The sequence below is a fragment of the Segatella copri genome (assembly GCF_009494835.1).
Taxonomy (GTDB): domain Bacteria; phylum Bacteroidota; class Bacteroidia; order Bacteroidales; family Bacteroidaceae; genus Prevotella; species Prevotella copri_F.
Map to the genome: position 1 here is coordinate 1 of NZ_VZBE01000040.1, position 56,906 is coordinate 56,906.

Below are 56,906 nucleotides of genomic sequence, written 5' to 3' on the forward strand. Positions count from 1 at the left end.
TCATTGGGTATTAGTCTTACTTTCGCAAGGTTATCCCCAAGTGGTGGGCAGGTTGGATACGCGTTACTCACCCGTGCGCCGGTCGACGCCCATCAAAAGCAAGCTTTCGATGTCGTTTCCCCTCGACTTGCATGTGTTAAGCCTGTAGCTAGCGTTCATCCTGAGCCAGGATCAAACTCTCCATTGTAAAGTATCCTCTACATTTTTGTCACGACTCGGAAACAAAAGCAAGCTTTCATTTCTCTCGCTGCTCCAAAAATTGTAAAATATCATTTTTACTTCTTGCCTCATTGCTGAAGCAATCGGTGTTTGTTGTCTGTACTTAGGACGAATATCCTTTTCGTTTATTGAAGCTTAGTAAACCTGACTTGTCAATTGCTTGACGGTTCGTTTCTTTTACCCAGTCAACTTTCTTATTTCTAAGAAGTTAACCGCTTCTTGTACTACTTGTCTGTTTATGTAAAATCTTTCAAAGAACTCTTTCTTTCGTTGCTAAGAGAAAGTGTATTTCTCAAAAGCGAGTGCAAAAGTACTAACTATTTTCCATTCCACCAAATCTTTTCGCAAAAAAGTTGAGATTTTAGTGCGTTTTTAACACTTATAAAGACTTTCTGGAGTTTTTCTTACCACTACACTTTATTTTATACATGCACACGCCTGCCTGCATGTGCGGGCGCACACCCGCAAGCGCATTAATAATATTGTACTCATATTCCAAGACCGAAAAGAAATCAGGATTCAACTAGAAAAGTATTATCCGGAGAATATATCTATCAAAGAAGAATATTACTATACGAAGAAGAATATTATCGAAGAAAAGGGAGAAACTCAGAAAAACATTTTGCCAATTAAAAAAAATATAGTACCTTTGCACACGTTTTAACGGATAACAAGATAAATTACATATATTTTAAAACTTTCAAATGAAGGCATTAGCAATTAAGTCGAGTTTGTTTTCCTGTTTAAAGACATACAACAAGAAAACATTCATGTCTGACCTCATGGCAGGTATCATCGTTGGTATCGTAGCCCTGCCTCTGGCCATCGCATTCGGTATCGCTTCTGGCGTGACCCCTGAAAAGGGTATCATCACCGCCATTGTAGCAGGTCTCATCATCTCCATCTTCGGTGGAAGCAAAGTGCAGATTGGTGGTCCTACGGGAGCATTCATCGTTATCATCTATGGCATTATCCAGAAATATGGCATGGAAGGTTTGACGATAGCGACACTGATGGCTGGTCTGTTCCTGGTTCTCTTCGGACTTCTCCGTCTTGGAACCATCATCAAGTACATCCCTTACCCTATCGTTGTGGGATTTACCAGTGGTATCGCCGTAACCATCTTCACGACCCAGATCAAGGATCTCTTTGGATTGACGTTGACTTCAAATCCTTCTGATTTTCTGGAGAAATGGGGCGTCTACTTCCAAAGCTTTGACACCATAGATCCTTGGTGTGCCCTTATCGGAGTAGTAAGCGTAGTGGTTATCGCCATCACCCCTAAGTTCAGCAAGAAGATTCCGGGCTCTCTTATTGCCATCATCCTGATGACCGTTGTAGCCTTACTGCTCAAGCAGTTTGCCGGCGTTGAGAGTATCGAGACCATCGGTGACCGCTTTTCTATCAGCAACGAACTACCTGCAGCTCAGGTACCAGCCATGAATTGGGAGACCATCAAGAGTCTTGTATCACCAGCTATTACCATCGCCATCCTGGGAGCCATTGAGAGTTTGCTTTCAGCAACTGTTGCCGATGGTGTAATCAGCGATCATCACGACAGTAACACCGAGTTGGTAGCTCAGGGTTTGGCCAATATCGCCTCTCCCCTCTTTGGCGGTATTCCTGCAACAGGTGCCATTGCCCGCACAATGACCAATATCAATAATGGCGGTAAGACTCCTATTGCAGGCATCATCCACGCCATAGTTCTGCTGCTCATCTTCCTCTTCCTGATGCCTCTTGCCCAGTACATACCTATGGCTTGTCTTGCCGGTGTATTGGTAGTTGTATCTTACGGAATGAGCGGATGGAGAAGTTTCCTGGCATTGATGAAGAATCCGAAGAGCGATGTAACCGTACTTCTGATTACCTTCTTCCTCACCATCATCTTCGATTTGACAGTAGCCATTGAGGTGGGTCTGATTATCGCCTGTCTGCTCTTCATGAAGCGAATGAGCGAAACCACCGACGTGACAGCTATTACCGATGATGAGATTGACTTGAACAAGGAGTTTGACTTCCTCTCTACCAACCTGGAGCACTATACGATTCCGAAGGGCGTAGAGGTATACGAGATCAATGGTCCTTTCTTCTTCGGAGCCGGTAACAAGTTTGAGGAAGTGATGGCAGCTTTCGGTGACCGTCCACTGGTACGCGTCATCCGTATGCGCAAGGTTCCATTTGTTGATTCAACCGGTATCCACAACCTCACCAACCTCTGCGAGATGAGCCAGAAGGAGGACATTCAGGTTGTACTCTCCGGTGTTTGCGAGAAGGTAAACGCCCAGTTGGAAAAGGCTGGCTTCTACAATATTCTTGGCAAGGATAATATCACAGATCACATCAGCAAGGCTCTGAAACGTGCTGAAGAGATTATTGAGAAGAAAACTGTTAATAGTTAATAGTTTACAGTTAACATTTTACTGATTGTAGACCATCAAATAAAAAAGATGCATTGCTGAATATACCAGTAATGCATCTTTTTTTATTGTCATTAAGTAACTGTTAACTATAAACTGTAAACTATCAACTATTACAGAACTGTTAACTATAAACTATTAACTATCAACTATTACAAAACTTTTCCCAGAAACTCCTGTAGTCTTGGCGATTTTGGATGGTTGAATATTTGCTCAGGAGTTCCGTCTTCCGTGATATAGCCGTCGCTGAAGAAGAGAACACGGTTGGCCACTTCTCTTGCAAATCCCATCTCGTGGGTAACCACCACCATCGTCATTCCCTCAGCAGCAACATCTTTCATCAGCTGCAGCACCTCTCCCACCATTTCCGGATCGAGAGCCGAAGTCGGCTCATCAAAGAGGATTACCTCAGGATTCATCGCTAAGGCACGGGCGATAGCTACGCGCTGTTTCTGTCCGCCCGACAGACTGTCGGGATAACTGTCGGCCTTATCCAGCAATCCGATACGGGTCAGGAGTTCCGTTGCCTTCTCATCAGCCTCTTCCCTTGTCATCTTACCCAATTCTACCGGAGCCAGCATGATGTTGCGGCGTATGGTCATATTAGGGAAGAGATTGAACTGTTGGAATACCATACCCACCCTCTGGCGCATTCGGTTGATATCAACATCGCTTGATGTGATATCCATATCATCGATAAAGATTTTACCCTCGGTAGGTTCTTCCAGAAGGTTGATGGAACGCAGGAAGGTACTCTTGCCACAACCCGACGGACCGATGATGGCAACCACCTCACCTTTCCTCACCGAGGTGGTAATGCCTTTCAGCACCTCGTTGTCGCCGAAGCGTTTACGAAGTCCTTCTATCTTGATTATTTCGTTCATTTTATCCATTGTTTTAAAGCTTTTGCCCTTTCAGGATTCCTCATTTCCTTTCGCTCTTTCTCAGTCTCTTCTCCAGCCTTCTCACTCCTGCGTTCAGTCCGAGAACAAGAACGAGATAGAGGCAGGCTACTACGCCCAACGGCATCATCGCTTCGTAAGTAATGCTTCGGATGATGTCGGAACCCTTGGTCAAGTCTACCAGTCCGATATAACCGCTGATAGAGGTTTCCTTGAGCAGAGTGATAAGCTCGTTACCCATAGCCGGAAGCACATTCTTGAAGGCTTGCGGAAGGATGATGAGACGCATCGTCTTGCCATACGAAAGACCAAGACTTCTACCCGCCTCCATCTGACCATTATCCACCGACATGATGCCCGAGCGGATTACCTCGGCAATATAAGCTGCCGAGTTCAAGCCGAAGGCGATGACAGCCACCAGTATCTTATTGACATCTGCTGATGCAAACACCACATAATAGATGATGAGCAACTGCACCATGGTTGGCGTGCCTCGCATGATGGTGAGGTACAGCTGGCAGAGCATGTTCGGAATCTTCCAGTCGCCCTTACGTTCATGACGTGCTCTGACAATAGCTATCAGCGTTCCGAGTATCACGGAAAGGATGATGGCGAAGAAGGTGATGATGAGCGTATTGCCCAACCCCTGCAACAGATACTGATAACGGTTGTCATCTATGAAGCAGGATTTAAACTTATCTATCACTCCCGGCTGGTTACCGGCTGCTTTCACTTCATTGGAATTCACCATGATAACCTGTCGCACATCGGCATAGGAATCTGTAAATCCGATATTCTTCTTCCGTTCAGGAGTAACCGTGATGCCGGCAATACCCGCATCCGCCTTACCAGCCTGTACAGAGGTGATGATGGCATCAAACTCCATATCGAGAATCTCGACATCCACGCCCATCACATCGCCGATGGCATTCGCCACATCCACGTCGATACCCACAATTTTGCCATTCTGGTAATATTCGAAAGGCTCGAAGGTAGCGTTGGTGGCAAAACGGAGACTCGCCTTCAAGCCGAGTTTCTGCAGCGCTTCCGGTCCCACCTTCTTCACGTCAGAAGTCTTTGGCGTATAAGCCACGGCTATGCCCCGTTCCAGATGGCGGTTGACGATGGAATCGATGACGCCATTCTCTTTCAGGATACGGATGGCATGATTGATGGACTGCTGCAACTCAGCATGATCCTTAGCCACGCAGATGGCGAAAGAGGACGCATCGAAGGTTTCGGGCAGGATACGGAGCGATGGGTTTACCCGTTGGAATGCCTTGGCTGGCGCCTCATCGGTCACCATGCAGTCTATCTTACCCTGCAGGAGTGCCTGGATGGCATCGGCTCCCTTGTTGTACCGTTCTACCTTGGTACCGCCACCTTCCTTTTCCAGCTCCGTAGCCAGTCCGTCGCTAGTGGTACCTAGCTGCACACCAATCACAGCCCCCTTCAAATCAGTCTTGCTCTTGATTTGCCTGTCAGCATCTGACGCTCCCGAGCCACACGCCACGAAGAGCACACTCAGGAGTAAAGTCAAGAAGCCCAGCTTAAACTTTCTCGTTTTTCTGTATTTCATCATTCCAGGCATTCGTTTATTGTTGTTTCAAATACTCAGCACACATCTCTGCACATCTTTCTCCGTCTACACCAGCCGATACGATTCCGCCTGCATAACCAGCACCTTCGCCACATGGGAAGAGTCCCTGGATGCGGACATGCTGCAGGGTTTCGCGGTCACGGACGATGCGGACAGGCGATGAGGTTCTCGTCTCCATCGCTATCAGCGTAGCCTCGTTGGTCAGGAAACCATGGGCATTCTTGCCGAAGGTCTTGAAGCCTTCCTGCAGTCGCTTGCTCACGAAAGACGGCATCCAGAAATGCAACGGACTCGAAATCAAGCCTGGAGCATAGCTGCTCTTTGGCAAATCATAACTCAAACGATTGTTCACGAAGTCAGCCATGCGCTGTGCCGGTGCAGTCTGCTTCATGTTGCCCTGCTGCCAGCATTGCTTTTCCACGATTTCCTGAAAGTACATCATCTGGAGTGAAGAGTGAGGAGTGAAGAGTGAAGCATTCTCCTGCGCCTTCATTTCCTGCTGTTCGATGACAGACTGATGTTCCTTCACAAACTGCGCCACATCCTCGGGATGAGTTTCCACCACCATGCCCGAGTTGCTCCAGGCAGTACCGCGGTTGCTCGGACTCATACCGTTCACCACGAGCTGTTCCGGTCCTGTAGCAGCCGGAATCACAAAACCGCCCGGACACATACAGAAGCTATAGACACCTCTGCCATCTACCTGAGTAACGAAGCTATATTCGGCAGCAGGCAGATATTTTCCTCTACCACTCTTATTGTGATACTGAATCTGGTCGATGAGCTGGGAAGGATGTTCCAGACGCACACCTACGGCGATGCCTTTCGCCTCGATATCTATCTTTGCCGAAGCGAGATAACGGTATACATCGCGGGCACTATGACCTGTTGCCAGGATAACCGGTCCGCGATAAGTTTCCTCAGCACCCGTAGCCAGATTCACGGCTTCTACACCTATCACCCTATCGCCAGCTGCAGCATCAGGAGCCGTCAGCTTACCTTCACTCTCAAGGATCAGACGAATCATCTTGGTCTGGAAATGCACTTCGCCGCCACACTTGATGATGGTGTTGCGCATGTTTTCAATAACGCGTGGCAACTTGTCGGTACCGATATGCGGATGGGCATCTGCCAGGATATTGGTATTGGCACCATGCTGGCAGAATACGTTCAGAATCTTGTCTACACTTCCCCTTTTCTTGCTTCGGGTATAGAGTTTGCCGTCACTATAAGCACCGGCTCCACCTTCACCGAAACAGTAGTTGCTCTCACCATCTACCTTCTGAATCTTGGTAATGTTAGAGAGGTCCTTCTTGCGTTCGCGCACATCCTTGCCTCGCTCCAGCACGATAGGACGGTAACCCAGTTCTATCAGGCGCAGGGAAGCGAAGAGGCCGCCAGGTCCCTCACCCACAACGATAACACGAGGTCTGCTGCTCACATCCGGATATTCGGTATGGACATATTGGTCGTCCTGCGGAAATTCGTTGATATAAGCACGCACCTTCAGATTGACGAAGATGGTACGCTGACGGGCATCGATGCTTCTCTTCAAAACCCTCACCTGGTTGAGCGTTCTTACATCCAATCCCTTTTCTTTGGCGAGATAACGCTTGATGCCTTCCTCGCTGGCTGCCTGTTCGGGCAGAATTCTTATCTGGTATTCTTGAATCATTTACTTTGAACTTTATGATTAGTTTTATAAAAGTGACGAGTGACAAGTGACCGATTCCATATTACGGATTTCGCATTACATTCACAATTCACTTTTCACTTTCACTTTTTCATGCTTCCATTGTAGCCAGCACTTCGAGCGTATCCAGCTGATACATGGTGAACTTACCATCTTCCAATGTTGCAAAGGTTGGCGGATTGCCACCCTTCGGGAAGGTGATGCTGCCGGTATTTACGATGGCCTGCCCCTTCTCGTTATGAGAGAGTTCCCAGAGATGGGAGTGGCCATAGATCATAGCCTCGTAAGGACCCTTCGGCATGTTTTCCTTATTGTATACATGTCCATGAGTCAGAAGATAGCGCTTGCCTCCGTCTACCAGCAAGGCATAGGTCTCCATGATAGGGAAATCGAGGAGCATCTGGTCTACTTCCGCATCGCAGTTGCCACGCACAGCGATAATCTTATCTGCCAGCGCATTCAGTCTTTCTACGATACCCTTAGGATCGATTCCTTCCGGAATGCGGTTGCGGGGACCATAATTGATGATATCCCCCATGATGCACATCATGTCACAATGTTCAGCCTCGAAGAAATCGAGGACCTTTTCCAGGGCTGGCAAACAGCCGTGGATATCTGAGAATAAAAGATATTTCATTACTTGATTCAAAAAGTATTAATACTCACCCTCAACCCATTTTTTACCAGATTCAGTATATTTCATCCAAATAACCAAACCGACACCAATGATTGCTGCTATTGCAAAAAGTATTGTCAACATTTCCATAATTATTTCTTTTTTAATTCTACTTTTAATAAATAATTGCCTGCATAAGCAAAACATGCAGCAGCGATTACTGCGCATCCCATGCAAACATAGTTAGTTACTCCCATTGCCTCACCTGTAAACAGTGGCGACAATGCACCAATTCCAATACCGCTGCATACCATCTTTGAAAGACCAAAGAAATACTCAGCCAGCATCTCATTTCGTTTGAAATTGCGTTCAACGAGTTGATTTTTACTATTTACTTCTGTAACCATATTGCTAATGCTTTGAATTACATCGGCAAAATTAAGCAAATAATCCGAAACGCCCAAACATTTCAACGTTTTTTATATATATAATAAGGTATAAGGGAGAGGAAGAGCCTGTAATTATCTACTAAAATAGCTTTTTTATCTACAATATGCTACTTTTTTGTTAAAATCCTTGGCAGTTTGATATATTATTCGTACTTTTGCCCACAAGTTCTGCTTCGGCCCCGGTCGTTTCGGGGGAGGCATTACATTACCAACGTAAAATTCAAGAACATATGAAAGTATTAAAATTCGGCGGAACATCGGTTGGTTCCGTAAAAAGCATCCTCAGCTTGAAACGTATCGTTGAAAACGAGGCAAAGAAACAGAGTGTAGTGGTTGTCGTGAGCGCGCTTGGCGGTATCACGGACAAACTCTTGCAAACCTCTCAGCTTGCCCTCCAGGGTGATGAACAGTGGAAAGTAGAATTCGAAGCCATGGTTGATCGCCACCACAAGATGATTGATACCATCATTACCGAAACAACAGACAGAGAAAATCTTTTCAAATCAGTTGATGCACTCTTCGAGCAGTTGAAGAGCATCTATTTTGGTGTGTACCTCATCCACGACCTCAGCGAGAAAACGCAGGATGCCATCGTGAGTTATGGTGAAAGACTCAGTTCCAAGATTGTTGCCACATTGATTCGTGGAGCCAAATGGTTCGACTCCCGCAACTTCATCAAGACTGAGCGCAAGAACGGCAAAGGCAAGCATGTACTCGACAGCGAGCTGACCAACAAACTGGTAAAAGAAGCCTTTGCAGAAATTCCACGCATATCTCTCGTTCCGGGTTTTATCAGTCGTGACAAGAACACAGACCGCACCACCAACCTTGGCCGTGGCGGTAGCGACTACACAGCAGCCATCATAGCAGCTGCCCTCGATGCAGAAGTGCTCGAAATCTGGACTGATGTAGACGGTTTCATGACCGCCGACCCACGTGTCATCAAATCAGCTTATACCATCAACGAACTGAGTTACGTTGAGGCGATGGAGCTTTGCAACTTTGGTGCAAAGGTCATCTACCCTCCAACCATCTACCCGGTTTGTGTCAAGAATATTCCTATCAAGGTTAAGAACACCTTCAACCCAGATGCTCCGGGCACCATCATCAAGAACAAGATAGATGGCGACCAGAAGCCTATCAAGGGTATCTCTTCCATCAACGGTACAGCGCTCATCACCGTAACCGGTCTTTCCATGGTCGGTGTGATTGGTGTAAACCGCCGTATCTTCACCGCTCTTGCCAACGAGGGCATCTCTGTGTTCATGGTGTCACAGGCATCATCTGAGAACTCTACCTCTATCGGTGTGCGCGAGCAGGATGTAGAAGAGGCTGTAAAGGTATTGAACAATGAGTTCCACAACGAGATTGCCGATGGTGCCATGTTCCCAATGCACGCAGAGAAGGGCTTGGCTACTATCGCCATCGTGGGTGAAAACATGAAGCATGCTGCCGGTATCGCCGGTAAGCTCTTCGGAACCCTTGGCCGTAGCGGTATTTCGGTCATCGCCTGTGCACAGGGTGCTTCAGAGACCAACATCTCGTTCGTAGTGAAGAGCGATTATCTGAGAAAGTCACTCAACGTGCTCCACGACAGTTTCTTCCTTTCAGAATACAAGGTGCTGAACCTCTTCATCTGCGGTGTAGGTACCGTGGGCGGAAAGCTCATCGAGCAGATCAAGAACCAGTATGCCGACCTCATGGAGCGCAGCAAGCTGAAGCTCAACGTGGTGGGTATCGCTTCTTCCAAGAACGCCATCTTCAACCGCGATGGTATTGATCTCGAGAACTACAGCGAGGAACTGAAGAAATCAGACCCAAGCACTCCAGAGGTTCTGCGCGATACCATCCTGGCGATGAACATCTTCAACAGCGTGTTTGTAGACTGTACTGCCAGCAAGGATGTGGCCGCTCTCTACCAGAGTCTGCTGGAGCACAACGTAAGCATTATCGCAGCCAACAAGATAGCTGCATCAAGCGAATATGAGAACTACGAGAAACTGAAAAAGACAGCCATCCAGCGTGGTGTAGTATTCCGTTTCGAGACCAACGTAGGTGCCGGTCTTCCTATCATCGGAACCATCAACGACCTCCGCAATTCCGGAGATAAAATCCTTAAGATTGAGGCAGTTCTCTCGGGTACGCTCAACTTTATCTTCAACGCCATCTCCAGCGTCGTTCCATTCTCTGAGACCGTGAGACTGGCTAAGGAGAAGGGTTACAGCGAGCCAGATCCACGTATCGACCTGAGCGGTATGGACGTGATTCGCAAGCTGGTGATTCTCTCCCGCGAGGCAGGTTACCGCGTAGAGCAGGAAGATGTAGAGAAAAACCTCTTCGTGCCAGACAAATACTTCAAGGGTTCGCTCGACAACTTCTGGAAGAAACTTCCTGAGCTCGATGCCGATTTCGAGGCTAAGCGCAAGGCGCTCGATGTAGAGCACAAACGCTGGCGCTTCGTTGCTACCCTGGATGGCGGGAAGACAAGCGTAGGTTTGCAGGCTGTGGGTCCTGAGCATCCGTTCTACAATCTGGAAGGTTCCAACAACATCGTGCTGCTCACCACCGAGCGCTATAAGGAATACCCTATGATGATTCAGGGCTATGGTGCCGGAGCCAGCGTAACTGCTGCCGGTGTATTCGCCAACATCATGAGTATCGCTAACATTTAACACTTAACATTAAGAAGAGATGAAACATATTATCATTCTTGGCGACGGAATGGCTGACCACCCGGTAGAAAGACTGGGTGGAAAGACACTCCTGCAATACGCCAACAAACCCTATATGGATATGCTTGCCAAGAAGGGCAAGACAGGAAGACTCGTTACCGTGCCAGATGGATTCCATCCGGGTTCTGAGGTAGCCAACAGCTCTATCATGGGCTATGACCAGAACGAGGTTTACGAAGGACGCGGACCGCTCGAGGCTGCCAGCATCGGCTATGAACTGGAGCCTACCGACCTTGCCCTGCGCTGCAACATCATCAATGTGCAGGACGGCAAGATTATCACCCACAACGGTGGTAACCTGGAAACGGAAGATGCGGATGTGCTCATCAAGTATCTCAACGATACCCTCGGCAAGAAATATCCTGATGTCAAGTTTATTACCGGCATCCAGTATCGCCATCTTCTGGTGGTGAAGCACGGAAACAAGCATATCGACTGTGCCCCACCTCATGATCATCCCAACGAGGAATGGCATAAGCTGATGGTGAAACCTATCTTGCCGGAGATTGGAGGCGAAGAGGGTCACATCAGCCGTCGTGATACAGCCGACCTTCTGAACCAGCTGATTCTCGAGAGTCAGGAACTCCTGGAGAACCATCCTTTCAATGTGGCGCGCAAGGAGCGTGGCGAACGAATGGCCAATCTTATCTGGCCTTGGGGCGGCGGTTACCGTCCGCACATGCTCACCCTCTCCCAGATGTATCCACAGATTAAGAAGGGTTCTGTGATTTCTGCCGTAGACCTGATCCGAGGCATCGGCCATTACGCCGGTCTGCGCAACATCATCGTTGAGGGCGCTACCGGTCTTGCCAATACCAACTATGAGGGCAAGGCAGCCGCAGCTATCCAGGCTTTGAAGGATGGCGACGACTTCGTTTATGTTCACGTAGAGGCGAGCGACGAGGCAGGTCATGATGGCGATCTGGAGCTGAAGCTGAAGACCATCGAGAACCTCGACCAGCGACTCATCAAGCCTATCTTCGATGAGGTAAGCACCTGGGACGAGCCAGTATGCATCGCAGTTCTCCCCGACCATCCTACTCCGGTAGAGATCCGTACCCACGTCAAGGAGCCTGTGCCTTTCATCATCTATTATCCTGGCATTGAGCCGGATAGCGTAGAGAAGTATGATGAGGTAAGCTGCGTGAGTGGCGGTTACGGCATGCTGCAGCTGCAGGAATTCATGAATGCCTTCATGGCGATCAATTAAAATCAACGGCTTCATGATAGCCCCCAAAGCTAATCATAAAGTTCAATGTTCAAATCTCAAAGTTAAAAGTAAAAAATGAAATATTATTCAACAAATAAGAAAGCACCCATCGCCGACCTTCACAAGGCGGTAGTTAAAGGTCTGGCAGAAGACCGTGGTCTCTATATGCCAGAAATCATCAAGAAGTTGCCACAGGATTTCTTCGACAACATCGAGAAACTCTCCTTCCAGGAGATTGCCTACAAGGTAGCTGATGCCTTCTTTGGCGAGGATGTTGATGCCGAGTCATTGAAGAAGATTGTATACGATACCCTGGCATTCGACTGCCCTGTAGTTGAGGTAGAGCCAAACATCTACTCTCTCGAGCTGTTCCATGGTCCTACCCTCGCCTTCAAGGATGTGGGTGCGCGCTTCATGGCCCGTCTCCTGCAGTACTTCGTACGTCAGGAGGGCAAGGAAGAGGTAAATGTGCTCGTAGCTACATCGGGCGATACCGGTTCGGCTGTTGCCAACGGTTTCCTCGGCGTTGACGGCATCCATGTTTACGTGCTCTATCCTAAGGGCAAGGTGAGCAAGATTCAGGAGAGCCAGTTCACTACCCTCGGTCAGAACATCACAGCCCTCGAGGTAGATGGCGTGTTCGACGACTGCCAGGCACTGGTGAAGTCTGCGTTCATGGACGAGGAGCTCAACAAGCACATGAAGCTCACCTCAGCCAACTCTATCAACGTAGCCCGCTTCCTGCCTCAGGCATTCTATTATTTCAATGCCTATGCCCGCATGAAGGAGAAGGGTCTCGCCGACAAGCTGGTTATCTGCGTGCCTAGCGGCAACTTCGGCAACATCACAGCCGGACTCTTCGGTCATGAGATGGGATTGCCTATCCACCGCTTCATCGCAGCCAACAACGCCAACGATATCTTCTACGAGTATCTGCAGACAGGCAAGTACAATCCACAGCCTAGCAAGCAGACCATCGCCAATGCCATGGACGTAGGCGACCCATCAAACTTTGCCCGCATCTACGACCTCTACAAGGGCGATCACGATGCCATCGCTGCCTATATCGGTGGTGCTACATACAAGGACGAGCAGATTGCAGAAACCATGAAGCAGTGCTACAATGAAACCAAGTATGTGCTTGACCCTCACGGAGCTTGCGGCTATCGCGCCCTGAAGGAGCAGTTGAAGCCAGGTGAGGTTGGCGTGTTCCTCGAGACCGCTCATCCAGCCAAGTTCAAGGAGAAGGTAGACAGCATCCTTGACAGCGATATAGAGATTCCTGCACGCCTTGCAGAATTCATGAAGGGTGAGAAGAAGAGCATCCAGATGACCAAGGATTTCGCATCATTCAAGAACTACTTGATGAACGAATAAACCATACATACGGAAAAGCCTTTCTCTTTCTCAAGGGGAAGGCTTTTCCCGTTAAAATAAACTCAGACTCAGATTTGTCAGGACAGATGGGTCTTGAATTTTATAACAACAGAAAACGGGAAAAATTTATGAAGATTGTTATTTTAGACGGCTATGCCGCAAACCCGGGAGATTTGGATTATCATCTTCTGGAGAAACTGGGCGAGGTGGTAGTTTATCCCCGCACATCAGATGCAGAGAAAGTGGAACGTGCCAAGGATGCCGACATCATCCTTCTGAACAAGGTGCAGATAGATGCAGAGACGCTGGCGCAGCTTCCTAAACTGAAATACATTGGTATCCAGGCTACCGGTTTCAACGTGGTAGACATCGAGGCTGCCAGGAAACAGGGCATCATCGTAACCAATATTCCAGCCTACAGCACCGACAGCGTGGCGCAGATGACCTTTGCCCTCATCCTTGCCGTAACCAACCGCGTAGAGCATTATACCCAGGAGAACCGCAACGAGCGCTGGGCTTACAATAAGGATTTCTGTTATTGGGATACCCCACTGATGGAACTTGCCGGCAAGACCCTGGGTATCATGGGACTGGGCAATATCGGCATGAAAGTTGCCAACATCGCCCGCCAGTTTGGCATGAACATCTGTGCCTGCACCAGCAAGAATTCGAGCAATCTGCCTGAGTGGATCCAGAAGGTTAGCAAGGAGGGTTTGCTTGCCACGAGCGATATTCTCTCGCTCCATTGTCCGCTTTCTGATGACACCTATCATTTCATCAACAAGGAGAGTCTGGAGAAGATGAAGGATACCGCCATTCTGGTAAATACGGGTCGCGGTCCGCTGGTAGATGAGGAGGCCGTAGCTGCTGCCCTCCACGAAGGCAGTCTGGGTGCCTACTGTGCCGACGTGATGGCTCAGGAGCCGCCATCAAAGGAGAATCCGCTCTTTGGCGAGCCTAATGCCTACCTTACCCCTCATATTGCCTGGGCCACCTACGAGGCTCGCGAGCGCCTGAACAAGCAGGTAGCCGCCAACGTCAAGGCATTCCTCGAGGGCAATCCGATTAATGTCGTGAATAAGTAACAGAACTTCCGCAAGTAAAACATCGTATAACAAAGAAAGCGTTTCTGGTTCATCTCTTTGAACTAGAAACGCTTTTTTATATGCAATTAGATGCGCTTTTTCACCAAAACATAGATGATGACGGGGGCACCGAACAGCGGGGTGACGGCATTCAGCGGGATGATGCCACCGTCCGACGGAAGGGTGCAGAAGAGATTGCAGAGAAGGGCAATGGCTGCACCCATCAGCATCGTGACAGGCAACAGACGGTGATGATTCTCCGTGCCGATGATGAGGCGGGCGATATGCGGTGTTGCCAGGCCGATGAAGGCGATGGGACCACAGAAGGCGGTAACCACAGCCGTAAGAAGACCGGTGATGATGAGCAGAACGATGCGCAGCCGCCTGATGTTGAAGCCCAGATTCTCGGCATACTGTTCACCTAACAGCATGGCGTTCAGCGGTTTTACAAGAAGCAGAGACGCAGCCAGGGCAATGAGGGCTAACGGAATGAAGAACATCATCTGCTGGCTCGAAACATTGCCAAAGCTGCCCATGCCCCAAACCATATACGATTTCACGCCCTCTGCCGTACTGAAGAAATTGAGCAATGAGATGGCGCTGCTGGCAAGATAGCCCACCATCAGTCCGATGATGAGCAGTACCGTATGGCTGCGCACAATGGCAGAAAAGAAGGTGATGATGCCCATCACCACCATAGCCCCTATGAAGGCAGCGATGAGGATAGCCAGGAAACCGCCGATGGCATAGTTGCCGGTATCGCCCAGAAAACCTACCCCTAAATCATCCAGGGCAATATTGCCGCCAAAGGCAAGCATCACGATGGCTACCGCCAGTCCGGCTCCGCTGCTGATACCGAACACGTCAGGACCCGCCAGGGGGTTGCGGAAGGCTGTCTGGAGGAGCAAGCCGCACGTGGCGAGGGCTGCGCCCGAAAGCAAAGCGGCAATCGCCGCCGGCAGTCGCGATTCCAACAGAATATAGCGGTAGGTTTCGTCAGTCTGAGAGCCCGAAATAATCGCCCCCACGTCCTGCCATGGGATGTTTACACTCCCCCATGCCAGGTTGGCGAAAAACAGTATGATAATGGCGATTGCCCCAAAAACGATGGTTTTCATTCACTAAAACTATTTCTTGTAAAATCTCGGATTAAAGCCCTATTTCTTATAGAATTTCAATTTGCCGAACCGCTCGCCATGAGCCAGGATGATGAACTCTCTGAGCAGCAGTTCGGGATGGAAACTCGTAAGCTCGAAATAAGGTACCGTAGAGGTATCTACCTGATAGATATTACCCCGGCTGAAGGCAGCAAGAGCCTTGTAGCCGTCATATTCCTGAAGCAGTTGAGCCTGCGACAGAGGGGCACCACCGAAATACTTGAACGCCCATACATCCACCAGTTTTCCCTTCGCCAAGATTTGCTCCGGACTCATCGCCAGACTTCCGCTGTGTTCATCGTCCTCGAAGATATAACGGGCGTTGGCATCCTTCAGCAGAATACCGATAGTACTCTGACCTCCAGGAACATACCATACGTTGCCCGTCTTTCTTTCGGTCAGGATGGAGAGGCCCTTCGGATACCCGGCAGCCTCAGCTTTCAGCTTCAGATATTCCTTTTCTATCTTCGCAAAGAGCGAATCTGCCTTTGGTTCGCAAGATGCAGCAAGAGCGGTCTTCGGTGTATTCCCGTCTTTTTTAAAGAGCATGCCGTAGAATTTCATCCATTCCGCCCTGCCCAATGGCGAAGACTCCATATAGTCGGCAGCCTCGATGATGGGCACGTGCAGCTTGTCGAGCTTGCCATATCCTCCGCTGTTTTCGAAGGGCGAAAGGAGGATGGCTTCGGGTTTCAGGGCGATGATGCGCTCGATATCGGGTGCCATACTCGAACCGCAATCCACGATGGAATTTCGGGCAGCAGCATTCTCTGCAGAAACATTTCCGGCAGAAGTTTTTCCAGCAGCATTTCCGGCAGAAGCAGCCCTCTTCTTTACATCCGGAATATTGATATAATCGAGATCGCAGACACCACGGATGGCCTGCTGGCAGCCCAGTTCGTACATCAGCTGGCAATGGGGAGCGATGAAAACAGCACTCCTCTCCACCGGTGTGCGCACGGTATCGGTAGTGCATCTCGCCCCCGTGCTGCGCCTTCTGGCAAGCATCGCCACCGTCTTATCCCCCTCCTTTCCCTTCGGAATCAGGATGTAGCGATGCAGCATCGTTCCCGCCTTCCAGGGGTTGGCGATAATAGCCTCAGCATACTGATAATCAATGCCTTCTGCAGTATCGGAACTCTCTTCCCCATCACCATGTTTCACGATGGTGAGTAACTTGGCGTACTTCATCTCCAGGGTATCGCCAGCCTCCGCATCAGCAGCAGCCGTCTTTCCTCCCTGGCATGCCGCCATCAGCAGGGCCGCCGTTGCCCCACACAAAAGAATATACAGTTTTTTCATAATCTTACAAAATATGTGTGCAAAGATACGAAGAAATCTCCATTTTCCGTTTGTTTTCTCGAATAATCTTTGTACTTTTGCCCTCAAATTTAACTAACGCTACAATTTAATAAATCAAAATGAAGAAGATTATCTGTGGCATAGCCCTTTTATTCAGTACATCGATGGTCGCCGGTGCGCATACCTGCTGTCATAATTCAGCACAGAAATGCGGCTGCAAGAGAGGTTATTACACACAGTATTACGGCGATAAGCCCGAACTCATAAAAGAGGCTATAGCTTGGGCAGAGAGCGGTATCTGGCGCAATGGTTTCGACAAGGCGAAGCCACATTCCAGCGTAAACCTCGCAGATTTCTATCTGCAGTATCAGAAGAATCCGCAGCAATGGCAGGCGCTTTTCGACTATCTGGCAAAGACCGATTTGCTGAGCATTCCGAAGGGAAAGCATAAGATTCCGGGTTCCGACCTCGTGGTAAGCGTAGAGGACAGCAAGAACGAGCCGCTGGAAAAGCGCCGCAGCGAGAGTCATAACAAGCACATCGATTTTCAGTATGTAGTAAAGGGCACAGAGCGTTTTGGCGTGATTGACCACTACTCCAGCACCCCCAACTGCAAGTATCGTCCCGACGTAATCCACTACGACTACGACCGCCGGAAGGCCCGTTTCTTCGACAGTACCCCCGGCGAGTTCTTCATCTTCTTCCCTAGAGACTGGCACATCGCCAAGGTGGCAAATGACACCAGCGACCAGACGATACGCGTTATCGTGATCAAGGTAGATTATAAAGATTAAAGATAATTGAAAATAATATGATAGTTTATATAGCCAATCCATTATATGATGCTGTGTTCAAGCGCATCATGGAAGAAGAGCGCATCACCAAGACGTTCTTGTCTGCGATTTTGCAAAGAGAAGTCATCAGCATCAAGATATGCCAAGATGGATTCCGCAATATCAAAAGCAATAGCATTTCGATATTTAAGATGGGATTTGTTGCCAGCATAAAGAATAACGAGAACAGCAACGAGCTTACAAACATAAGGCTGTATAAAACTTGGGTTGACACGGACGTCTCGGAACCTCGCCAGCATCTGGCATGGCAGCGCTATATAGAAGAGAAAAACTCGGATGGTATTGGAGATGAATCTCTCCCAACGATTTCGGTTTTTCTCCTAGCCCACCGTATAGGAGATTTCGAAACTCCAGTTGCATGCCCTGCCCCCGGCAACATTATTATCCAACTGCCAATAATCAGCAAGACTCAAAACTCGAGTCAAAAGAAGGTATTAAGCATTTTTGACCAAGCAAGAACTTGCAGGGAAGACAAACACTTCTTGAAAGTAGATTATACACCCTATGATGGAGATACGGATATGGAGTATATTCTTAAAATGCTTCTTTCAATGGCATCTGACCCAGATATGCAATACCAGATGAATCTCGAAGATGAGTTTATCTCCTTACTTGAAAAGAAGGATACCGAAATCCTGCGACTGGATTATTTGATTGAGCAAAGTAAGCTGAAGGAGAAATAAAAACAGAACTTCCCCAAGTTTGCCCCACACGCCCTGGGCTAGGAGCTTTTGGGCCTTCAGTCCGTTCTTGAAGCACATGCAAAAGTTCAGCACCATGATATTGAATGAATTATATCGAAGGGGATGATGTTACTCAAGATGTTACCCAAGATGTTACTCAAGGTGAGTCTCAAGGTGGTACTCAAGGTGTCCTCCAAGACGGAGAATTAGATGATTGGATAGAAAAACAGATAAAAAAGAATCCAAAGATTATAGCAAAAGAACTAGCTTTATTATCCCAAAAAGGATTAAGTACCATCAGGCGACGCATCGCCAAACTTCCTCATATACAATACGTTGGAAGCGGATATAGTGGACAGTGGATAATCAAGAAATAGGAAAAACAAAGAAATGCAGCCTCTCGATTATATAAAGAGAGGCTGCATTTTTCTTATGGTATCCAAGATGGAACTCAAGGTGAATCTCAAGGTGTTACCAATCTTGCCCCAAGCGACCGATGACGGTGACACGAGTTTTACGAAGACTACTAAATACCAACATCCTTAACGGATACCACGGAGCAATCATTCACTTGCAACAACACCTGCATGTCATCAGCTCCTTCCTGGTCAAGTCCTTTCATAAGGCAGGTTGGGCATGACGACACCTGACGCCTGGCTAGTTCCTCGCTATAACCACTTATACGACTCAACTGGGCGACTAAAGCCTCAGCATCGTTCACTTGCTCCAAGACCACAGAGTAATTGCCCAAATTGAAATTCAGGTATCCCATTTCCATGGTGATGTTCTGTACAGACCTGCTGGACTCCTCTTTCTCCCGATGCTTGTCGAAAATGCGCAAGCAGAACTTGACGACATACCACAGGACGACAAATACCAAGACCACCATGCCTATCATACACCCCACTGCCTGAACAGCCATGTTACTAGAGCCCCACCCTCTAAAGCAAGACCCTACAAATCCTTTTCCACTAAATATTCCCATAACTACTCTATTTTTTATGATTAATAATGAATAATCCTCCTTGCTAATCTACCCGATGAAGGTTTTCAAATCCACTCTTGGCATAGATATGTCCATCACTACCCTTATAATAGGTACGCTGTGCCAAAACAGAAAGGGCGATGATACCGGCTATGACCATCAGCACCTGAAGGATAATCTTCAGAAGCACGATGATAACTCCCCAGGCTGCTATCAAAAGTCCGACGAGATAAATAACGGAAAAGATGGTGACTATCAAGCCCTTGCCTGCGCCCAGCGCCTCGGCATTCTTCTTGACAGAGATGGCGATACCCGAAACCAAAGTACCCACGAAAAGGATGAACATGATGGCGTCGCTTACCATCCCTTGCCATCCAAGCCATAACTGCACGATCATGGCATAGGCTATCAACACCGGTAAGCAGGCGGCAAGACTCACCATAGCAGGCTTAAGACTAAGCTTCCCCTTCTCCTCTGCAGGAACATCAGCGAAGACCAAGGTCTCAAACATCTTAAATGTATAGAACTGCAAAGCCACTACTGCGCCAAATGGGATTACCCGGAATAAAGAGCCAAAGAACCCATAACGGTCGTTGTCGCACCACCAAAACATATCTCCACCAAGAACCTTGTAGCCTACCACTTCTATGATGGATATGAGAAGCATGCAAACCGGTATAACCTTCAGCGCCAAAGGAACAGCCGGAGAACTCTTGCGAGCCACGAAGAAAGTGGCCAGAATCATACCCATCAATATAAGTACCAGCACAGCAGGCGTATAGGTGGCATAGAAATGACCCAGGGCGGAGTGTTTCTTCACCGTGTCCTCGCTCAATGGATTGACCGTGCCCTCAGGATTGTCGGCGCTGAACTTCAGATCTCCCATATACGCCATATAGGATGCGCCATCCTTCTTGAATGCCACATAATATCCGTTGGCCTTTCCGCACGACTCGATTTCCATCCCCTTCGGAAATTTCACACTTTGGATAGGCTCGCTTATCTTCCAAAGCGAATCGGGCTTCGAGGCTACCATACACTCGATGGAATCTCCCCAAAGAGGATCCAGTTCAAACTTTTGAGCCGAGATAGACAGACAGCTCAATAACGCAATGAAGAAAAAAGCTAAACGATGTTTCATGATAGTTTGTGATAATTAAATGATAAACTAGGGAAATACTAGCAATATAAATTGCCATACGTTTGCAAAGTTAGCTTTTTTTTCTGTACCAAGGGGAGTTTTCGGTAAAAAAAAAGTTTCATTACGTAAAAACATGATGATTTTTACGCAATGAAACTTCTGGGAAGCCGAGAAAATGCAGTTTTTCTTGCCAAGATTCCCTTACCCCCCATTTTCTATTCTATCACTACCACTACCTCGCTGCCCCTGACCATCGCCTTCTTCACGCGGTCGAAGAGCTGGAGGAAGCGTTCCTGACTCTTGAGTACGAACCCGGGCGCATGAGCCTCGCCGATGAGGATGCCACCCTGGCGCAGACGGAACGGACCATTGCCCGGCTGCATCATGGGACAAGGAAGGGCATAAAGTTCTTCCAGACACCCGAACTCATGACTCTTGCGCTCCATGCGGCAAAGCTTGCAGGTTTCGGGGAGAGGCAGAGAGGAAGATGAAGAAGAATCATCCCTTATCGGTTCGAGGAAAAGCATCTGGCGGGCGAAGCATTTGCATTTAGCCACCATGATGTGATATTCACCCGGCTCCAGACAGCCACCCTCGCGCTCCATCGTATCACAAATGTACTGATGGCCTACAACGATACCCTGGCGATTAACTACTTCCTGACTAAGGCGACCAACAATGGCGCCATGATCTCTACGAAAACGATTTAAAAACAACTTCATCATAACACGTAACAACTTAAAAACAACAATAGAAAAACATTTGAAATTCACATTCACTTTCACATTTTCTGAACGTAAAACGACTGGTAATAATCAGACAAATCCTTGCAACCTTCCGGCAACTGATGGTACACCAGCTGAGGAAACATTTCCTTCAGTTTCATATAAAGACCAATGCCCGGCTTGTCCTGATCAGGCCACATGTGAAGATTCCTTCCCACTAAAAGATTGCGACATTCTTCATTACAAAGCGTAGCACTCGGGATGGCTATTGCCTTGTAACCCATAGACATAGCGCTCCAACAGTCGGTACATCCCTCGGTAATAACCAATGGCTCTTTTTCTGTCACCTGCGGCAATATCTGCATCCCATATACCATCGGCTTGCTACCTGGTGCAAACTTAAACCGCGGTTTTTCTTCAGTCTTATCTCCCAGATATCTGCTCTGAACCGTCAGCAGATTGCCATGAACGTCATAATAGGGAATCAACAGGGAAGGACCATCAAAAAACTTTCCACCAAAGCGATAGCCAGCAATGGAGAAATCTGTGCTCACCACTCTACACCAATAGATATATTCCGGGCGCAACTTTCTCTGAAAGAACAGGAAATCCTTGGCTTTATCTGTCAGTTGCTTGCCCATGAGCATACGCATCAGATAATCTACGTCAGGCTTATGCTGAAACTCGCCTCTGAGATTGAGCCTGTCCGTATCACATTCTGATTTTCTATGCTCAGCAACAGCTTTATCCCGATGAAGCACCTCCTTACGATTTCCCGCAGAATGATTACCGGCGCTGATATTGAATCTTCTGCACAGCCATTGGCAAGCCTCCGAAAAAGAGAGATTCTCCCGTTTCATCACCAGGTCGATATTATCTCCACCCCACCCGCATGCAAAGCAATGACAAGTGTTGGTGGAAGTCCAGAAATGCAAACTCGGATGGGTATCATTATGACTGATACAAAGGGCATTATGATACCGCAAACCCATTCCCAATTCATCAGCAACCTCCAGGATGCTGATAGCTCTAAGTTTAGAGAGCGTATTTGAATCAATATATTCTGCCATCTTCTAATTGTCTTTTTTAATATTACCATCACCAATAGTGCCTTTCTGCTGCGTCTTTCTAAGCACCTTTCTATCCTCGCCCTTTGCTGGTTTTTCGAGCCATCCCCATCTGCGCCAGTTGCACACCATGTTGCGGGCAGGCGTCCTGAGCCCCTTCTGCTTCAGAAATTCCTCCAGGAACTGATAAGAAAATTCCTGCGGCAACTCGCTGAAATAGTCTACAGTATGATAAGGCTCTCCTTCGCCCTCGGCAGAAATCTGCTCGAAAGCCTTGCCCCACCGCTGCAACATATTCTGCAAGATGCGGTCGGCACAAGCCAGATAGGTCTGTCTTACCAGTTTCCGGATTTCCTTCTCGCTCTTCTTCCCTTCAACTTTGTAAAGCACTTGCATGAGGGCAGCGATGCGGAAGGCTGAAACCGAACTGCGCTTGTAGAAGACATCCATCGACTTGGACATGGTTTTCACCACCTGCTGGCGGCAGTCGTTACACCATTTTACCACCGTCTTGTAGAGCCAGCTCATATCTTCCTCTATCTCCTGATGGAATTTTCCATCTTCCTCATAGCACAACCCGAAGAGCTTATCCAACGTATTCTCCAGCTCATTACGCTGCATATCGGTCAACGCCTGAAACTGTGGCGGATTGTCGCCCAGATGACTGATGAGCGGGCATAAGATGGTTCGGGTTACAGCACCGCCCTCAATGGCAGCCTTGTTCATATATCTGCTCACCGCACTCTGGGTGCCGCAGAAAACGAACGACAGCAAGGCATCTACCATGGCACTATAGCTGGATTCGCTCATGAAATCCTGACCATAGACGCTGCCCAGATCGTATGCCGTCTTGATAACCTGCGAGAGGTCGGCAAACTGGCGCTTGGCAGAATGCACGATGGCAGAAATCTCATCGGCAAATTCGAAGAGCGTCTTCGGAGCACCATAGAGCTTGACGGCTGCATCGCATCGCTTGATAAACATGGTGAGCGATACGGTTTCGGGCAGGATGGTGATGTCGGTCTTCGGTTCGGGTGGCAGCTTGCCGTCCTTCTTTCCCTGGCGTCGCTTCAGGGCAGCATACTCCTGCTCCTTGGCTCTCATTTCGCTGTCGCGCTCGATGAAAGGTTTCATCAGGGTACGCATGATGTATCTGGCAAACGACTTTCCGCTCGACTGCTCGCCCTCTACGATGACCTGCAACACGATGGCCGATTTTTCTCCCTGATTATCATACACATACTGTATTCTGACACGTGTAAGATAAACGCTGAGCATGGCAGCTGCCACCACCAACGTAGGATACTTGAGGTCAGAAGGCGAAGTGATCATCCATTCTCTGATGCCCGACGGATAATCCTTATCGGCAATCAGATGATGCATGGGCATCTCCTCATACTCTTCAGCCTGTTCAGCCAGCTTTTTTCCTATCAACCCAGATGATACCTTGTTATTGATTCCGCCCTTGGTATCCTCAGGCTTTGCCACTGGATTAGTCCGAGACGCTTCCTGTGGAGGTATTTTCTTTCCTTTTTCCATAATCCCAATCATTGATTATTTCTGTATGCAAAAGTAAGGAAAAAAAGCCTCCCAGGCAATAGGCGTCCTGCCGGTTCGCCTCCTACTAAGCCTCATCGCCGGCAACTAAGCCTTCCGCTAAGCCTCCAGCTCATCTGAAGGCAAAAAAAAGCACTCTTTGCTTGCAAACGAAGCAAAAAGTGCTGATACTGTATTATTTCTAAAAAATCTTCTGTTCAGATATGTTCCTATTCTTTTATATTATCACCCCCACTGACATAAGAAAGAACCAAACGGCGAACCACGGCATGAATGTCTTCATTAGGGAACTTTTGGCGATATTTCTCCGTAAGGTCTTCGCAGAAATACATCTTGCTACCAACCGTAGAAGAAGGAATATTTTGCTTTATAAACACATCGTATGTTGCAACAGGCTTGCCATCCTTTGTGTCGACAGGCACAATATTCTCCTTATACCAACCTTGTCCAGATGCGGTAGGGAACAATCTATAATTGTCCTTATACTCCACTTTACCAGCGATGTCCAGTATATATCCGTCAGCAGACTTATCGTCCTCAGGATTCACCGCATATAGCATAAATGAAGCAGGAAGAAGCCTCGAGTATTTTTTTATGACAAACTGATATTTCTTGCTTCCTCCAAAAGGAGGGTTTGCCTTCAAATCCTGCTCTATATCCTCACGAATTTGTGGCGCATCCACCACAAACTCTACTTCGCCAGTATAATTGACGACAGTTTTCGATGACTGTGGCTTTGGCAGAATAACTTCATCATTGTCATTATTGTCATTGCTGTTGTCACACGCACAAAAAGCCAAGACTACCAACAGTAGTAAGACTGATTTTTTTACAAAATACTTCATATACTAATTTGTTTATCAAACCTATTCTATTGTTAAACGTAGAATATGCCTAAAACTTGCTCTATTTTACGTTTTTAACATTCCATCTAAAACTTGCCAACACTCACAAGAAGCAATCATTTCCCCGCTTCCTACTGCCCCTTACGGTAGATGGCAACAAAACGTTTGGCGATATTGATGAGTTTCTGCCGGGCATTAGGATCACTTACATCATCAAAACTCCAGTTGGGAAATTCGCCACGCATCTTGGAGAAACGCTTGGAGATGGCACCGCCATTGGTCAGGTCGGAAGGCAGACCCAGCTGCTCTGTGAGATACTTGCAGAAAGATGCGCCATTATCAAATTTGCCTTCAAAATCGTTGATATCAGAGAGCGCCACCATAATCAGGGCATAGTCTTTCTTCAAAGGAATGGTCTTCTCGTCTATCATCTTCTGCAAGGCTCGCTTTACTCTTTCTCCCTGGCTCAAGTCACCCCATTTCTTCTCATTATCTTCTTCCGTTTTTTCCTGCCCGCCGTTTTCCTGATGCTCATCGTCTGTCACTTCCAATTCCAATGTCCTCTTCTGTTCAGGCTCGAATCCGTGCAGATAATCTTCATCATTGTTCTGGCGCATCAGTTCATTAATCTGAGATGAAACGAAGAAACCATCCTCGCCATAATAACCGATATTGGCTGCCAGCCGCTCAACCACATCCCGGTTCTTCACGACTGCTCCGAGGCACCGCTGAGAAAACTCCTGAGTTACGTAGCCTCTCCATTGCCCCATAATCATTGAGCAAAATTGAAACACTTTCGACTCCAAAGGCATCATCTGAAGTATCACAGCTGCCATATACAGGATGACAAATACGATTCTCTGCCGCTCTTCCAGAGCTGTAGCATACCCATCCTCGTCGACATAGTTTTTCTCATATTGCCCTATTCCCTCCACAAAGGCAAGGCGGCTCTCGGTATCGGTATGCGAAAACATCATTTTGTCTACGATGCAGAATACCTCATAAAAAACATCCTCGCATGAACATCTGGACGTAGGAAACCACGTCTTATCATTGAAGATATCATGGGTGATGGCTCTGAAAACCTGATAAATCATGTGTTGCGAAAAAGATTTATCTACCATCTGTCTGGTCTTCATCTTAAATAACCTCATCGTCGTAACCCTTTATATCATCAAGAATCACATCAAGAGAATTGATTAAAGCAAACTGAGAATTCCCATGACAATCGCAACAGACAGCATCTCCATTAACCAGAGCAACAATCTCAACATCGGAGATTTTCACCTTGGTTCGTTTCAGCGAACGGGAAGAGGTGCACGGACCTTTCCAATAATATACCTTGATGCCGTAATCTTCCTTGCTGCACAGGTTCACCATCAAGGCAATGTCTCTGTTTGCCTTGTCTAAGTGCAACTGCTTACCTTTATCTGTACCAAATTTTACCTCATACATACTGGCATTGAGACACTCCATTAATGACTGCTGCATCTGTAATTGCATGACAAAGGAATATGGCGCATCGCTGAGAGACTGATGGCGAGGAAAAGAAAACACCACAGCCCTTGGCCTGCAGCCAGCCTTGATTCTTTCAGCCACGGCATCAAAGAAATCACCAGGTGGCAACTTGGCAGAAATCACCATATTCCAGCCATATTGATTCGCCACCCTGTTGATATTATCACGCAGAAGAGCCACCACCTTGTCCTGTCCCCTTTTGCCGCCGAAGATTCTAGATTCTTCCACAAAAAGGAAACCTCTGTTGGGGCGATTATCAATGATTACCTTACAGAAAGGCTGGTTATGAATTTCATTCTCCTTAAAGTTACTCCAATAAAATTCTTTTTTGTCTGCGCATACATCCAGCACAGCCACACCTTCGCGAAATCCCAATATTCGGTTGTCGTGAATAACGTCTTCCTCATTCTTCCGTGATTCCACCAAAGTCATTTTCTTGCTTTTCAGCAAACTGTCCATTACCTTCTCGAAACCAGTCTGACATTCCTGATATTTTTCAGGCGATGACATTTCGAGAAAATCCAAGGGTAGAGTACCCTCGATACTTGAAAGATTCCGGCTTTTGCAGAAATCATACTTGAAGACAACAAAAGAAGTCTTTTCTGTGCTGTTTTTAGTTCGTCCAGTCATTAGCTTCTGGTTTAAATTATACCATGAAAGTTATTTTCCATAGCAACTACAAAAGTAACACTTTTTCCCCGAATAAACAAATAAATTCTAAATTATTTTTACCAAATTGTCTTTTTTCATAAAACCATCAAAACAAAATGTGAATGTGAATGTGAATTTGAAATGTAAATCAATGTATCGGGTTGTTCCATCCTTTCCTTTTATAGGATATTGCGAATGAAATTCAGTCCTCGCGCGCGTACCTTATTATATATATAATATTAACCTATTATAATGGCTACTATTACTCAAACACGATTATACGCTTCTCCTTCAGGTAACATTGAAAAACATTTCAAATTCACATTCACATTCACATTTTTGCCTTTCCTCCTATCCACCAGCTAACCCACATAGCAAGTAACTGTGCGCCCGATGCCCCCAAAACTGCGTGGCGACGCGCCGCCAGCCACGTCCCGACGCAGATGGCGATACGTCGGGACGTAGCGCCGACTGCATCGGGACGCAGTTGGAAAGGCAAAACATGCCATATAATGTTAACAGATTTAACATTTAATTTAATGGCCATTAAATTAATGGCGGTTAAATTAGGCGGAAGAGAATGGGATATGAGGGAGGAATGCACGTGATTCGGGACAAGGATGCACGTGATTCGGGACAAGGATGCACGTGATTCGGGACAACTATTGTTTTTCAGAGAAAAATGTTGTATCTTTGCATTGTCATTCAAAGATAAGCTGAATTAACCACTAAAAAAAAAACTGATTGTTGAACCATTAAAAAAAGAAAGGAAAAAGAAAATGAAAAAGGAAGTTTGGAAAACTATCTTGCAGGTGATTATCGCTGTACTTACTGCCGTAGGCACCACGCTCGGCGTTACCAGCTGCATGTAAACTGATTTGTTTAACCATTAAAAAAACGATTTGAATTATGGGTATTAAAGTAAAAGCAATTGAGCGCAACGTAGCGTTCGAAAAAGGTAAGCAAAAGTGGGCATTCGTGATGCAGGCTGAACTCTACAGCCAGCTCAACGCCACGAAGGTGATAGAAGAAGCTGCCGTTCGCAGCGGATTGCCTAAGGCGGTAATCAACGCCGGATGGTCGGCCATAGGCGAAGTGATTGCTGCATGGGCCACCGAGGGCCACAGCGTGGCTGTGCCAGGACTGGGCAGCCTCCGATTCGGTCTTAACTCTACCGCCGTAGAGGATGTGAACAAGGTGAGCGCCAACCTCATCACCCGCCGATACATCATCTTCGTGCCTAACACCGACATCAAGAAGGAACTCGAAGAGACCTCCGTCAACATCACCTGCTACGACCGAAACGGCAAGGTGGTGAAGCAGGTTACCTCTACCGATACGCCTCCTACTACCCCATCCGACGGCGATAATCCATCCGGAGGCGACACCCCATCGGGCGGCGATTCTACTGGCGGAACCGGAAGCGAAACCGGCGGCGATGGACTTGAATAAAAGGTGCTGAGCCTGAAAAACTAAAACCCTCCCCAGGTCTTAAAAAGTCCTAGGGAGGGTAAACTTTGTCTGGCAGTTAAATTGTTTACGCAATGTACCATACCAGACGCCCGAATACAACATGCTAACCCACCTTTCCCCTTACGGAATCAGCATGTCGCCTACAATCCTTTATGCCTCAAATAAATAATACTTTTTTCTTATAACCGATACTAGCCTCACGGCTAATGCCTATTAAAAAACTTTTATCTCAATTCAAAACATGATGGTAACATATTCTGCAGCGATATCAACCAGCTTCTTGCGGCGGGCTACACCTATTATATAATGAGCCTCCTTCGCCGAACAGTGGAAGTATTTCTTCACAGCTGTTACCAGTTCTTCCTTGCTTATCGAGCATATACCCTTAGGATAAGCCTTGCGGATAGCCTTCTCGATGTCTGCCATCTTATATTCATGGTGGCGCTTGTGGAAGTACTGCGATACAATGATAGAGAGAACTATCACGAGCAGGATGATAATAAATACTACAGACTTGTTCATTTCCTTATCTCCTTTTAATTGATTAGACAATATTAGGTTCGCTGAATCACCCTTCCGGGTGCTCCAAGTTTTCGGCATCACCGATAGCCGTTATCGGTAAATCCTCTGCAAATATAGCATTTTTTCTTGAAACTACAACATTTTTCGGCATTTTTTTCACTATTTCTGCAAAAAAACTTGCTAAATACAAAAAAAACACGTATTTTTGCAAGAAAATAATCCTTAAGACAGAAAGATAATGCAAGAAACTGTAAAGAAAGTATTGAATGGCGATTTTAATCGCAAGAAAGCATTGCTGTTTCTCATAACAGCTCTGCTTACCGTTATCGTCTGGAACCTGCCCATCGACAGCTTCGGCATCGACGGGCTCACCATTGTGCAGCAGCGCGTCATCGCCATCTTCGTCATGGCCGTGATGCTCTGGCTCACCGAGGCCATACCGGCATGGGCAACCAGCGTAGTGATCATCTTCGTGCTGCTGTTCTTCGTCAGCGACTCCGCCTTTAAGATCATGCAAGGCTCGGAGGCAGAGATGGGCAAGCTGCTCGACTATCAGGGTGTGATGGCGTGCTTCGCCGACCCTACCATCATCCTCTTCCTGGGCGGTTTCGTACTCGCCATAGCCGCTACCAAGAGCGGACTCGACGTGATGATGGCGAAGGCCCTGATTGCGCCATTCGGCAAGCGTTCTGAGAACGTGCTGCTGGGTTTCATGCTCATCACCGGCATCTTCTCGATGTTCATCTCAAATACAGCCACCGCCGCCATGATGCTCACCTTCCTCACACCGGTGTTCAAATCATTGCCGCCTTCGGGCAAGGGCCGCGTGGCGCTCACCATGGCCATACCTATCGGAGCCAACCTGGGCGGTATGGGTACCCCTATCGGAACCCCGCCTAACGCCTTCGCATTCAAGGTTTTGAACGACCCTGCAGGACTCAACCTGGGTCTCAGCTTCGGCGACTGGATGCTCATCATGGCCCCTATGGTGCTCATCATGCTCGTGATGGCATGGATCATCATCCGCAAGATGTTCCCGTTCTCTGCCACGACCATCGAGCTCAACATCGAGGGCAACATGCAGCACAACTGGCGCACCACGGTAGTGGCCGTCACCTTCCTCGCAACCATCGTGCTCTGGGTATTCGGCAAGCAGCTGGGCATCAACGCCAACACCGTGGCGATGCTCCCTATCGCCATATTCGCCCTTACGGGAGTGGTTACAGCCAAGGACCTGAAGGAGATTGACTGGGCTGTCATCTGGATGGTGGCAGGCGGATTCGCCCTCGGATTGGCGATGAACGGCACCGGTCTGGCCGAGGCAGCCGTAAAGAGCATTCCGTTTGCAGAATTCAATCCGCTGGTCATCATGATCGTATCCGGACTGGTATGCTTCATCCTGAGTAACTTCATCTCCAACACCGCCACCGCCGCCCTGCTCATCCCTATCCTCACGGTGGTATGCGCCGGCATGGGCGACAAGCTCAACACCATCGGCGGCACCTCTACCATCCTCATCGGAGTAGCGGTATCAGCCAGCTGCGCCATGTCGCTGCCTATCTCAACCCCTCCTAACGCCATCGCCTACTCTACCGGACTCATCCAGCAGACCGACATGGTGAAGGCAGGACTCACGGTGGGCATCCTGAGCATGATAGTGGGCTACGCCGTGCTCATCACCTTCTGCAAGATGGGTGTGCTCTAGAGGGGCATCATCTGCGAAAATACACATTATTATATATATAAAGGAATGAAAAAGATTGTTATAGGAATCGACGTAGGCATCTCTACGACCAAGATTGTGGGCATCGATGAAAGCGGCGTGGTGGTAAGCCCCATCCGCATCAAGGCCACAGACCCTATCACCTCGCTCTACGGAGCCTTCGGCAAGTATCTTCACGACAACAAGATTGCGCTGAGCGATGTAGAACAGGTGATGCTCACAGGCGTAGGTTCTGCCTACATCGACGAGCCCATCTACGGACTGCCTACCTCGAAGAGCGAGGAGTTCGTGGCCGACGGACTGGGCGCCCGATACGAGAGCAAGCTCGACCGCATGATCGTGGTGAGCATGGGAACCGGTACATCGCTCGTAAAATGCGATGACAACGAGATAAGGCACATCGGAGGCATCGGCATAGGCGGCGGAACCCTGGCAGGACTGAGCCGCATCATGCTCAAGACCGACGACATCAAGCAGATTATCAACCTCGCCAAGGACGGCGACGTGAGCAAGATAAACCTGCTGATAGGCGACATCAGCGCCAAGCCTCTGCCCGGACTCCCGATGAACGCCACCGCATCGCTCTTCAGCAACGCCAAGGCCAACGCTTCGCGCGAAGACATCGCCATGGGACTCATCTGGATGGTGCTGCAGTCGATAGGTTCGGCTACCATCCTCTCATCGCTCGAATCGGGCATCAAGGATTTCGTGCTCATCGGCAACCTCACCCTGCTGCCGCAATGCCGCGAGGTGTTCCCAGCCATGGAGAAACTCTACGGAGTGAGGTTCAGAATACCGAAATACTCGGAATTCTGCACCGCCATCGGAGCTGCGCTCGACTATAAGCGACAAGCAAAATAATCACCCCCGAATCGCCGCAATGCCCTATACACGGGCGTTGCGGCGATTTTCATTTCCACCCCCTGCCACGGCACACAGACAACAAGGGAAAAACGCACACAAGCGCACAAAATGCGCAACACGCTGATAGACAATAACTTAAACGTTTCGGAAAACGGAAATTTGTCAAAGTTTTCCAAAACTTTTTCGTTTCCTCCTGATTATCAGTGACTTAATATTTTTTAACGATAAAAAAGTTATCCAAAAGTAATTACTTTCAGAAATTATTTATATCTTTGCAATGTCAAAAGGAGGTACATATCTACCTCTTCAAGTCATAAGGACTTAATACTAAGTAATTTAAACATCAATCGTAAAAGTAATACTAAAATGATCCAGACAGTAGTAAAGCGTGACGGACGCATCGTTGGATTCAACGAACAGAAAATCATGGCAGCCATTCGCAAGGCCATGTTGCATACAGACAAGGGTGAAGATACCACTCTTATCGAGCAGATAACCGACCACATCTCTTATCGCGGCAAGAGCCAGATGAGCGTTGAGGCCATTCAGGACGCCATCGAGATGGAGCTCATGAAGAGTGCCCGCAAAGATGTTGCCCAGAAGTATATCGCATACCGTAACCAGCGTAACATCGCCCGCAAGGCGAAGACACGCGACGTATTCATGAGCATCGTCAATGCCAAGAACAACGACATCACCCGTGAAAACGCCAACATGAATGCTGACACACCAGCCGGCATGATGATGAAGTTCGCTTCAGAAACCACTAAACCATTCGTCGACGACTACCTCCTCTCAGAGGATGTACGCGACGCCGTCATGCACAACTATATACATATTCACGATAAGGACTATTACCCTACAAAGAGTCTCACCTGCGTGCAGCATCCGCTCGACGTGATTCTGAACCATGGTTTCACAGCCGGTCACGGTTCAAGCCGTCCTGCCAAGCGCATCGAGACCGCAGCCGTGCTGGCTTGTATCTCTCTCGAGACCTGCCAGAACGAGATGCACGGCGGTCAGGCTATCCCAGCCTTCGACTTCTATCTGGCTCCATACGTACGCATGTCGTACCAGGAAGAGGTGAAGAACCTGGAGAAGCTGACAGGCGAAGACCTGAGCAACCTCTATGATGCGCCAATCGACGACTATCTGGAGAAGCCGCTCGACGGACTGCAGGGCCGCGAACGCCTGGAGCAGCACGCCATCAACAAGACCGTGAACCGCGTGCATCAGGCGATGGAGGCATTCATCCACAACATGAACACCATCCACAGCCGCGGCGGTAACCAGGTAGTATTCTCAAGCATCAACTACGGTACCGATACAAGTGCCGAGGGCCGCTGCATCATGCGCGAAATCCTGCAGAGCACCTATCAGGGCGTAGGCAATGGCGAAACAGCCATCTTCCCTATCCAGATATGGAAGAAGAAGAGAGGCGTAAACTATCTGCCTGAGGACAGAAACTACGACCTCTACAAGCTGGCGTGCAAGGTAACAGCCCGCCGTTTCTTCCCTAACTTCCTGAACCTCGACGCCACCTTCAACCAGAATGAGAAGTGGCGTGCTGATGATCCGGAGCGCTACAAGTGGGAGATTGCAACCATGGGCTGCCGCACCCGCGTGTTCGAAGACCGCTGGGGCGAGAAGACCAGCATCGCCCGCGGTAACCTGAGCTTCTCTACCATCAACATCGTGAAGCTCGCCATCGAGTGCATGGGCATCGAAAACGAAAAGCAGCGCATCGACATGTTCTTTGCCAAGCTCGACAATATCCTCGACATCACAGCCAAGCAGCTCGACGAGCGCTTCCAGTTCCAGAAGACGGCGATGGCCAAGCAGTTCCCTCTGCTCATGAAGTATCTCTGGGTAGGCGCAGAAAACCTGAAGCCGGAAGAGACCATCGAGAGCGTCATCAACCACGGAACCCTGGGTATCGGCTTCATCGGATTGGCAGAATGCCTGGTTGCCCTCATCGGCAAGCACCACGGCGAGAGCGAGAAGGCACAGGAGCTGGGACTGAAGATTGTTACCTACATGCGCGACCGTGCCAACGAGTTCAGCGAGCAGTATCATCACAACTACTCTATCCTGGCTACTCCAGCCGAGGGATTGAGCGGTAAGTTCACTAAGAAGGACAGAAAGCAGTTTGGCGTCATCCCTGGCGTTACAGACCGCGACTATTATACCAACTCTAACCACGTGCCTGTATACTATAAGTGTACAGCCCTGAAGAAGGCACAGGTCGAGGCTCCATACCACGACCTGACCCGTGGCGGCCACATCTTCTATGTAGAGATTGACGGCGATGCTACCCACAACCCTTCTGTTATCGAGAGCGTGGTAGACATGATGGATAAGTACAACATGGGTTACGGCTCAGTAAACCACAACCGCAACCGCTGTCTCGACTGCGGCTACGAGAATGCTGACGCCCACCTCGAGGTTTGTCCTAAGTGCGGCAGCCACCACATAGACAAGCTGCAGCGCATCACCGGTTATCTGGTAGGTACTACAGACCGCTGGAACAGCGGCAAGCTTGCCGAGCTCCATGACCGAGTAACCCATATCGGAGGAGAAAAGTAAAATGATCAGCGTTTTAAGCATCGTACATGATACGATGGTAGACGGTCCGGGCTTCCGCACATCCATTTATTGTGCGGGATGCCCCAACCATTGTCCGGGCTGCCATAATCCGCAGTCGTGGGACATCAGCCACGGCACGATGACCTCTACCGACGAGCTGATGAAGGAAATCATGAGCGACCCCTTCGCCAACGTCACCTTCTCGGGCGGCGACCCAATGTTTCAGGCAAAGGGCTTTGCCGAGCTGGCGCGCGCCATCAGGGAGCAGAGCAGCAAGAGCATCTGGTGCTTTACGGGCTATCTCTTCGAAAACCTCGTGAAGAATCCCGAGCAGTTGGAACTCCTCCGCCAAATCGATGTATTGGTAGACGGCCCCTTCGTACAGGCATTGCGCGATGAAGACCTCTTCTTCAGGGGCAGCAGCAACCAGCGCATCATCAACGTGCAGAAGTCGCTGAAAGAAGGAAGAGTGATAGAGCTCAATCTTACAACAGAAAACCCGAATCCGGTATTGTAAATCTACATACCAGATTCGGGTTTCCCGTTTATTTTTTCATGCACGGATTACACGGATTTTCTTATCTTAAATATTTCCTATCCCTCTTAGCATCCTTCTCTTCGAGGTAGCTGATAGAACTCTGAATATAATCACGCTCCCACTCGCTCTCGTGCAATTTCTCATCGCCATAGAGCAGAAGGTCGAGATCCAGCGGAACATCTACCTTACGATAAGGACCACGGATTCTGCGTCCGCATCTCTGCTCCACACTCCGCAGCGCGGCAAGCACAGACTTCTTAGAGCAGATGGTCTCCCCCAACATCACCTGATTCAGAAACTTGTCTGAATTCTCCAGTCCGATAGGCTCAGTCCACATGCGCGGACCGAAAAGGCAGTTCCTGAACATACAACTCAAATGTTCATGTGCCTTCAACACATTCTCCTCCTGATTTCTGTTAGAGCCGATAGCTATAATTACTTTTGTACGAGTTTTCATTATTAAAATCTTTATTTATACAAGTTTCGCAAGTGTGGGAATTGATAGAAGTTAAAGAAGTTATCACTCCCTCTAACTTCCCTTAACTTCACCACATGCGAAACTTCAGTATGCCATATTTTGTGCAAAGATATTAAAAATTTTGTAATAAACCGCGATTTATCCGTTTTTTTTTATATTTTTGCAGAATGAATCATCTAAAAGCAAACATTTTAGGGCTCGCTCTGCTCTGCTGCCTCCCGATGGGCGCACAGCTGAAGTGGAACCAGGCCTATCAGACATATATCAACCAGTATAAGGATCTTGCCATCGAGCAGATGCTCCGTTACCGCATTCCAGCCAGCATCACCCTAGCACAGGGACTGTTTGAGAGTGCGGCAGGAAGGAGCGACCTCGTACGCCAGGGCAACAACCACTTCGGCATAAAATGTCACAACTGGACGGGCCCAACCCAGTATCACGACGATGATGCCCGGGGCGAATGCTTCCGCGTATACCAGGACGCAAGAGACAGCTACGAAGACCACAGCAAGTTTCTGGCGCGCCAGCCACGCTACGCACGCCTCTTCGAACTCTCGCAGCACGACTACAAGGGATGGGCTCGCGGACTGAAAGCCTGCGGCTACGCCACCAACCCGCAGTATGCCAGCAAGCTGATACAGATCATAGAGCTCTACAAGCTCAACCAGTATGACAAGGCCAAGCGCTACGACCGCTTCATGGCTACCCACAGCGGTACCGACCAGCCTGTAAACGCCGAAGGATTGCTGCACCCTATCCATATCTTCAACAAGAATTACTATCTCTATGCCCGCGAAGGCGACACCTTCAAGAGCATAGGCAAGGAGGTGGGCATCAGCTGGCGCAAACTGGCTCGCTACAACGAGCGCAACAAGCACGCCGTGCTGCACAAGGGCGACATCATCTATCTGAAGAAGAAACGCTCCAAGGCACCTAAGCAGTATAAGAAGCGCCCTCACGTGATACAGCCGGGCGAAAGCATGTACGCCATCTCGCAGAAGTATGGCATCCGACTGGAGAAACTCTACAAGATGAACCATCTCGACCCTAACATCCCGGTAAGCGTAGGAACACGACTGAGGGTAAGATAAGTGATGAGTGATTCGGTCACTTGGTGATTCGGTGAGAAATGTGAATGTGAATGTGAATTTTAAATGAAAATACAATGAAGAGAATGATATTATCCCTCGCCACCATGGCGATGCTGATGGCGCCCGGCACAATAAAGGCGCAAAACTTTGACGACTATTTCACAGACAAGACGCTGAGAGTAGACTATACCTTTGCCGGCAACCAGAAGCAGCAGATGATAGCCGTAGACGAACTCAACGTAATGCCACGCTGGTACGGCAAACGGCAGCGACTGGCCGAACTCCCAGTAGAGGGCAACGGACAGATAACCGTACGCGACCACCGCTCGGGCAAAATCATCTACCGCAACTCCTTCTCCACCCTCTTCCAGGAATGGCTCTCCTATCCAGAGGCAGAGAAGAACACGCAGAGTTTCGAGAACGTATTTCTCGTTCCGATGCCGAAAGATACCGTAGACATCACCCTCGACCTGCGCAACAACCGCCGCGAGATAACCACCACGCTCACCCACCAGGTAGCGCCGAAAGACATTCTGATTCATCAGAAAGGCAACAAGCCTACCCCATACGTCACCCTGCAGCAGGCTGCCGACACCACCCGATGCATCCACATCGCATACGTGGCTGAAGGCTATACCGATGCAGAGATGCCTGTCTTTCTGAAAGATGCGCAGGAGGCTACAGAGGCCATCTTCGCCCACGAACCCTTCAAGAGCATGAGAGACCGCTTCAACATCGTAGCCGTAAAATCACCATCCAAGCAGAGCGGACCTAGCATCCCAGCTCAGGGCATCTGGCACGAGACCGCCCTCAGCTCTCATTTCGACACCTTCTACAGCGACCGCTACCTTACCACCCTGCATCTCAAAGACCTGCACAACTGGCTGGCAGGTACCCCTTACGAGCACATCATCGTGCTGGTAAATTCGGATAAGTACGGCGGTGGCGGCATCCTCAATTCATACAATCTCACCACCTGCCACCAGAAATGGTTCAAGCCGGTAGTGGTGCATGAGTTTGGCCATTCCTTTGCCGGACTTGCCGATGAATACGCCTACGAGCAGGAGCAGATACCGATGTATCCTCACGATGTAGAGCCTTGGGAGAAGAACATCACTACCCTTGCCGATTTCCACGGAAAATGGGAGAACATGATAGACAAGAAGACCAAGATTCCTACTCCGCTCTCAAAGAAAGAGAAGGAGGCGGTGAGCAAGGTGGGTGTTTTCGAAGGTGCCGGATACAGCCTGAAGGGCGTTTACCGCGGTGTGCAGGACTGCCGTATGCGCATCAACGAAACACCGGAATTCTGTCCGGTGTGCAAGAAGGCGCTGCAGGACATCATCGACTTCTATACGAAATAAAGAAATCATAAAAACATTATATCTATGAAAGAGCAAAACCTAAACATCAGATACATGGTGGCTCAGCTCTCAGAGTTGAGCCAGCAGGAGCAGGAGCTCGTAAACAGGGCGAAGGCTGCCACCAGCAATGCCTATGCTAACTACAGCCACTTCTATGTGGGAGCAGCCCTGCTCCTGGGCGACGGCAGAATAGTGATTGGAGCCAACCAGGAGAACGCCGCCTTCCCGTCAGGACTCTGTGCCGAGCGCAGCGCCATCTTCGGTGCCCAGAGCAACTATCCCGACCAGCCTATCCTGACGCTCGCCATCGCAGCAAGAAACGGGAACGGTTTTCTCAAGTCGCCTATCTCGCCATGCGGAGCCTGCCGCCAGGTGATACTGGAGATGGAAGACCGCTACCAGCGCCCCGTACGCATCCTGCTCTATGGCGAGAACGGCATCTACTGCTTCGACAGCATCAAAGACCTTCTCCCCTTCTGCTTCGTAGATTCGAACATGAAGGAATAAGATTACAGAGCCCACTTAAAAAAAGGGGCTCAGGATATAAGAAAAAGCCCTACAGGAAGTTTGCATCATGCAGACTTTCCTGTAGGGCTTTCTTCTTATTCCTCCTATACTCATTATTCCTCCTTATACTCAAAGCATCCTGCGGCAGGCTGCTCTTTCTTTCTCGGCAAACCATCACGGTCGGTTGCAGGCAGGGTTTCGGCATCTGCCTTACCTATTGCTGCCGACTCCTTGCGCAGATGGAAATCATACTTCAGATTGTCGGTGTCGAAAAGGCGGAAATGCTTCTCGGCAAACACCGTCGTATCCTTGATGTCCTCATAAACTACATGGGTGAACTTCAGACTGTCGTCCGTCTCCAGCTTCTCCGTGCGCAACACACAATGGTCGAAGAGGAAATTGAAGGCATCCTCCTCTTTCGGAGCCTCCCAGACCACCTCATCATCATGATAGCCCGTTACGAGCGAATTTCTCACCTCGAAACGAGGTAGCGGAGAGGCAAAACCGATGGCAGACTCGCGGCGCCCGTCAAACGGATAGAACTGGGCAATGGTGCAGCCATTTACCTCAACATCGCCACCCTCTACATAGAGCGGATGCTTCAAGCAATTGGTTATCTGCGAGTTAAGAATCTGCACCTTGGCAGAATCAACCCTAACTCCGTAGCCCTGACTGTTATGAATCGTAGCATTCTCGATGAGCAGCTTCTGCTTCGTAGCATCGCCCGCTTCTATCATCACAGCATCGTAGGCACTATGAATATCAGCAAACGAAATCCTGCAGTCATGAGCCGAAGACATCAGTCTGATTCCCTGCCACTGTCCCGGTGTGCGGTCATAAGGCAGATAATCGAACATGTGGTCCAGTCGGTCGCCCCGCATCACCACTTCCCTGTCCTTCTCGCCCTCAATCTTCAGCGAACCGAACACCTGCAAGCCCGCATTCTCGTGGAAATAGAGTTGGGTGCCCGGAGCAATGGTCAGCGTAGCCGCCTCATCAACCCTGATTCCCCCATAAACCACTACCGGCAGCGTACTCTCCAGAAGCTTGTCTTCCTTCACCTCGAGCGAATTGAGTTTCATCGCATCCCATGAAAACGCCCTCAGGTTCACCTTCTGCTCCACGCCACTTTCCAGCGCAAACACCAGGTTGTCGCTCACCAACTGCGGCTCTTCGCTGTTCTGCATCGCCGAAGTCAGTTCTACGAACACACGTATGCTGTCACCCTTCCTAATCTCCACATTCTGCGTCTGGAATCCCGCTTCGGTGCCCAGGTAAGAGCCGTCAACATTCACCCGGTAGCCCTTCTGGTTACCGTTTTCCAGTCGCACCGACTGGCAGCGCAGAGCCTTGCCCGTACGGTTGTAAACCCAGAAGCTTCGGGTAGGCGTAGGCACATTCGAGAAGGTGGTGTCCAACTTCAGCGTATCTACCGAAAACGACAGCACATCGCCCCTCGACGTTGAGAAACTCTCATCGTCGGCACAACTGGCAAGCAGGGCGCTCATCGCCATCCCTACACCCATTATATACAAAAATCCCTTTTTCCGTTTCATATCTATAAAAACGGAAAAAGGGAAATATTATTGTATCTTTCTCTACATAAACAAAGCAAAGATGGATGAACCGACAACCGTCATCACACCGCAAACCACGATGCTCAGACTGCTCATGGCTCCCTCTATGGTACCCATTTCCATCGCCTTTGCCGTACCCAGCGCATGGGAAGAACAGCCGATGGCGATACCTTTGGCAATAGGCTCCTTGATGGAGAGAAGCTTCAGGAATTTCTCGGCGAAGATGTTGCCCAGCACACCTGTTACGATGATGACAACCACCGAAACCGAAACGTGACCGCCCAACTCCTCGGAAACACCAATACCGATGGCGGTAGTGATGCTCTTAGGCAGGAAGGTAACGTAGGACGCATGGTCGAAATGAAAGATGAGGGCGAGAATGAGCACGGAGCAGAGACTCGCCAGCACGCCCGAAACGATGCCGATCAGCACAGCCCGATAATTCTTCTTCAGAAGCTCAACCTGCTGATAAAGAGGCACAGCCAGACAGATGGTGGCTGGTGTGAGCAGATAGCTGATGCTGTTGGCACCAGCCGAATAGGTCTTGTAATCTACGCCCGTAATCAGGAGCGTGATGATGACGAGGATGATGGAGATGAGCAGCGGGTTCATCAGCGACCATCCCGTCTTCAGCTTCAGCAGCATGCCTATGCCGTAGGCAGCCAGACTGATGAGAACGCCGAAGAAGACAGAATCCTGGAACAACTGGTTCATTTCTTCGCCTCCTTTCCTTTTCTGATTACCAACTGCGTAATCCAGCCCGAAGCACCCATCACGACGAAGGTGCTGACCACCGTAACTACGATATACTGGAACCATGCATTACCGATATCCTGCCAGGAATCAATCAGTCCTACGGCAGCCGGAATAAACATCACGGGCATGATGGCAATGAGGAAACTGCTGGTTTCGCGGATATGCTTCACCTTGATCAGTTTTGTTTCCAGCGCAAGGAAGAGCAGGATGATGCCATAGATGCTTGCCGGAATAGGCAATGGCAGCAAAAAATGGAGCAATTCCCCAGCAAAGGAGAAAGCTATGATTATCAAAAATTGAATTAAAAACTTCATGTTGAATTACTTTAAACCTTGGAACTTTAAACCTTGGAACTTTAAACCTTGGAACTTTGAACCTTTGAATCTAAATCAAGCTAACGTACTGCTCAATGAGGCTTGCCGTCTCTTCTACGCCCAGGCGCACAGTATCCAGGCAGATGTCATAATCATCGGCATTTCCCCAGGTAAGGTCTGTATAATACTTATGATAAGCCACTCTGCAATCCTCGGTGTGCTCCACAAACTCCTCAGCCTCATCATACGAAAAGCCCTTCTCCTCCTGAATCTCCTTGATGCGAGCCTCCAGATTGCCGCTCAGGAAAACAGAAATCAGGTCTTTGCGCTCACGGAAGATATAGTTTCCGCAACGGCCGATGATGATACAGTCTTCATCGCCTATCATATCGGCAAGTGTACGGAGCGGTTTCTCAGTCAGCGCCCTCTGCGTTTCGCCAAGCGACGACATCGAGAAGAGCAGTTCATCTACCGGCCGCTCATCGAAGAAAGCCTCCATCTCGTCGAGCACTCCTCTCTGTTCAGCCATTTCCATCAAATTCTTACGGGTATAAAAAGGAATACCATACTTTTCGGCGAGCAGCTTGCCCACGCGAATAGCGCCACATCCACACTGGCGCGCTATCGTAATAATCATGATTCTATAAAATTAAAACGTATATAATAATTACTCTGTTGCGTTATCCCCCTCCAGCCCATCCAGGGCGGGAGTTTTATATAGCAAAAAAGCTAAGAAGATTTGACTCTTCTTAGCTTTCTTGTGTCGGGGCGACAGGATTCGAACCTGCGACCACCTGTTCCCAAAACAGGAGCGCTACCGGGCTGCGCTACACCCCGCTTACTCATCTCTACGATACCTCTTAAGCATTGCTTTAAGCATCATTTCTGAATTGCGAGTGCAAAGGTACTACATTTTTTCGATTCCACCAAATTTTTCCCTAACTTTTTTCAAAAAAACATGCATTTAAATGCAAAATCCCTGAAAACCGGGCACAAAATAAGGGCAACCCCTATCCGGAATTGCCCTTATACCTTATTATATATAGTAGCGGTAAAGAACCGCAACCATACTTGCTAAACTTTTAAATCAGAAACCGACTGCCCGAATCTGTCAAACCGAGAAGACCGGCAAATCTGATTTTACTTGATGATTCCCTCTTCTACGAAAATCTTCTTCAAGATCTGGACAGCCTGCTCAACCTGCTCTCTTGTATGAGTAGCCATGAGTGCGAAACGTACCAATGTATCCTGAGGAGCACAAGCTGGAGGAATAACAGGGTTGATGAACACACCTGCATCGTAAGCCATCTTGGTAACAACGAATGTCTTCTCAGCATCGCGTACGTAGAGAGGAATGATAGGACTCTCTGTCTCGCCAATCTCGAAACCTTCCTCGCGGAAACGCTTCAAGGCATAGTTGGTTACATCCCAGAGATTCTCGAAACGCTCAGGCTCATTCTGAATGATGTGGAGAGCCTCGAGAGCTGCTGCTGTGGCAGCTGGAGTGTTAGATGCGCTGAAGATATAAGTACGGCAGTTGTGACGGAGGAAGTTGATAGTATCCTTGTCTGATGCGATGAAACCGCCGATAGAAGCCAGACTCTTAGAGAATGTACCCATGATGAGGTCTACCTCGTCGGTCAGACCGAAGTGGTCGCATACACCACGACCCTGCTTGCCGAATACGCCAAGACCATGAGCCTCGTCTACCATGATAGAGCAGTTGTACTTATGCTTGAGCTTAACGATTTCAGGCAAGTTAGCCAGGTCGCCCTCCATAGAGAAGACACCGTCAACAACGATGAGCTTGATAGCCTCCTGAGGGAGCTTAGAGAGCACGCGCTCCAAATCTTCCATATCGTTGTGCTTGTAGTGAAGCTGGGTAGCGAATGAGAGGCGGCGGCCATCTACGATACTTGCGTGGTCGCGGTCATCGCAGATAATATAGTCGTTACGACCTACTACGCAAGCCAAGACACCCTGGTTAACAGAGAATCCTGTAGAGAAACACAAAGTTTCATCCTTGCCCATAAACTCAGCAAGCTCCTTTTCGAGCTGCACGTGCAAATCGAGCGTACCATTGAGGAAACGGCTTCCTGCACAACCAGAACCATACTTGTCGAGCGCTGCCTTTGCTGCATCAATAACACGCTGGTCGTTAGTCAAACCCTGATAAGCATTAGAACCGAACATCAGAATCTTATGACCATCGATGTCGGTTACCTCTGTCATCTGCTTACTTGTGATCTCGCGGAAATATGGATACACACCGGCAGCCATATACTTCTGAGGTTCACGATAATTCTTGTATCTTTCTTGTAATTGTCCCATTATTAATAGGTGTACTTTATTTTCTTTTTTTATACTTTTCTAACTTTCAGGGTGCAAAGATACAAAAAAGAACTCAATAAACGGCTTTTTTTATAAGAAAGTTTACTTTTATAGTTTTTTTAATCGATATTTCTTGTTATTTTGGGTATTTTTATTACTTTTGTAGCCTAAATTTTACAAACTCTTGACTATATAATGAAGAAAAAGATACTTTTCATCATGAATCCGATTTCAGGAACAGCCAGCAAGGCGGCAGTTCCCAGTCTGATAGATTCCGTTTTGGACAAAGAGCTTTTTGAGTACGAGATAAGAATGACTGAAAGAGCTGGGCACGCTTCGGAAATTGCTACCGAAGCGAAGAACAACCATGTAGATGTGGTTGTGGCGGTTGGTGGTGACGGAACCGTCAACGAGGTGGCCCGCTCACTGGTTCACTCCGATACTGCCCTCGGCATTCTGCCTTGCGGTTCGGGCAACGGACTGGCAAGACATCTGCTGCTCCCGATGAACCTGAAGAAATGCATCGAGGTCATCAACCAATGCCAGATTAGAGATCTGGATTATGGTGTCATCAACGACCACCCGTTCTTCTGCACCTGCGGCATGGGCTTTGACGCTTTCGTCAGCATGAAGTTTGCCGAGAGCGGCAAGCGTGGTCCTATCACTTATGCTGAAAATATCCTGCGCGAGGGATTGAAGTATAAGCCTGAGACTTACACCCTGGAGGACGAGACGGGCACCAAGCAGTATAAGGCGTTCCTCATCTCCTGTGCCAACGCATCGCAGTATGGCAACAATGCCTATATTGCCCCGCAAGCATCCATGAGCGACGGTCTGATGGATGTCGTCATCATGGAACCGTTTGATGTCATCGAGGCGCCTCAGGTAAGTTTCGACATGTTCAACAAGACGTTGGACAAGAACTCGAAGATCAAGTCATTCCGCTGCAAGAAGCTCCACATCACCCGCAGTCAGCCCGGCGTAATCCATTATGATGGCGACCCTGTGATGACGGGTGCAGAGATTGATGTTCATCTGGAAGAAAAGGGAATCAAGATGCTGGTGAACCCATTTGCCAACAAGAACGACCGCAAGCCGAACATGTTTCAGTCTGCCTTTGCCGATTTCTTCAACGACATCAATGCCGTGCGCGATGATATTCATAAAGACATCCAGCGCCAGAGCAAAAGAGTAGAAGCTATCAGCAAACTGGTACAGAAGAAGCTGAACCTTTGAGGGAATGTTGAGTGTTGAGTGTTGAATGTTGAATTTAGAGGGAGTGTTGAATGTTGAGTGTTGAGTGTTGAGTGTTGAGTGTTGAGTGTTGAGTGTTGAATGTTGAATGTTGAGTGTTGAATGTTGAGTGTTGAGTGTTGAATGTTGAATGTTGCCCCCAATCCATTCAACATTCAACACTCAACACTCAACACTCCCTCAACATTCCTCAAAGGTAGAATTCTTCCGTTATTTTCCTATACCATTCCGAGCGGTTTCCCTGCGAATCCATCATCGTTTCAACATGCTCTTCATAAGGCGAAATGCGATGCTTGGCAAAACTCAGCATAAAGCGCTTGGGCTGCTTGCGCTCTACCGTCTTTACACCACACTTCCGTATAAGATAAAAACCTAATATACAAGACTCTGCAACAAACTGCTCCACTACTTCTACGGGAACAATTGCAGAGAAAATACCATCATCAGAAAGTAACCGTTTTACACCCGCAAACAAATCGCGGAACGGAAGACTGTCCGTATGTCTCGCCATCATCCTCTTACTGTCCGGATTTTTCAAGCTACCAACAAAGAACGGAGGATTGCTCACTATCGCATCAAAAACGCTTGAAGAGGCTTCAGAAGCACCGGCTTCCAAAGCACCAGTTTCAGAAGCACCAGCCTTCAAGCCAGCAGTTTCCAAAGCACAACCATCAGCTCCGAAATCCTGCAGTCTGCAGCATTCTATTTCCACCCTGTCGCGAAACGGACTTGCCATCACATTCTCCCTCGCCTGTCCGCAAGCATCAGCATCCATATCAATCCCCACTACCTCAGCTTCAGGAAAACGCTGCGCCATCATGAGCGAAATCAGTCCCGTTCCGGAACCAATATCCAGAATCCGCCTGCCACCTTGCGCCCATGCACCCAGCAAAACGCCGTCAGTTCCCACTTTCATGGCACAACGGTCTTGCTCTATCTCAAACTGTTTAAATCGAAAATTACCCATAAATTCTTCTGTCTCTTTACAGAAGAAAACGAATGCGCCGCCGATTTATTTTATCGCAAGCAGCAGAAATTGCCACTTCTACCTGCAAAAGCAGCTACTTACATCTATAAAAACGGGTACTAATATATAGAAAAAGCACTTTTATTATTAAATAATCTATTATCTTCCACGATATTTCACAAAAAATGAGTACCTTTGCACGGAAAATAGAAATCATAACAAAATGGATAATAGAAGAACAAGTACCCGAATACAAATGATTGCAGACTACGAGGGCGACCCGAAAACCCTGATCGAAGACCAGGAAGAAGGCTTGTACCCTACCCTCTGCATGCGAGATATTGTAGTTTTCCCTACCAACATGACCCCTATCGTTGTGGGCAGAAAGGAAAGTCTGAATCTCGTCCGGATGCTGGAAAAGAAACCAGACACCATATTCTGCGTATTCTGCCAGAAGAACAAAGATACAGAATCGCCCTACGAAGAAGACCTCTACCCTGTAGGCGTCTTCGCCAAACTCATCAAGGTGATCAAGATGCCTGGCACAGAGCAGATGAGCATCATCATCCAGGGGCTGGGCAGATGTCAGATGAAACATCTCGTTCAAAAAGAGCCTTACACAGTAATTGACGTAAAAAGTCTTCCGGAGAAATGGCCTGACGAGAACAACGATGAACTCTTCAGAATGCTCTACGAGAACTTCCATTACGAAGCGACAGACTATATCAAATCAAGCGCCAACTATTCAGATGATGCTATCCAGGCCATCAACGAACTCTCGAGCATTCACATGCAATGCAACTTCATGTGCTCCCTCCTCCCTTTCTCCATCGAGGATAAAATCAAAATGCTGAAAGAGGAAAAACTCAGCGAGCGCATCATGATTGCCATCAGATCCCTGAACAAGGTGCGCCATCTGCTACGCATCCAGACTGAGATTGAGAACAAAACCCACTACGACCTCGATGAACAGCAGAAGGAATACTTCCTCAAGCAGCAGATTAAGAACATCAAGGAAGAACTGGGAGAAGGCAACGCCAGTCCGGAGAAGAAGGAGATTCTGGAGAAGGCGAAACAGAAGAACTGGAGCGAAGAGACAGCCAAAATCTTCAAGAAAGAAATTGCCAAGCTCGACACCCTGAACCCGCAGAGTCCTGACTATTCGATACAGATAGGATTCCTGCAGACCATGGTAGATTTGCCTTGGAACTCCTACACCCAGGACGACCTCAGTCTGACCCGTGCCAAGCGCATTCTGAACCACGACCACTACGGCATGGAGAATGTGAAGGAGCGCATCCTGGAATTCCTCGCCGTAAGAGCACTGAACGGCGGCGGCAAGAGTCCTATCCTCTGCCTCTACGGTCCTCCGGGCGTAGGAAAAACCAGTCTGGGCAAGAGCATCGCAGCAGCCATGAAGCGCAAGTATGTACGCATGTCGCTGGGCGGTCTGCACGATGAAGCCGAAATCCGCGGTCACCGCCGCACCTATGTGGGAGCCATGCCGGGCCGCATCATCAAGAACATGCTGAAGGCAGGCAGCAGCAATCCGGTCTTCATCCTCGACGAGATTGACAAGGTGGCGCAGAGCAATTTCAACGGCGACCCAGCATCAGCCCTGCTCGAAGTGCTGGACCCGGAACAAAACAATGCCTTCCACGACAACTATCTCGATATGGATTACGACCTCTCCAAGGTGCTCTTCATCGCCACCGCCAATGACCTGAGCGTCATTCCGCGTCCGCTCCTCGACCGTATGGAGCTGATAGAAGTAGGCGGCTACATTACCGAAGAGAAGACAGAGATTGCCAAGCGCCATCTCGTACCGGAAGAGCTGGAAAGCACCGGACTCGACAAGGTTTCGCCAAAGGTAAGCTTCAACAAGAATGCCCTCGAGTTCATCATCGAGCACTATACCCGGGAGAGCGGCGTAAGACAGCTGAAGAAGCAGATTGACAAGAGTCTGCGCAAGATGGCTTACAAGCTAGCCTGCAACCAGGAGCTGAAGAACTACACCATCACCCCTGCCGAAGTAAAAGACCTGCTGGGCAATCCGCCGTTCAACCGCGACATCTACCAGGGCAACGACTATGCAGGAGTGGTAACCGGACTTGCCTGGACCTCAGTGGGCGGCGAAATCCTCTACATCGAAACCTCGCTCAGCAAGGGCAAGGCAGGCAAGCTCACCCTGACCGGAAATCTGGGCGACGTGATGAAGGAATCAGCCATTATCGCACTGGAATACGTCAAGTCGCACATCGACCTGCTGCAGGTAGACTACCGCATCTTCGAGCAGTGGAACATCCACATCCACGTGCCTGAGGGAGCCACCCCGAAAGACGGTCCTTCTGCCGGAATCACCATCGCCACCAGCATCGCCTCAGCCATCACCCAGCGCAAGGTGCGTGCCAACACAGCCATGACCGGCGAGATTACCCTCCGCGGCAAAGTGCTCCCGGTAGGCGGAATCAAGGAGAAGATTCTGGCAGCCAAGCGGGCAGGAATCAAGCACATCGTGATGTGCAGGGAGAACCAGAAGAACGTAGAGGAAATACCGGAGAAATATCTCAAGGGCGTAGACTTCCACTATGTAGAGAATGTGGCTGACGTCTGGCAGTTCGCGCTGACCGACGAGAAGGTGAAAAACCCTACAGACTTCAGCATTGAGGAAAATGATAAAAAAGAAAAGAAATGAAATTTGAATTACAAGTAACAGATAAAGCAAGCGATGCGCGTACAGGCATCATCACCACCGACCACGGACAGATCAAGACCCCAATCTTCATGCCCGTAGGAACTGTGGGAAGCGTGAAGGGCGTCCACTTCGAGGAACTCAAGAAGCAGGTCATGGCACAGATTATCCTCGGAAATACCTATCACCTCTACCTGCGCCCAGGTCTTGACGTCATCAGGGCAGCAGGCGGATTGCACAAGTTCAACGGCTGGGACCGTCCTATCCTCACCGACAGCGGCGGCTTCCAGGTCTTCTCGCTCACCGGCATCCGCAAGCTCAAGGAAGAAGGCTGCGAGTTCCGCTCCCACATCGACGGCAGCAAGCACTTCTTCACACCGGAGAATGTGATGGACACCGAGCGCATCATCGGAGCCGACATCATGATGGCCTTCGATGAATGTCCACCGGGACAGAGCGATTACCAGTACGCCAAGAACAGCCTTATGCTCACCCAGCGCTGGCTAGACCGCTGCATCAAGCGGTTCAACGAAACCGAGCCCCTCTACGGCTACCAGCAGAGTCTCTTCCCTATTGTCCAGGGCTGCACCTTCCCGGAACTGCGCCGCGAAGCTGCCAAATACATTGCCGACAAGGGTGCCGACGGAAATGCCATCGGCGGACTCGCCGTAGGAGAACCTACCGAGGTGATGTATGAGATGATAGAAGTAGTGAACGAAATCCTGCCGAAAGACAAGCCGAGATATCTGATGGGCGTAGGAACCCCGCAGAACATCCTCGAAGCCATCGAGCGCGGCGTAGACATGTTCGACTGCGTAATGCCGACCCGCAACGGCCGCAACGCCATGCTCTTCACCTATCAGGGCACGATGAACATGCGCAACAAGAAGTGGGAGAAAGACTTCAGTCCGGTAGATCCAGACGGCTGCGACATCGACCTCGTAACCACGAAGGCCTACCTCCACCACCTCTTCAAGGCCCAGGAGCTGCTGGCGATGCAGATAGCCAGCATCCACAACCTCTCTTTCTATCTGCGCCTCGTGACCGATGCCCGCCATCATATCGAGCAGGGCGATTTCGTGGCATGGAAGAATTCCATCATCGACCAGCTTGGCCGAAGAATTTAAGTAAGCAAGCATCATGAAAGATTTTAAGAAAATAAGAAAACACCGCCGGCTCTACCGCACCGGCCGATGGGCTTCCCGCAAGTTCGGGTGGCTCATCAGGGCTGTGCGCTGGCTGGCTCACAAGCTCCGGTTCCTGCGCATATTCAGGTTTCTCAACCCGTTCAGGTACATCAAGAAGCTCGACTGGTACATTATCAAGAAGTTTCTGGGCTACTATTTCTTCTCCATCGCCCTGATCATCTCCATCGCCATCGTCTTCGACTTCAACGAGAACCTGCAGAAATTCACAGAGCACCATGCACCGGTGCGCGCAATCATCTTCGATTACTACGCCAACTTCGTGCCCTATTTCGCCAACCTCTTCAGTGCGCTGTTCGTGTTCGTGGCGGTCATTCTCTTCACCACCAAGCTGGCAAGCAATTCCGAAATCATCGCCATCCTGGCGTCGGGAGTATCCTTCAAACGTCTCCTCCGCCCATATATGATTACCTGCGTGCTGCTCTCAGCCCTCTCCTTCGGGCTTTCAGCCTACGTCATTCCCCACGGAACCGTTATCAGGCAGAACTTCGAGACGATGTACAAGAACAAGAAGAAGAATACCAGTGCCGAGAATGTACAGCTGCAGGTAGACAAGGGAGTAATTGCCTATATGCAGCATTACGACAACAGCATGAAACGCGGCTACGGATTCTGTCTCGACAAGTTCCAGGACAAGAAACTCGTAAGCCACCTTACAGCGATGGACATCCAGTACGACACCATTTCCGACAGCAAGTATCACTGGCAACTGAGCAACTGGAAAATCCGCAAGCTCCAGGGCATGAAGGAGCATATTACGAGCGGAGCCCAGAAGGACACCATCATCATGATGGAACCTACCGACCTGGTCTATTCCAAGGGTCAGCAGGAAACCTTCACCAGTCCTGAGCTCCGCGATTACATCTCCAAGCAGATCAACCGCGGTTCGGGCAACGTAGTGCAGTACGAGGTAGAATACCACAAGCGCATCGCCTCTTCCTTCGCCTCGTTCATCCTCACCATCATCGGTGTCTCCCTCTCAGCCCGCAAGCGCAAGGGCGGCATGGGAGCAGCATTGGGCGTGGGTCTTGCGCTGAGTTTCGGCTACATCATGCTGCAGACGGTTTCTGCCACCTTCGCCATCCAGGCCAATTTCCCGCCTGTTCTGGCAGCGTGGCTTCCAAACTTCCTCTTCGCCATCGTAGCCTACTTCTGCTACCGCAAGGCACCGAGGTAAAAAGTCAACATTCAACATTCAACATTAAACATTAAAAAAATGTATTTCGACGAATTAGATTTAAACGACAACGTGCTCGACGCATTATATGACATGCGCTTCGACACCTGCACTCCAGTACAGGAAAAGTGCATTCCAGAGATATTAGAAGGTCACGATGTATTGGGCGTAGCCCAGACCGGAACCGGCAAAACCGCAGCCTATCTGCTGCCAGTATTGAGCAAGCTCGATGACGGCGGTTATCCGAAAGACGCCATCAACTGCGTCATCATGTCACCAACCCGCGAGCTCGCCCAGCAGATAGACCAGGCGATGCAAGGCTTCGGCTATTACCTGCAGGGCGTGAGCAGCGTAGCCGTATACGGCGGCAACGACGGCAACCGTTACGATCAGGAGTTGCGCAGCCTCCGCATGGGAGCCGATGTAGTCATCGCCACCCCGGGCCGTCTCATCTCCCATATCTCTCTGGGCAATGTAGACCTCAGCAAGGTAAGCTTCTTCATTCTTGACGAGGCCGACCGCATGCTCGACATGGGTTTCTCAGAAGACATCAAGACCATCGCGGCAAAACTGCCAAAGACCTGCCAGACCATCATGTTCTCGGCAACCATGCCTGAGAAGATAGAAGAACTGGCTAAGACCCTGCTCAAGAATCCGGTAGAAATCAAACTTGCCGTCAGCAAGCCAGCCGAGAAAATCAAGCAGGAAGCATACGTATGCTACGAAACCCAGAAGATGACCATCATCAAGGACATCTTCAAGGCAGGCGACCTGAAGCGCGTCATCGTCTTCAGCGGCAGCAAATTCAAGGTGAAGCAACTCGCAGCTTCCCTCCAGCAGATTGGAGTAAACTGCGGAGCCATGCACAGCGACCTGGAACAGGCTGAGCGCGACGATGTGATGTTCAAGTTCAAGAGCGGACAGTATGATGTTCTCGTAGCTACCGACATTGTGGCGCGCGGAATCGACATCGATGATATTGAGATGGTCATCAATTACGATGTTCCTCACGATACAGAAGATTACGTTCACCGCATCGGCCGTACAGCCCGTGCCAACCGCGATGGTAGAGCCATCACCTTCGTAAGCGAAGAAGACCAGTACTGGTTCCAGCAGATAGAGAAGTTCCTGGAGAAGGTGGTAGACAAGATGCCTCTCCCTGAGGGATGCGGCGAAGGTCCTGAATACATCAAGCTCAACAAGCCGAAGAAGAAAGGCGCAAACGGACGAAACAACAGACGTGGTAACGGCGGAAACGGCGAGGCCGGAAAGAACAGCGCCAAGAACCGCCGACAGAAAGACCGCGACCAGACTTCTCACAAGCGCAAGCCAAACAAGCCAAACGAGCGTCAGGAAAAAGCACCACGCAACAACGAGCAGCAGCCTCAGCAGGGTAACAGGCAGCAGAACGCAAAGCAGCAGAACAGAAAGCCAGCCCAGCCAGGCGAGCAGCCAAAGAACAGCAACAGCCAGAAGCGCCGCAATAACAGCAATAACAGCAACCAGCAGCGCCCAGGCAACGAGAACAATGTTCGCCCAGGCAGCAACGGCCGTGGCAGAGGCGTAGCCCAGAAAAAGGGCGACAAGCCGGCTGCACGCAAGCACACTCCTATCGTAAATCCACAGAAGCAAGAAAACGCTGTGAAGAAATTCATCAAGCGCATCTTCGGATTCAAGAAATAGGAAATAAATTATCTTTTAAAAGGAAAGAGGAATGATGAAAGAGCTACCCCTCACCCCGCTCATGACCATCAGCCTCACACTGACGATCGGAATCATCATAGCCAAATGGGGCTATGATGATTTCAACATGCGCTTCTGGCTCATCATCTCCATCATTTCATGCGCCCTTGGCAGCATCATCTTTTTCCTTACTGAGTTCTTAAGCAAAAAAGCCTACTTCAGCAGGAGCCACCAGTTTCTCATCTACTCCCAATGCGTGATGATTCATTTATGCATCCTGAGCCTTGGGGCTTTTCTTACCTGTAAGCAAATAGCTGATTCCCAAACCTCTACACAACTGAAAAACTGGCAGGAACTGTCTTACCTCACACGGGCAAAAATCAATACCGAACGCTATAAAAGCAATATTGAAAGCAAACTGGTTTCCCTTCACGTAAAACAGCAAGACTATGCAGTCATCGCAGCCATGGCGCTGGGCGACAAGAGCGCACTCGATTCGAACACCCGAAACAGTTACTCCATTTCCGGAGCCAGTCATATCCTGGCAGTAAGCGGACTTCATATAGGCATTATCTTCCAGCTTTTCATCTTTCTGCTAGGCGGCAGAAAGTACTCAGTTTACACCATCATCCTGTCCCTCATCTCCATCTGGACCTACGTTTTTCTCATAGGATTGCCGGCAAGTGCAGTCCGTGCAGCCATCATGCTTTCAGCCTACAGCTTAAGTTTAGCTTTCCATCGTACCGGTCTGCCGCTCAACACTTTATCCTCAGCTTATATATTGATGCTTTTCATCAGTCCGCTCAATCTTTTCGAGTTGAGTTTCCAGCTTTCGTTCCTGGCCGTAGCCTCCATTCTGCTGTTCTTCACACCCCTTTACACCCTCCTCCCCATCCGCAGCCGTTTCATCCGTTGGGCATGGGGACTCCTTTGCGTTTCACTGGCAGCCCAGATAGGAACCCTTCCGGTCATCGTCTACACCTTCGGCAGAATATCGTGCTATTCACTTCTCACCAATTACATCGCCATTCCCGCAGCAACCCTCATCCTATATCTTGGAGCAGCCTTAATCCTGTTCTCCCCACTCACGTTATGGGCGCCCATAGCACCGGTTGTCGCCCCACTCATCAGCCTTACATCAGGCGCCCTGACCAGCATCACCCAGTTTTTGAATACAGCCATAAAACTGATCAGCATGCTGCCTGGAGCAAGCATCGAAAACGTAAGAATCAGTCTGCCTCAGGTAATCGGTCTCTACGCTATCATCCTGCTCATTTATGCCCTATGGCGCAGGATAGATAAACAGAAGTCGTCAGAATGCAAGATTTCCTGAAACAGAGATAAAGGCTAAAACCCCGAAAAACGTCCCTTATATAATAAGGTGTGCGTACACAAAAGCGCTACAAATCGTGATTAAGAATGTTAAAAAATATCTTTTTTCTACTTTTTCTGCATTTTTTCTTTCTTTTTGTTGGTGTTTTCAAGAAAAACATGTATCTTTGCAAGCAGAAATAAGAAATAAGAATTTAAACTCAATAAAAGATTAAAGATTATGAAAGCATCAGAAGTAATCGCGAATCTCCAAAGAAGATTCCCAAACGAGCCTGAGTACATTCAGGCAGTTAGTCAGGTTCTCGGTACTATCGAGGAAGAGTACAACAAGCACCCAGAGTTTGAGAAGGCAAACCTCATCGAGCGTCTCTGCATTCCAGACCGCATCATCCAGTTCCGCGTATCTTGGGTAGATGATAAGGGCAACGTACAGACTAACATGGGTTACCGCGTACAGCACAACAACGCGATTGGCCCTTACAAGGGAGGTCTTCGCTACCACAAGTCAGTAAACTTGGGTATTTTGAAGTTCTTGGCTTTCGAGCAGACATTCAAGAACTCTCTTACTACTCTCCCAATGGGTGGTGCTAAGGGTGGTTCCGACTTCTCTCCACGTGGCAAGAGCAACAACGAGGTAATGCGTTTCTGCCAGGCTTTCATGACAGAGCTTTACCGTCACATGGGTCCAGACGAGGATGTTCCAGCTGGTGACATCGGTGTAGGTGGCCGTGAGGTAGGTTACCTCTTCGGAATGTACAAGAAGTTGACACACCAGTTCCAGGGCGTCTTGACCGGTAAGGGTCAGGAGTTCGGCGGTTCATTGATCCGTCCTGAGGCTACAGGTTACGGTAACGTATACTTCCTCTGCAACATGCTCGCTACCAAGGGTATTGACATCAAGGGCAAGACTGTTTTGGTTTCAGGTTCAGGTAATGTAGCGCAGTACACTATGGAGAAGTTGCTCCAGTTGGGTGCTAAGCCAGTTACATGTTCAGATTCAGACGGTTACATCTACGACCCAGACGGAATCGACCGCGAGAAGCTCGATTACATCATGGAGCTCAAGAATGTAGAGCGTGGCCGTATCAAGGAGTATGCAGAGAAGTATGGTGTAAAATATGTTGCAGGTGCTAAGCCTTGGTTTGAGAAGGCAGACATCGCTCTCCCATCAGCTACTCAGAACGAAATCAACGAGGAGGCAGCTAAGGCTCTCATCGCCAACGGTGTAATCGCAGTAAGCGAGGGTGCAAACATGCCTTCTACTCCAGAGGCTATCAAGGTATTCCAGGATGCTAAGATTCTCTACTCTCCAGGTAAGGCAGCCAACGCAGGTGGTGTTGCAGTATCAGGTCTTGAGATGAGCCAGAACTCAGAGCGTCTGAAGTGGTCTCGTGAGGAGGTTGATGCTAAGCTCCACGACATCATGAACGATATTCACGCTAACTGCGTGAAGTATGGTACAGAGCCAGACGGTTACGTAAATTACGTAAAGGGTGCAAACGTAGCCGGCTTCCTGAAGGTAGCTAAGGCTATGATGGCTCAGGGCATTGTATAAGGCATCTTTTATTTTTGGTGATGATTAAAATTCATTCCAGAGTATTTATTAAATATCAAATAGCGGGTCTGTGAAAGATCCGCTATTTTTTGTGTCTACTCCTTCCCCCACTCCTTCTTTACATCAAAGCAGGGACAGGCTTTGTTGGCAAATTCATTATGACCATGAATCGTGGCTAATGGATATTCCTCCTTCAGCTGCTCGATGAGCGAGCGCATTGCCGCTTTCTGTTCTCGGGTTCTTGTATCCTTCGGCTTACCTTTCTTTGATAAGCCGCCGATGTAGCAAATGCCTATACTGATGGAATTATGGCCCTTGCAATGGGCGCCAACCTCCTCTATCGCACGGCCTACATGAATGCTGCCGTCACGATAAATCACGAAATGATAACCTATGCAGCGCATTCCGCGCTCCCGGTGCCAGCGGTCAATATCCGCTACGGTGAAGTTGCGACCTTCCTTGGTCGCACTGCAATGAATGATGATTTCCTTTATCTTACGCATGATATTGAAGATTAATTATTGAAAAATAAGCAGATAATTGAAGGGGATTTCGTCAACACCCAAATTCCTGATAAACAGATTGATTCTGCACGGTAGATGCTTTTTCTTCATCCTCTTGAATTCCTCATCCAACAACTGGCAAAATTCATTATAGCATTTTTCTGATTGCGTAACGATTCCGGTATAATGAGACTTGCCCAGAATGATACTCTTGTTTCTCAGACGTAGCGGACCATTGCCAGGCACGAAGCGAGCTCTGCGCCTAACAGTACGAGGCACGTAATGGGATCTTAACAGAATAACAGGCTTGATCACAATTTCATATTTTCCTCTTTCATACTTATTTTTCTTCTTTGTCTCCGACACCTTCTTTTGCTTGGTAGGAATGAGAGAAATCTTATAACGTCCTGCTGGCAAATGACGGTTAGGACGTTCTAAGGTGTCGCAGAAAATCTTGCCACCTATAACCATTGTGCCATCCACACTCCATGGAGTGAAGCGACGGCAGAATATATTGATGTTCATGATAATTTACAATTAATAATTGATAATGAATAATTGGATCAAGACCGGCCATTAAGGCTGATTTAAGAACCGAAAACCAAAATGACCGGAAATGACCATGACCGGAAATGACCGGATTTTATATGATAGAAGTAACTTTCTGATAACGCTTGTCTGGTAAAATACTGATCAAACCTTGACGCTTCCAATTCTTCAGCATCTGCCTTACCGTCTCATGGGTAGCAGTTGCGCCCTTTACGGCAACACTCTGCTGCTCTGCCTGCTCAAAGGTGAAAGTTACGTCAAGACGTTCGAAGATGGAATCATTCTTACCTCTATGTGTACGATCGTAGGGCGACTGACTGCAATAATTCTTGGATGAGAAAGCATCTTCTATGCGACTACGGAAGAAGTAAAGTGCATTATCCAACTGATAATCTGCCAGGATATTGAAGGTTTCGAGCATGGTTGGTGTCTGCGTCTTCACTATCATTTCCTTCCACAACTGCGGATTCTGCTTCAACTGTGTCTCAGCGCCCTGGAACCCATGCTTCTGAATCAGCGTTTCCAGAACCTTGCAGAGCATGATGCAGGTCATCATTCTCATCGTGGTTGGACAGATGCGGAAACGCTGGCGGGCTTTCACCTTGTCGTCATTTTTCATCGTTTCCAGTCTTATCTGTTCCAGCCATTTTCTACCCTTTTCCTCCAGCTTCGGCAGCACTACCTCACCCGACATCAGCGGCAGCAGATGAGCTATCTGAATAATGCGGTCGCGCTGACGTTCGTTCATCACATACATGTTGTCAGAAAGTGGAGTGAAGGTATTATCGGGCGTTTTTGCCACGATGATACGGCTTTGGAAACCATCCGTATAATTGCTTACCACTCGATAGAGCGCATCAGGCGTTCCACACATCACCACGTTCCATAACAGTCTGTCTATATGAACATTCACTGCATCTGCACTTCTTGCTTCACGCTCATAGCTTGTTCCGTCGTAAGCCTGTCTCAACATAACGGAAAAGTCGCTCATTGCCGATTTCCACTTCTGCGCTACGGTGTCAGCTTCCGGAGTAAACGAGAAGGCGTGCTTGCCTTCCGTGTTAGCCAGTCGTTCCG

The 56,906-nt window shown here is 48.8% G+C and carries 49 protein-coding genes, 1 tRNA gene, 1 rRNA gene and 1 pseudogene; 24 read left to right on the forward strand and 28 right to left on the reverse strand.

Annotated features, from left to right (window positions below):
- Positions 1–187 (reverse strand): 16S ribosomal RNA (locus F7D47_RS06010); the annotation flags it as partial.
- Between the two features lie 736 nt (positions 188–923).
- On the opposite strand from F7D47_RS06010, the gene F7D47_RS06015 reads away from it, so the two are divergent.
- Positions 924–2,621, forward strand: coding sequence for a SulP family inorganic anion transporter (locus F7D47_RS06015; protein ID WP_118192188.1), 1,698 nt, complete (start codon positions 924–926; stop codon positions 2,619–2,621).
- A 170-nt stretch (positions 2,622–2,791) separates the two neighbouring features.
- On the opposite strand, the gene F7D47_RS06020 is transcribed toward F7D47_RS06015, so the two are convergent.
- From F7D47_RS06020 to F7D47_RS06040, 5 genes are all read right to left on the reverse strand, one after another.
- Positions 2,792–3,532: an amino acid ABC transporter ATP-binding protein gene (locus tag F7D47_RS06020; protein WP_118201491.1), complete on the reverse strand. Its 741-nt coding sequence runs from the start codon at positions 3,530–3,532 to the stop codon at positions 2,792–2,794.
- Between the two features lie 31 nt (positions 3,533–3,563).
- Positions 3,564–5,123, reverse strand: a complete 1,560-nt coding sequence (locus tag F7D47_RS06025) for an ABC transporter substrate-binding protein/permease (RefSeq protein ID WP_228113459.1) — start codon at positions 5,121–5,123, stop codon at positions 3,564–3,566.
- A 13-nt stretch (positions 5,124–5,136) separates the two neighbouring features.
- Positions 5,137–6,816 (reverse strand): NAD(P)/FAD-dependent oxidoreductase, encoded by a 1,680-nt coding sequence (locus F7D47_RS06030; RefSeq protein WP_153085135.1) that lies wholly within the window; start codon positions 6,814–6,816, stop codon positions 5,137–5,139.
- A 109-nt stretch (positions 6,817–6,925) separates the two neighbouring features.
- Complete coding sequence (gene yfcE / locus F7D47_RS06035; protein ID WP_006848732.1) at positions 6,926–7,471, reverse strand: phosphodiesterase; 546 nt, start codon at positions 7,469–7,471, stop codon at positions 6,926–6,928.
- A 131-nt stretch (positions 7,472–7,602) separates the two neighbouring features.
- Positions 7,603–7,857 (reverse strand): hypothetical protein, encoded by a 255-nt coding sequence (locus F7D47_RS06040; protein WP_006848733.1) that lies wholly within the window; start codon positions 7,855–7,857, stop codon positions 7,603–7,605.
- Between the two features lie 272 nt (positions 7,858–8,129).
- Here F7D47_RS06040 and thrA point away from each other — a divergent pair, with 272 nt between their 5' ends.
- The 4 genes from thrA to F7D47_RS06060 all read left to right on the forward strand — a co-directional run bounded on the left by thrA (position 8,130) and on the right by F7D47_RS06060 (position 14,303).
- Positions 8,130–10,571 (forward strand): bifunctional aspartate kinase/homoserine dehydrogenase I, encoded by a 2,442-nt coding sequence (thrA, locus tag F7D47_RS06045; protein ID WP_153085134.1) that lies wholly within the window; start codon positions 8,130–8,132, stop codon positions 10,569–10,571.
- 19 nt (positions 10,572–10,590) lie between these two features.
- Positions 10,591–11,841: a cofactor-independent phosphoglycerate mutase gene (locus F7D47_RS06050; RefSeq protein WP_153085133.1), complete on the forward strand. Its 1,251-nt coding sequence runs from the start codon at positions 10,591–10,593 to the stop codon at positions 11,839–11,841.
- A 75-nt stretch (positions 11,842–11,916) separates the two neighbouring features.
- Complete coding sequence (thrC, locus tag F7D47_RS06055) at positions 11,917–13,218, forward strand: threonine synthase (protein WP_006848737.1); 1,302 nt, start codon at positions 11,917–11,919, stop codon at positions 13,216–13,218.
- A 128-nt stretch (positions 13,219–13,346) separates the two neighbouring features.
- Positions 13,347–14,303, forward strand: a complete 957-nt coding sequence (locus tag F7D47_RS06060) for a D-2-hydroxyacid dehydrogenase (RefSeq protein ID WP_022120314.1) — start codon at positions 13,347–13,349, stop codon at positions 14,301–14,303.
- 86 nt (positions 14,304–14,389) lie between these two features.
- Here the strand turns inward: F7D47_RS06060 and F7D47_RS06065 are convergent, their stop codons facing one another.
- Both F7D47_RS06065 and F7D47_RS06070 read right to left on the reverse strand, forming a co-directional pair.
- Positions 14,390–15,421: an iron ABC transporter permease gene (locus F7D47_RS06065; protein ID WP_153085132.1), complete on the reverse strand. Its 1,032-nt coding sequence runs from the start codon at positions 15,419–15,421 to the stop codon at positions 14,390–14,392.
- Positions 15,422–15,460: 39 nt separating this feature from the next.
- Positions 15,461–16,762: an ABC transporter substrate-binding protein gene (locus F7D47_RS06070; RefSeq protein WP_153085131.1), complete on the reverse strand. Its 1,302-nt coding sequence runs from the start codon at positions 16,760–16,762 to the stop codon at positions 15,461–15,463.
- Positions 16,763–16,926: 164 nt separating this feature from the next.
- Here F7D47_RS06070 and F7D47_RS06075 point away from each other — a divergent pair, with 164 nt between their 5' ends.
- From F7D47_RS06075 to F7D47_RS06085, 3 genes are all read left to right on the forward strand, one after another.
- Positions 16,927–17,556, forward strand: a complete 630-nt coding sequence (locus F7D47_RS06075; protein WP_153085137.1) for a YhcH/YjgK/YiaL family protein — start codon at positions 16,927–16,929, stop codon at positions 17,554–17,556.
- A 17-nt stretch (positions 17,557–17,573) separates the two neighbouring features.
- On the forward strand, positions 17,574–18,299 hold the full coding sequence (locus F7D47_RS06080) for a hypothetical protein (RefSeq protein ID WP_153085130.1): 726 nt from the start codon (positions 17,574–17,576) through the stop codon (positions 18,297–18,299).
- A gap of 104 nt (positions 18,300–18,403) precedes the next feature.
- Positions 18,404–18,676, forward strand: coding sequence for a hypothetical protein (locus F7D47_RS06085; RefSeq protein WP_153085129.1), 273 nt, complete (start codon positions 18,404–18,406; stop codon positions 18,674–18,676).
- A gap of 149 nt (positions 18,677–18,825) precedes the next feature.
- Here the strand turns inward: F7D47_RS06085 and F7D47_RS06090 are convergent, their stop codons facing one another.
- The 8 genes from F7D47_RS06090 to F7D47_RS06125 all read right to left on the reverse strand — a co-directional run bounded on the left by F7D47_RS06090 (position 18,826) and on the right by F7D47_RS06125 (position 26,767).
- The gene (locus F7D47_RS06090) at positions 18,826–19,221 is read right to left on the reverse strand and encodes a hypothetical protein (protein ID WP_153085128.1); all 396 of its coding nucleotides are present in this window, start codon (positions 19,219–19,221) and stop codon (positions 18,826–18,828) included.
- Positions 19,222–19,327: 106 nt separating this feature from the next.
- Positions 19,328–20,425, reverse strand: a complete 1,098-nt coding sequence (locus F7D47_RS06095; RefSeq protein ID WP_153085127.1) for a hypothetical protein — start codon at positions 20,423–20,425, stop codon at positions 19,328–19,330.
- Between the two features lie 215 nt (positions 20,426–20,640).
- Entirely contained in the window at positions 20,641–21,150 is a 510-nt protein-coding gene (locus tag F7D47_RS06100; protein ID WP_153085126.1) for a hypothetical protein, read from the reverse strand.
- 56 nt (positions 21,151–21,206) lie between these two features.
- Positions 21,207–22,220, reverse strand: coding sequence for a CHC2 zinc finger domain-containing protein (locus F7D47_RS06105; RefSeq protein WP_153085125.1), 1,014 nt, complete (start codon positions 22,218–22,220; stop codon positions 21,207–21,209).
- Positions 22,221–22,223: 3 nt separating this feature from the next.
- Entirely contained in the window at positions 22,224–23,756 is a 1,533-nt protein-coding gene (locus tag F7D47_RS06110; RefSeq protein ID WP_153085124.1) for a hypothetical protein, read from the reverse strand.
- A gap of 227 nt (positions 23,757–23,983) precedes the next feature.
- A complete protein-coding gene (locus F7D47_RS06115; protein WP_153085123.1) occupies positions 23,984–24,619 on the reverse strand; it encodes a hypothetical protein in 636 nt (211 codons plus the stop codon).
- Positions 24,620–24,750: 131 nt separating this feature from the next.
- Positions 24,751–25,773 carry a hypothetical protein gene (locus F7D47_RS06120; protein WP_153085122.1) on the reverse strand — a complete coding sequence of 341 codons (1,023 nt, stop codon included), beginning with the start codon at positions 25,771–25,773 and terminating at the stop codon, positions 24,751–24,753.
- Complete coding sequence (locus F7D47_RS06125) at positions 25,760–26,767, reverse strand: hypothetical protein (protein WP_153085121.1); 1,008 nt, start codon at positions 26,765–26,767, stop codon at positions 25,760–25,762. Before F7D47_RS06125 ends, F7D47_RS06120 begins: the two co-directional genes overlap by 14 nt.
- Before the next feature lie 800 nt (positions 26,768–27,567).
- Between F7D47_RS06125 and F7D47_RS06130 the strand changes: the two genes are divergently transcribed.
- Both F7D47_RS06130 and F7D47_RS06135 read left to right on the forward strand, forming a co-directional pair.
- Entirely contained in the window at positions 27,568–27,660 is a 93-nt protein-coding gene (locus F7D47_RS06130) for a smalltalk protein (RefSeq protein ID WP_022121332.1), read from the forward strand.
- A gap of 37 nt (positions 27,661–27,697) precedes the next feature.
- Positions 27,698–28,240, forward strand: a complete 543-nt coding sequence (locus F7D47_RS06135) for a DNA-binding protein (RefSeq protein WP_153073906.1) — start codon at positions 27,698–27,700, stop codon at positions 28,238–28,240.
- A 255-nt stretch (positions 28,241–28,495) separates the two neighbouring features.
- On the opposite strand, the gene F7D47_RS06140 is transcribed toward F7D47_RS06135, so the two are convergent.
- Positions 28,496–28,783 carry a hypothetical protein gene (locus tag F7D47_RS06140; RefSeq protein WP_153085120.1) on the reverse strand — a complete coding sequence of 96 codons (288 nt, stop codon included), beginning with the start codon at positions 28,781–28,783 and terminating at the stop codon, positions 28,496–28,498.
- Positions 28,784–29,021: 238 nt separating this feature from the next.
- Here F7D47_RS06140 and F7D47_RS06145 point away from each other — a divergent pair, with 238 nt between their 5' ends.
- The 4 genes from F7D47_RS06145 (at position 29,022) to nrdG (ending at position 34,473) form a co-directional block, all read left to right on the forward strand.
- Positions 29,022–30,488: an SLC13 family permease gene (locus tag F7D47_RS06145; RefSeq protein ID WP_153085119.1), complete on the forward strand. Its 1,467-nt coding sequence runs from the start codon at positions 29,022–29,024 to the stop codon at positions 30,486–30,488.
- Between the two features lie 45 nt (positions 30,489–30,533).
- Complete coding sequence (gene coaW / locus F7D47_RS06150) at positions 30,534–31,367, forward strand: type II pantothenate kinase (protein WP_022121336.1); 834 nt, start codon at positions 30,534–30,536, stop codon at positions 31,365–31,367.
- A 369-nt stretch (positions 31,368–31,736) separates the two neighbouring features.
- On the forward strand, positions 31,737–33,956 hold the full coding sequence (locus tag F7D47_RS06155) for an anaerobic ribonucleoside triphosphate reductase (RefSeq protein WP_153085118.1): 2,220 nt from the start codon (positions 31,737–31,739) through the stop codon (positions 33,954–33,956).
- Position 33,957: 1 nt separating this feature from the next.
- Positions 33,958–34,473, forward strand: a complete 516-nt coding sequence (nrdG, locus tag F7D47_RS06160; protein WP_022121338.1) for an anaerobic ribonucleoside-triphosphate reductase activating protein — start codon at positions 33,958–33,960, stop codon at positions 34,471–34,473.
- Positions 34,474–34,534: 61 nt separating this feature from the next.
- Here the strand turns inward: nrdG and F7D47_RS06165 are convergent, their stop codons facing one another.
- Positions 34,535–34,951: a 2-amino-4-hydroxy-6-hydroxymethyldihydropteridine diphosphokinase gene (locus tag F7D47_RS06165; protein ID WP_153085117.1), complete on the reverse strand. Its 417-nt coding sequence runs from the start codon at positions 34,949–34,951 to the stop codon at positions 34,535–34,537.
- A gap of 188 nt (positions 34,952–35,139) precedes the next feature.
- Between F7D47_RS06165 and F7D47_RS06170 the strand changes: the two genes are divergently transcribed.
- The 3 genes from F7D47_RS06170 to F7D47_RS06180 all read left to right on the forward strand — a co-directional run bounded on the left by F7D47_RS06170 (position 35,140) and on the right by F7D47_RS06180 (position 37,934).
- Positions 35,140–36,063: a glucosaminidase domain-containing protein gene (locus tag F7D47_RS06170; RefSeq protein ID WP_022121340.1), complete on the forward strand. Its 924-nt coding sequence runs from the start codon at positions 35,140–35,142 to the stop codon at positions 36,061–36,063.
- 74 nt (positions 36,064–36,137) lie between these two features.
- The gene (locus tag F7D47_RS06175; protein ID WP_181992462.1) at positions 36,138–37,427 is read left to right on the forward strand and encodes a M64 family metallopeptidase; all 1,290 of its coding nucleotides are present in this window, start codon (positions 36,138–36,140) and stop codon (positions 37,425–37,427) included.
- A gap of 24 nt (positions 37,428–37,451) precedes the next feature.
- Positions 37,452–37,934 carry a cytidine deaminase gene (locus F7D47_RS06180; protein ID WP_118200767.1) on the forward strand — a complete coding sequence of 161 codons (483 nt, stop codon included), beginning with the start codon at positions 37,452–37,454 and terminating at the stop codon, positions 37,932–37,934.
- Between the two features lie 113 nt (positions 37,935–38,047).
- Here the strand turns inward: F7D47_RS06180 and F7D47_RS06185 are convergent, their stop codons facing one another.
- The 6 genes from F7D47_RS06185 to spt form a co-directional block, all read right to left on the reverse strand.
- A complete protein-coding gene (locus F7D47_RS06185) occupies positions 38,048–39,490 on the reverse strand; it encodes a right-handed parallel beta-helix repeat-containing protein (protein WP_153085116.1) in 1,443 nt (480 codons plus the stop codon).
- A 42-nt stretch (positions 39,491–39,532) separates the two neighbouring features.
- A complete protein-coding gene (locus F7D47_RS06190; RefSeq protein ID WP_153083545.1) occupies positions 39,533–40,225 on the reverse strand; it encodes an LrgB family protein in 693 nt (230 codons plus the stop codon).
- A complete protein-coding gene (locus tag F7D47_RS06195) occupies positions 40,222–40,581 on the reverse strand; it encodes a CidA/LrgA family protein (protein ID WP_006849544.1) in 360 nt (119 codons plus the stop codon). Before F7D47_RS06195 ends, F7D47_RS06190 begins: the two co-directional genes overlap by 4 nt.
- Positions 40,582–40,651: 70 nt before the next feature.
- A complete protein-coding gene (locus F7D47_RS06200) occupies positions 40,652–41,218 on the reverse strand; it encodes an AAA family ATPase (protein ID WP_153085115.1) in 567 nt (188 codons plus the stop codon).
- A 126-nt stretch (positions 41,219–41,344) separates the two neighbouring features.
- A tRNA-Pro gene (locus F7D47_RS06205) sits at positions 41,345–41,418 on the reverse strand.
- A gap of 303 nt (positions 41,419–41,721) precedes the next feature.
- A complete protein-coding gene (gene spt / locus F7D47_RS06210) occupies positions 41,722–42,912 on the reverse strand; it encodes a serine palmitoyltransferase (RefSeq protein WP_022121347.1) in 1,191 nt (396 codons plus the stop codon).
- Between the two features lie 195 nt (positions 42,913–43,107).
- On the opposite strand from spt, the gene F7D47_RS06215 reads away from it, so the two are divergent.
- Positions 43,108–44,148, forward strand: coding sequence for a diacylglycerol/lipid kinase family protein (locus tag F7D47_RS06215; protein ID WP_118416507.1), 1,041 nt, complete (start codon positions 43,108–43,110; stop codon positions 44,146–44,148).
- 208 nt (positions 44,149–44,356) lie between these two features.
- On the opposite strand, the gene F7D47_RS06220 is transcribed toward F7D47_RS06215, so the two are convergent.
- On the reverse strand, positions 44,357–45,133 hold the full coding sequence (locus F7D47_RS06220; RefSeq protein WP_153085114.1) for a tRNA1(Val) (adenine(37)-N6)-methyltransferase: 777 nt from the start codon (positions 45,131–45,133) through the stop codon (positions 44,357–44,359).
- A 223-nt stretch (positions 45,134–45,356) separates the two neighbouring features.
- Here F7D47_RS06220 and lon point away from each other — a divergent pair, with 223 nt between their 5' ends.
- The 6 genes from lon (at position 45,357) to F7D47_RS06250 (ending at position 54,777) form a co-directional block, all read left to right on the forward strand.
- Positions 45,357–47,828, forward strand: a complete 2,472-nt coding sequence (gene lon / locus F7D47_RS06225) for an endopeptidase La (protein ID WP_153085113.1) — start codon at positions 45,357–45,359, stop codon at positions 47,826–47,828.
- The gene (gene tgt, locus F7D47_RS06230) at positions 47,825–48,952 is read left to right on the forward strand and encodes a tRNA guanosine(34) transglycosylase Tgt (protein ID WP_153085112.1); all 1,128 of its coding nucleotides are present in this window, start codon (positions 47,825–47,827) and stop codon (positions 48,950–48,952) included. The genes lon and tgt overlap by 4 nt, the downstream gene beginning before the upstream one ends.
- 13 nt (positions 48,953–48,965) lie before the next feature.
- Complete coding sequence (locus F7D47_RS06235) at positions 48,966–50,207, forward strand: LptF/LptG family permease (RefSeq protein WP_153085111.1); 1,242 nt, start codon at positions 48,966–48,968, stop codon at positions 50,205–50,207.
- Positions 50,208–50,246: 39 nt separating this feature from the next.
- A complete protein-coding gene (locus F7D47_RS06240) occupies positions 50,247–51,890 on the forward strand; it encodes a DEAD/DEAH box helicase (protein ID WP_153085110.1) in 1,644 nt (547 codons plus the stop codon).
- A 31-nt stretch (positions 51,891–51,921) separates the two neighbouring features.
- Positions 51,922–53,223, forward strand: a complete 1,302-nt coding sequence (locus F7D47_RS06245; RefSeq protein WP_153085109.1) for a ComEC/Rec2 family competence protein — start codon at positions 51,922–51,924, stop codon at positions 53,221–53,223.
- A 219-nt stretch (positions 53,224–53,442) separates the two neighbouring features.
- On the forward strand, positions 53,443–54,777 hold the full coding sequence (locus F7D47_RS06250; RefSeq protein WP_006847509.1) for an NADP-specific glutamate dehydrogenase: 1,335 nt from the start codon (positions 53,443–53,445) through the stop codon (positions 54,775–54,777).
- 95 nt (positions 54,778–54,872) lie between these two features.
- Here F7D47_RS06250 and F7D47_RS06255 read toward each other — a convergent pair whose 3' ends face one another.
- The 3 genes and pseudogenes from F7D47_RS06255 to F7D47_RS14730 form a co-directional block, all read right to left on the reverse strand.
- Entirely contained in the window at positions 54,873–55,280 is a 408-nt protein-coding gene (locus tag F7D47_RS06255) for an N-acetylmuramoyl-L-alanine amidase (protein ID WP_006847508.1), read from the reverse strand.
- A 15-nt stretch (positions 55,281–55,295) separates the two neighbouring features.
- A complete protein-coding gene (locus F7D47_RS06260) occupies positions 55,296–55,805 on the reverse strand; it encodes a DUF5675 family protein (protein WP_153085108.1) in 510 nt (169 codons plus the stop codon).
- A 118-nt stretch (positions 55,806–55,923) separates the two neighbouring features.
- Positions 55,924–56,906 (reverse strand): annotated as a pseudogene (locus tag F7D47_RS14730) (DUF3987 domain-containing protein); the annotation flags it as partial.

Excerpts from the sequence above, each read along its gene's own strand:
- F7D47_RS06015 (WP_118192188.1), top strand. The coding sequence starts at position 924 with ATGAAGGCATTAGCAATTAAGTCGAGTTTGTTTTCCTGTTTAAAGACA.
- F7D47_RS06020 (WP_118201491.1), bottom strand. The coding sequence starts at position 3,532 with ATGGATAAAATGAACGAAATAATCAAGATAGAAGGACTTCGTAAACGC.
- F7D47_RS06025 (WP_228113459.1), bottom strand. The coding sequence starts at position 5,123 with ATGATGAAATACAGAAAAACGAGAAAGTTTAAGCTGGGCTTCTTGACT.
- F7D47_RS06030 (WP_153085135.1), bottom strand. The coding sequence starts at position 6,816 with ATGATTCAAGAATACCAGATAAGAATTCTGCCCGAACAGGCAGCCAGC.
- yfcE (WP_006848732.1), bottom strand. The coding sequence starts at position 7,471 with ATGAAATATCTTTTATTCTCAGATATCCACGGCTGTTTGCCAGCCCTG.
- F7D47_RS06040 (WP_006848733.1), bottom strand. The coding sequence starts at position 7,857 with ATGGTTACAGAAGTAAATAGTAAAAATCAACTCGTTGAACGCAATTTC.
- thrA (WP_153085134.1), top strand. The coding sequence starts at position 8,130 with ATGAAAGTATTAAAATTCGGCGGAACATCGGTTGGTTCCGTAAAAAGC.
- F7D47_RS06050 (WP_153085133.1), top strand. The coding sequence starts at position 10,591 with ATGAAACATATTATCATTCTTGGCGACGGAATGGCTGACCACCCGGTA.
- thrC (WP_006848737.1), top strand. The coding sequence starts at position 11,917 with ATGAAATATTATTCAACAAATAAGAAAGCACCCATCGCCGACCTTCAC.
- F7D47_RS06060 (WP_022120314.1), top strand. The coding sequence starts at position 13,347 with ATGAAGATTGTTATTTTAGACGGCTATGCCGCAAACCCGGGAGATTTG.
- F7D47_RS06065 (WP_153085132.1), bottom strand. The coding sequence starts at position 15,421 with ATGAAAACCATCGTTTTTGGGGCAATCGCCATTATCATACTGTTTTTC.
- F7D47_RS06070 (WP_153085131.1), bottom strand. The coding sequence starts at position 16,762 with ATGAAAAAACTGTATATTCTTTTGTGTGGGGCAACGGCGGCCCTGCTG.
- F7D47_RS06075 (WP_153085137.1), top strand. The coding sequence starts at position 16,927 with ATGGTCGCCGGTGCGCATACCTGCTGTCATAATTCAGCACAGAAATGC.
- F7D47_RS06080 (WP_153085130.1), top strand. The coding sequence starts at position 17,574 with ATGATAGTTTATATAGCCAATCCATTATATGATGCTGTGTTCAAGCGC.
- F7D47_RS06085 (WP_153085129.1), top strand. The coding sequence starts at position 18,404 with ATGAATTATATCGAAGGGGATGATGTTACTCAAGATGTTACCCAAGAT.
- F7D47_RS06090 (WP_153085128.1), bottom strand. The coding sequence starts at position 19,221 with ATGGCTGTTCAGGCAGTGGGGTGTATGATAGGCATGGTGGTCTTGGTA.
- F7D47_RS06095 (WP_153085127.1), bottom strand. The coding sequence starts at position 20,425 with ATGAAACATCGTTTAGCTTTTTTCTTCATTGCGTTATTGAGCTGTCTG.
- F7D47_RS06100 (WP_153085126.1), bottom strand. The coding sequence starts at position 21,150 with ATGATGAAGTTGTTTTTAAATCGTTTTCGTAGAGATCATGGCGCCATT.
- F7D47_RS06105 (WP_153085125.1), bottom strand. The coding sequence starts at position 22,220 with ATGGCAGAATATATTGATTCAAATACGCTCTCTAAACTTAGAGCTATC.
- F7D47_RS06110 (WP_153085124.1), bottom strand. The coding sequence starts at position 23,756 with ATGGAAAAAGGAAAGAAAATACCTCCACAGGAAGCGTCTCGGACTAAT.
- F7D47_RS06115 (WP_153085123.1), bottom strand. The coding sequence starts at position 24,619 with ATGAAGTATTTTGTAAAAAAATCAGTCTTACTACTGTTGGTAGTCTTG.
- F7D47_RS06120 (WP_153085122.1), bottom strand. The coding sequence starts at position 25,773 with ATGAGGTTATTTAAGATGAAGACCAGACAGATGGTAGATAAATCTTTT.
- F7D47_RS06125 (WP_153085121.1), bottom strand. The coding sequence starts at position 26,767 with ATGACTGGACGAACTAAAAACAGCACAGAAAAGACTTCTTTTGTTGTC.
- F7D47_RS06130 (WP_022121332.1), top strand. The coding sequence starts at position 27,568 with ATGAAAAAGGAAGTTTGGAAAACTATCTTGCAGGTGATTATCGCTGTA.
- F7D47_RS06135 (WP_153073906.1), top strand. The coding sequence starts at position 27,698 with ATGGGTATTAAAGTAAAAGCAATTGAGCGCAACGTAGCGTTCGAAAAA.
- F7D47_RS06140 (WP_153085120.1), bottom strand. The coding sequence starts at position 28,783 with ATGAACAAGTCTGTAGTATTTATTATCATCCTGCTCGTGATAGTTCTC.
- F7D47_RS06145 (WP_153085119.1), top strand. The coding sequence starts at position 29,022 with ATGCAAGAAACTGTAAAGAAAGTATTGAATGGCGATTTTAATCGCAAG.
- coaW (WP_022121336.1), top strand. The coding sequence starts at position 30,534 with ATGAAAAAGATTGTTATAGGAATCGACGTAGGCATCTCTACGACCAAG.
- F7D47_RS06155 (WP_153085118.1), top strand. The coding sequence starts at position 31,737 with ATGATCCAGACAGTAGTAAAGCGTGACGGACGCATCGTTGGATTCAAC.
- nrdG (WP_022121338.1), top strand. The coding sequence starts at position 33,958 with ATGATCAGCGTTTTAAGCATCGTACATGATACGATGGTAGACGGTCCG.
- F7D47_RS06165 (WP_153085117.1), bottom strand. The coding sequence starts at position 34,951 with ATGAAAACTCGTACAAAAGTAATTATAGCTATCGGCTCTAACAGAAAT.
- F7D47_RS06170 (WP_022121340.1), top strand. The coding sequence starts at position 35,140 with ATGAATCATCTAAAAGCAAACATTTTAGGGCTCGCTCTGCTCTGCTGC.
- F7D47_RS06175 (WP_181992462.1), top strand. The coding sequence starts at position 36,138 with ATGAAGAGAATGATATTATCCCTCGCCACCATGGCGATGCTGATGGCG.
- F7D47_RS06180 (WP_118200767.1), top strand. The coding sequence starts at position 37,452 with ATGAAAGAGCAAAACCTAAACATCAGATACATGGTGGCTCAGCTCTCA.
- F7D47_RS06185 (WP_153085116.1), bottom strand. The coding sequence starts at position 39,490 with ATGAAACGGAAAAAGGGATTTTTGTATATAATGGGTGTAGGGATGGCG.
- F7D47_RS06190 (WP_153083545.1), bottom strand. The coding sequence starts at position 40,225 with ATGAACCAGTTGTTCCAGGATTCTGTCTTCTTCGGCGTTCTCATCAGT.
- F7D47_RS06195 (WP_006849544.1), bottom strand. The coding sequence starts at position 40,581 with ATGAAGTTTTTAATTCAATTTTTGATAATCATAGCTTTCTCCTTTGCT.
- F7D47_RS06200 (WP_153085115.1), bottom strand. The coding sequence starts at position 41,218 with ATGATTATTACGATAGCGCGCCAGTGTGGATGTGGCGCTATTCGCGTG.
- spt (WP_022121347.1), bottom strand. The coding sequence starts at position 42,912 with ATGGGACAATTACAAGAAAGATACAAGAATTATCGTGAACCTCAGAAG.
- F7D47_RS06215 (WP_118416507.1), top strand. The coding sequence starts at position 43,108 with ATGAAGAAAAAGATACTTTTCATCATGAATCCGATTTCAGGAACAGCC.
- F7D47_RS06220 (WP_153085114.1), bottom strand. The coding sequence starts at position 45,133 with ATGGGTAATTTTCGATTTAAACAGTTTGAGATAGAGCAAGACCGTTGT.
- lon (WP_153085113.1), top strand. The coding sequence starts at position 45,357 with ATGGATAATAGAAGAACAAGTACCCGAATACAAATGATTGCAGACTAC.
- tgt (WP_153085112.1), top strand. The coding sequence starts at position 47,825 with ATGAAATTTGAATTACAAGTAACAGATAAAGCAAGCGATGCGCGTACA.
- F7D47_RS06235 (WP_153085111.1), top strand. The coding sequence starts at position 48,966 with ATGAAAGATTTTAAGAAAATAAGAAAACACCGCCGGCTCTACCGCACC.
- F7D47_RS06240 (WP_153085110.1), top strand. The coding sequence starts at position 50,247 with ATGTATTTCGACGAATTAGATTTAAACGACAACGTGCTCGACGCATTA.
- F7D47_RS06245 (WP_153085109.1), top strand. The coding sequence starts at position 51,922 with ATGATGAAAGAGCTACCCCTCACCCCGCTCATGACCATCAGCCTCACA.
- F7D47_RS06250 (WP_006847509.1), top strand. The coding sequence starts at position 53,443 with ATGAAAGCATCAGAAGTAATCGCGAATCTCCAAAGAAGATTCCCAAAC.
- F7D47_RS06255 (WP_006847508.1), bottom strand. The coding sequence starts at position 55,280 with ATGCGTAAGATAAAGGAAATCATCATTCATTGCAGTGCGACCAAGGAA.
- F7D47_RS06260 (WP_153085108.1), bottom strand. The coding sequence starts at position 55,805 with ATGAACATCAATATATTCTGCCGTCGCTTCACTCCATGGAGTGTGGAT.